The following is a 57,671-nucleotide window of genomic DNA, read 5'->3' as shown; positions in this document are numbered from 1 at the left end:
GACTTGTTGACAGTCGAGGACGATCGATTGGATTTGAGCAACAACCTGACTTAGGTGCTCATCTTCAGTAAGTTGATTGACGTGCGGGTGAGAGGCGATTCGCTGATCAGTTGTTCTAAGCTGATCAATGAGTGTCATCTTCTGTTTGGCAATACTCTCAATCTCGGTAGAGACACGCGCAGTTATCGCTTGTGTTTCTTGACGCAAAACAGCAGAAAGTGCCTTAGCATTTTCTAGTTGGAAATTGACGAGATCGACTAATGCTGCCATAAAATACTTACCTTCGGCCTAAGTCAGTTAGCTTTTGCCTTGCAATTCGTTTTCAAACTTAATCATGTTGTCAGCCAATTTTTCAGGATCGACTTTGTATGAACCGTTTGTGATTGCTTCTTTGATTGCCGCGACTTTGGCGCTGTCATAGGCCGGAGAAGCTGCCATATCTTTTTGGAGTTTGCTAACGGCTTTGCTTTGCTGGCTGAGTGATACAGCGTCTTGTTGTGCGGGTGCTTTTTTCGATTCAGTCGTGCTGGTAGCATTGGAATCGTTACGCGCAGGTGCACGACTTGTCGTCGTCATCATTTGCCCTGAACGTATATTATCTATACCTGCCATGTTTAACCTTTGCCTTGTATCGTAATACTGGTATCCAGACTATCGACCAGTGCAAAAATAACTTTAGTCATTTTTTGCATTTTTATTGATCAGTTTAAACACGCTACCAGTGGGTGTTAAAAATTAACAGTGATTTCCGCAATGCCAGTCACTATGCCTTCTATTATACGCTGTGACTTATCATTTTTCACTCTTACTTGATCGCCAGCCGCACCATCTTGCAATGCTGTGCCTTGCGTGGTGATTGTCATGCCAGAATTTACCGCTTTAATTGTGACCTTTTCATTCCGGCAAACGACACAGACATCATTACGTTCAACAACATCACCTAGGCGAACGTTGCGTTTTAGCTTTGCGCCAACCACTTGATCGTAGTTAGAAAAGCCATCTTTGCGAAAGCGCTGCAGCTCGATCATAGAAGTGGTGACATCCGACGCGCTGACGATTTCTCCTCTCCCTAGTGTTCGTGTTGCGACGATCATTGGCACTGATACCGAGATCCGTACAGGCACATAGACTTTCCAGTCATCCGGTGGGCATTCCACTAGAACATTGATGTTGCTTCGAGTACTGCTGGTGGAAGAAGCTGACGTATCCAGGGGCACTGGGCAATCCGTTGCTTTTATTCTCGAGTCGATATCTGCCGCATTAACAGATAGCTCGCCACCATCAGGCTGATCAACTGTAGCAAGAATATGTTGTTCTGCTGCCGTTTTTATTTGCTCGATCTGATTATCTGAAGCTGAATGAACAAAAAAGCTAAACATACTGAGCAAAATGCCGATAGACTTAGCGTACTTTGTAATTAGCGCTCTACATATTGTCATAGTCAATGGTGTCGAAGTGAAAGTGAAATACGCCATACTGTCTCCCTGGTATCGTGCTTGCCAGTGGTAGAGTATCATTTAAAAACAAAAAGTTTGAGATGGAGATGAGCATATGACGGGGATTCTTGACTCGGTGAATCAGCGTACGCAACTCGTCGGTCAGAACCGATTGGAATTATTGACCTTTCGACTGATGGGCCGACAGCGCTACGGCATTAACGTATTCAAAGTGAAAGAAGTACTGCAGTGCCCTAAGCTGACTTCAATGCCAAATCTACACCCGCTGGTAAAAGGTATCGCTCATATCCGCGGCCATACCGTGTCCGTTATTGATTTGAGCCTGGCAATTGGTGGCCGCCCAACCACTGATCTGGATAAATGTTTTGTTGTTATCGCAGAATTTAACCGTACGATCCAAGCATTTTTGGTATCATCGGTTGAGCGTATTATCAATATGCATTGGGAAGCGATTTTGCCACCGCCAGACGGTGCGGGTAAAGCGCACTACTTGACCGCAGTGACAAACATCGACAACGAGCTGGTTGAAATCCTTGACGTTGAAAAAATCCTGGCAGAGATTGCGCCGGTTGATGAAACGATGGATTCTGCTATCGGTGAAGAAATCGCGCAAGCAGAACAAGAAAAGCCTATTGTACGCCGTATATTGATTGCCGATGACTCGACTGTCGCGCGTAAACAGGTAGAGCGTGCGATTACATCAATCGGTTTCGAGGTCGTATCTGTCAAAGATGGCAAAGAAGCGTACAATAAGTTGATTGAAATGGCTCAAGAAGGCAATATCTACGATCAAATTTCGTTGGTTATTTCCGATATTGAAATGCCAGAAATGGACGGCTATACCTTAACGGCTGAAATTCGCAGACATGCCGATTTGAAAGACCTTTATGTTATCCTCCATTCTTCATTAAGTGGTGTATTCAACCAGGCTATGGTTGAGCGTGTAGGTGCCAATACCTTCATTGCGAAATTTAACCCAGATGAATTGGGTAACGCGGTTAAATCTGCATTAACACAATAAAAGAGACATTAATGACTGCTATTACAATCAGTGATCAAGAGTATCGTGACTTTAGCCGTTTTCTAGAATCGCAATGTGGCATCGTGTTAGGTGATAGCAAGCAATACCTTGTGCGTAGCCGACTGAGTCCTTTAGTGACGAAGTTTAAGCTCGCATCGTTATCAGATTTGCTACGTGATGTTGTTACAGGGCGCAATCGTGAATTACGAGTGGCCGCTGTGGACGCGATGACGACTAACGAAACCTTGTGGTTTCGAGATACTTATCCGTTCACAGTTTTAGCTGACAAATTATTGCCAGAAGTAGCGGCAAGCAAGCGCCCAATCAAGATCTGGTCTGCAGCCAGTTCATCGGGCCAAGAGCCGTATTCTATTGCAATGACGATTCTGGAAACGCAACAGCGCAAGCCGGGTTTGTTACCAAACGTGTCTATTACAGCAACAGACATTTCAGCAAGTATGCTCGAGATGTGTCGTGCAGGTGTGTATGACAATTTGGCTCTAGGGCGCGGACTTTCACCAGAACGTCGCCGCACCTTCTTTGAGAATGCGGACGGTGGCCGTATGAAAGTCAAAGACAACGTCAAACGTTTGGTGAACTTTCGTCCACAAAACTTGATGGACAGTTATGCACTGATGGGTAAGTTCGACATTATTTTTTGTCGCAACGTGCTGATTTACTTCTCACCGGAAATGAAATCAAAAGTGCTTAACCAAATGGCGAGCAGCTTAAACCCAGGTGGTTATCTGCTGTTAGGGGCATCAGAGTCGCTAACTGGTCTGACTGATAAATTTGAAATGGTGCGCTGTAATCCGGGTATCATTTACAAGCTTAAATAGCGGTATCTCTTCATTGATAAAAAGCCTGACCTAGTGTCAGGCTTTTTTTGTTTGCTGGTTTCCTGACTTCGAGTGTTTCCACGTTTTCACTTGCTAAATTGAAGCGCGATTTTGCTTTGTTCCCTCATCACGGTGTATCTTTATTAAGTGAACAAAGTGAAACGACATGACATTCCAGTCACTTTGGCTCACTTATTGCTATTCCAATGGGTGATAGCTATTAAGTAGATAGAGCGCTTTATGTTTTTGGCATGCTAATTGCTTTTGGTTATCAATCACGGTCAGTTCTTAATTGTAGAGGCAAACATGGCTATATCTTTTGACAATGCACTAGGCATCCACCAGCACACGGTGGGCGTACGTGAGCGCAATGCTGAGGTGATTTCCACCAACATTGCACAAGCCAACACGCCTGGTTACAAAGCAAGAGGTTTAGACTTTGCGAAGGAATTGCAAGCGGCAACATCTGGGGCAAGCATTGGTCTTAGTCGTACGGATGGTCGGCATATTCCTGCCACTACAACGTTGGTCGGGGACAAGCTATATCGTCTTCCTACGCAGCCTGATACGGGTGATGGCAACACGGTAGACTTGGATTTAGAGCGTAACTTGTTTATGCAAAACCAAATCAGACACCAAGCATCACTCGATTTTCTAGGCAGCAAATTCAAGAACTTAACCAAAGCAATCAAAGGGGAATAATTTAGATGAGCTTATTTAACGTTTTCAATGTGACAGGTTCCGCAATGAGCGCTGAATCCGTTCGTCTGAACACTACCTCAAGCAACTTGGCGAACGCCGACAGTGTCAGCAGCTCTGCGAAAGACACTTATAAAGCGCGCCATGCTGTGTTTGGAGCTGAGTTAAGTAACGCCATGCGTGGCGGTGATACGGTGCCAGTGAAAGTGATGGGCATTGTAGAAAGCGATAAACCGCTGAGTGCGGAGTACAACCCAGACCATCCCCTTGCAAACGAAGAAGGCTACATCTACAAGCCGAACGTGAATGTAATGGAAGAAATGGCGAACATGATTTCAGCTTCTCGCGCATACCAAACCAATGTGCAAGTAGCGGATTCTAGTAAACAAATGCTGCTGCGTACGCTGCAGATGGGTCAATAAGGATAAGGAGGTAGCGTATGGCCGGAATTAACAACGTTGGTCAAAGCGGCTTGTCCTATATCGACCAGCTTAAAAGTCTACAAGAGAGTAACAAGAAGACGGAAGAGAGCACGGGTAAGCAAGACCTAAAACAGGAAGACTTCTTATCATTGCTCACGAAGCAATTGTCTCAACAGGACCCTTTTAAGCCGGTAAGTAATGACCAGATGATTGCGCAAATGGCTTCATTTGCGACCGTTGATGGCATTGGCAAGATGAACACTCAGTTTGAGAGTTTGAACTCGTCAATGACATCAAACCAAGCGTTACAAGCTTCCTCTTTGGTAGGACGTGACGTATTGGTCCCAGGAGCGGCAGGTGTGAAGCAGGACGACGCGCCAATGGCGGCAATGGTTAAGCTTTCACAATCTATCGATAATCTGTTTGTTCGTGTAGAGGATGAAGCTGGCCAACTGGTTCGTACTTTTGAGGTAGGGGCGAAACCAGCCGGCGACACGCGTGTGCTTTGGGACGGTAAAGATGAAAGCGGAAATCCACTGCCTGCTGGCAAATACAAAGTGAAAGCGTCTGGCTTGGTTGAAGGGGAGTCGCAAGAGTTCCCAGTATCGACATATGCCAACGTAAATAGCGTATTGCTCGGCAAAGGTGACGGAAACGTATTACTCAATCTGGCTGGTTTTGAATCGCCAGTTCGACTTGCAGAAGTATTGGAAGTTGGCAAAGCGTAGTCATAGCTCGCTAGATTAGGAGATTTTGGAATGTCATATGTATCTTTAAGCGGTTTGTCCGCCGCCCAACTGGATTTGAACACCACCAGTAACAACATTGCGAACGCCAACACGTACGGCTTTAAAGAGTCCCGTGCTGAGTTTGCTGATGTTTACTCTAACTCTTTATTTACTAACGCAAAAACCACACCGGGTGGGGGTGCGCAAGCAAGCCAAGTGGCGCAGCAGTTCCATGAAGGCTCAAGCATTTACACCAACAACCCAATGGATTTGCGTGTTTCGGGTACAGGTTTCTTCGCCGTGGCGAAGGAGCGTCTGACTCCACAACAGAATGAACTGACACGTAATGGTGCATTCCATTTAAATAAAGAAAACTACATGGTGACCGCGAACGATGAGTTCTTATTAGGTTACCAAGTGGATCCAAGCTCTGGTGAGGTTTCTTCATACGAGCCACAACCTATCAATATTCCTGCTGAATTTGGTAAGCCAAAGCAAACAGCAAACATTGAAGTGGGCGTGAACTTGCCAGCTAACGGCGATTTGAAAGATCCGACTCAGTTTGATTTTTCAGACCCAGATACATACAACCGTTCAACCTCTTCGACTATTTATGACTCGATGGGTCAGTCTTACAAGCTAACGACGTACTACTTGAAAGATCAGACTCAGCCAAACACGTGGAACACTTACTACACCGTGACAGATAAAGAAGGTGAAAAGCCTTTAAATGTTGCGGCAGGTGATGCACAAACGCCAACAGGCCATGTGGGTCATACCATGAAGTTCAACAACGATGGTACGTTGGCGAGCTTGAACAATGGTCAGCCAATTACGTCTGTGGCATTAGGCGATCCAGCGACGAACACGACACCAGTCGATATGAATGGTGCCGATCCTGCGCAGACGCTTAACTTCGGTTTAGGCTCGGCAACACAGTTTGCTGCTCCGTTCGAACTGACCAAGTTCGATGAAGACGGTGCAACAACGGGCTTCCTAACCAAGGTTGACTTCGATGAAAACGGCAGCGTAATGGGGACTTACTCAAACGGTGAAAACGTCACATTGGGTCGTGTCGCGCTAGTACGTGTTCCAAACGAGCAAGGTCTGGATAAGAAGGGCGGTACGCAATGGGATTCAACTCAGTTCTCTGGTGACAAGATTTGGGGTGAATCTAACAAAGGCTCTTTCGGCACCATCAACAACGGTATGCTGGAACAGTCAAACATTGATATGACGCAGGAGCTGGTGGACCTGATTTCTGCTCAGCGTAACTTCCAAGCAAACTCACGTTCGCTAGAAGTGCACAACCAGCTACAACAAAATATCCTGCAGATCCGATAATCTGCATCATCAAGTTAGGCGAGCTTTCGCCGCTTGGCTTGATAACATCATGACATTCATCTGTTGCTTAGCCTGAAAATACCTCAGTTCAGGTTAAGCATGCTTTGATCTCTGATTTGCCGCCGTTGCCGCCATGTGGATCAAAACCTTGCCCCTTGTTGCAGTTTTCTGCCACTGAAACTCCTCTTAATCTTTTGTTTCTGATTTAAATGTTTGATAAATAAGCTCATTTTATGTTGGCATAACTATTGCTTTTACTCCGTGTACAGAGAAGTTTTTGGAGTAATTTATGGATCGCGCACTGTTTCTCGCAATGAGTGGGGCCAAGCAAAATATGCAGGCACTACAATTGCGTGCTAATAACTTGGCTAACGTAAGCACGACAGGGTTTCGTGCGGATTTAGCACAGGCTCGCTCAATGCAGGCTTATGGTGAAGGCCATCCTTCACGTGTGTTCAGCATGACAGAGCGTCCAGGGCATAACTTTGCTCAAGGTAGCGTGATTACAACAGGGCGTGATCTGGATGTGACGATTGAAGGCAGCGGCTGGATTTCGGTACTCGATCACACAGGGAAAGAAGGGTTGACCCGTAACGGCAACCTAAAAGTCGATCAAAATGGCATGCTTACCAACGCAAGTGGCCATTTGGTGCTGGGTGAAAACGATGCGCCGATTACTTTGCCTATTCCTCTCTCCAAAATTGAAATCGGTCGGGATGGCACCATCTCTGTACTTCCTCAAGGTGCCCCGGCAGAAGAATTCCAAGCGGTTGATCGCATTAAGCTTGTTAAGCCTAATGATCAAAGCTTGTTTAAAGACACCAATGGCTTATTTCGCCATAAAACTCCAAACCAACCTTACGAAGCAGACGCGACTGTTAGCCTCCAGACAGGAGCGATTGAAGGCAGTAACGTGAATGCCGTAGGTGAAATGACCGCATTGATTGACTTACAGCGTCAGTTTGAAATGCAAGTCAAGATGATGAGCACTGCTGAAGAGATGGATAAATCTTCAGATTCACTGCTTCGTATGAGTTAACAGAGTTAGAGGTTCACTATGCATCCAGCACTATGGGTAAGTAAAACAGGTCTAGACGCCCAACAAACCAACATTGCCACGATTTCGAACAACTTGGCGAACGCCTCTACTGTGGGCTACAAAAAGAGCCGTGCGGTATTCGAAGATTTGTTCTATCAGAACATCAACCAGCCTGGCGGCCAATCATCTCAGAACACTGAGCTACCGAGTGGCTTGATGCTAGGTGCGGGTTCTAAAGTGGTTGCGACGCAAAAAGTGCACACGCATGGTAATGCGCAGACAACGACCAACGCACTGGACATGATGGTTGAAGGCGACGGCTTCTTCCAAGTGACGTTGCCGGATGGCAACATCGGTTACACCCGTAACGGTCAGTTCACGTTAAATGGTGAAGGCACGTTAGTCACGTCGGGTTCTGGCTACCCTGTAGAACCTGAAATTGTGATTCCAGAAGATGCGATTTCTATCACTGTCGGTACGGATGGTGAAGTATCGGTTCGCGTCCGTGGTCAGCAAGACAACCAAGTCGTTGGTCAGCTAACCATTACAGACTTTGTTAACCCAGGTGGCCTAGAGCCAATTGGCCAGAACCTTTACTTACCAACGGGTGCCAGTGGCGATCCACAAGAAGGTGTTCCTGGTTTGGACGGTTTGGGTGAAATCCGTCAATCCATGCTGGAAGCGTCTAACGTGAATGTAACGGAAGAGTTGGTCAACATGATCGAAGCCCAGCGTGTTTACGAAATGAACTCAAAAGTGATCTCGTCAGTCGATAAGATGATGAGCTTCGTTAACCAGCAGTTATAACGGTTAAGAGCAAGAATTGAGGAGCTCACGATGAAACGTATTTGTCTACTTGCTTTGATTGCCACGATGTCGGGTTGTGCCATGTTAGAGCCGATTGAAACGGATGAAGTGACACAAGCAACGACGGTGGTTGACGCGGTAGAAGGCGATAAATCGAAAGAAGAGAGCAGCGGTATCGTGGATACACTGCGTGGCAGAAGCGATCCGGTTGCGGGTGATCCTGCATGGGCTCCTATTCATCCGAAAAAGAAACCTGAGCATTATGCTGCTGCAACAGGTTCACTGTTTAGCGCCGAGCACATTACCGATCTTTACGACGATTCCAAGCCACGTGGTATTGGCGACATTATTACCGTAACTCTGGATGAGACAACCAGTGCGACGAAAAGCGCCAATGCCGATTTATCGAAAACCAATGAAGCACAAATGGACCCGCTTCAAGTGGGCGGAGAAGAGCTGCAAATTGGCGGAAAATATAATTTCTCTTATGACTTAAACAACTCCAACTCATTTGCAGGTGACTCTTCTGCAAAGCAGAGCAACAGCATCAGTGGTTACATTACTGTTGAGGTGATTGAAGTTCTGGCAAATGGCAACCTCGTTATCCGTGGAGAAAAATGGATGACGCTTAATACGGGTGATGAGTACATACGTTTAAGCGGCACTATTCGTCCGGATGACATTAGTTTCGATAATACTATTGCATCAAACCGCGTTTCTAACGCAAGAATTCAGTACTCTGGCACCGGTGTACAACAAGATATGCAAGAGCCGGGTTTCTTGGCACGATTCTTTAATGTAGCGCTATAACACGCCGTGCTGACGGCAATTTGACTGCAAGAGATAAGTAAGCATGAAAAAACTCCTTTTAATACTGATGAGCGTTGCTCTGTTTGCTACCGCTGCCCAAGCTGCACGTATCAAAGACGTCGCGCAAGTGGCAGGTGTACGAAGCAACCAACTCGTGGGTTATGGTTTGGTTTCAGGCTTACCTGGCACAGGCGAAGCGAACCCGTTTACGGAGCAAAGTTTCGCCGCTATGCTGCAAAACTTCGGCATTCAGATGCCGCCGGGCACAAAGCCAAAAATTAAAAACGTTGCTGCAGTCATGGTAACGGCAGAGTTGCCGCCTTTCTCTAAACCGGGTCAGCAAGTAGACGTGACAGTCTCTTCCATCGGAAGTGCCAAAAGTTTGCGTGGTGGTACGCTACTGCAAACGTTCCTCAAAGGTCTCGATGGTCAAGTTTACGCGGTTGCTCAAGGTAACTTAGTGGTGAGCGGCTTCAGTGCTGAAGGTGCTGACGGTTCAAAAATCGTAGGTAACAATCCAACCGTTGGTCTTATCTCTAGTGGTGCGACAGTAGAGCGAGAAATTCCAAACCCATTTGGTCGTGGTGATTACATCACGTTCAACTTGCTTGAGTCAGACTTCACAACGGCTCAACGTATGGCGGATGCGGTAAACAACTTCCTTGGCCCACAAATGGCGAGTGCAGTAGACGCGACGTCGGTACGTGTACGTGCCCCTCGTGATGTCAGCCAGCGTGTGGCGTTCTTATCGGCAATTGAAAACCTAGAGTTTGACCCAGCAGATGGCGCAGCCAAAATCATCGTTAACTCTCGTACCGGTACCATCGTAGTTGGTAAACATGTTCGCCTTAAACCTGCGGCGGTAACCCATGGCGGAATGACGGTCGCAATCAAAGAAAACCTGAATGTTAGCCAACCTAACGGCTTTTCTGGTGGGCAAACCGTTGTCGTGCCAGACTCGGATATCGAAGTTAGCGAAGAGCAGGGCAAGATGTTTAAGTTCGAGCCAGGCTTAACGTTGGATGATTTGGTCCGTGCAGTGAATCAAGTCGGCGCAGCGCCGTCGGATTTGATGGCTATCTTGCAAGCATTGAAACAAGCTGGTGCCATTGAAGGCCAGTTGATCATCATTTAATGGTTAGGAGGTAGGTATAATGAACAATCCTAACGACATTGGTTTTATTCATGACATCAGTTCGCTGGATACCCTGCGTCAAAAAGCAGTGAAGGAAGGCAAAGATGGCGAGCAAGAAGCACTGCGTGCAGCGGCTCGTCAGTTCGAATCTATTTTCACCTCCATGATGTTGAAATCAATGCGAGAAGCCAATGAGGGCTTTGAGTCCAACATGATGAACAGCCAGAATGAGAAGTTCTACCGACAAATGCTGGATGAGCAGATGGCGAGCGAGCTCAGTTCGTCTGGTTCAATGGGCTTGGCCGATATGATTGTTAAGCAATTAACGGCTGGGCAAGGTAACGACAAGAGTGAAACGGCAATGCGTGATGCGGCAAATAATGCCGTGGAATATCGTCGTGTTGACCCGAAAAAAGCGCGTGAGATTGAACAGCGCTTGATTGAATCTGGTCAGCTATCTCGACCAAGCAATGAACCAACTCGATTCGATTCGCCAGAATCTTTTGTTAACTCGATGAAGCCATACGCGGAGAAAGCCGCGAAAGCCCTAGGTGTCGAGCCATCTCTGCTACTTGCGCAAGCGGCTTTGGAAACCGGGTGGGGACAAAAGGTAGTGAAGAACGCGCGTGGCAGCAGCAACAACTTATTTAACATCAAAGCGGATCGAAGCTGGCAGGGTGACAAAGTGACGACTCAAACGCTAGAGTTCCACGATAATACGCCAGTGAAAGAGACGGCAGCGTTTCGCGCCTACTCAAATTACGAAGACAGCTTTAATGACTTTGTGCGCTTTTTAAATGACAACCCACGTTACGAGACGGCATTGCAACAGCGAGGGAATTCAGAGTCCTTCATTCGCGGCATCCACAGCGCGGGTTACGCGACCGATCCGAATTACGCAGACAAAGTCCTGCAGGTGAAGCAGAAAATCGAAAGTATGTAATTTACTCTTCGCCAGTTCATGTTGCTTTCGAAGGCTTGCCACAGTGCAAGCCTTTACTTTTTCTGAGTATTCACCTCTCTCTTACTTGGCACATCTTTTGCTTTGATGTGTCTAGGTGATCGGTTTTGCCGATTTTATTTCGTTTTTGGGGGCATGTATGGCGTCAGATCTTCTGAATGTAGGTACTCAAAGTGTGCTTACTGCTCAGAGACAATTAAACACCACTGGTCATAACATTTCTAATGTTAATACCGAGGGTTATAGCCGCCAGTCTGTTATCCAAGGTACGAATGATCCGCGCATGTTTGGTGGCTCTACTTACGGCATGGGTGTGCATGTGGAAAATGTTCGCCGCTCGTGGGATCAGTTTGCCGTGAATGAACTGAACTTGTCGTCAACCAACAATGCCAACAAAACGGATACCCAAGACAATCTTGATATGCTCTCTAGCATGTTGAGCTCAGTTGCATCGAAGAAAATTCCAGAGAACTTGAACGAGTGGTTCGATGCGGTCAAAACCATGGCAGATACCCCGAACGATTTGGGGGCACGGAAAGTGGTATTGGAAAAGGCGAAAATCTTCTCTGATACATTAAATGACTTCCATGAAACCGTGCGATTGCAATCTGATGTGACCAATAAAAAATTGGATATGGGTATTGAACGCGTGAACCAACTTGCGTTGGAAATCCGCGATGTGCATCGGTTAATGATGCGCACACCCGGTCCACACAATGATTTGATGGACCAGCATGAAAAGCTGGTTACTGAGTTATCTGAGTACACCAAAGTTACCGTCACCCCACGCAAAAATGCGGAAGGGTTTAATGTTCACATCGGCAATGGACACACACTTGTTTCTGGCACGGAAGCAAGCCAGCTCAAAATGATTGACGGCTATCCTGATGTTCACCAAAGACGCTTAGCAATGGTGGAAGGGGATGGCATTAAAGCGATCAAGTCTGACGACATGGATGGCAAAATCGGTGCCTTGCTTGAAATGCGCGACAAACACATTCCGCAACTTCAGGATGAAATGGGCCGTTTAGCGACGGGCTTTTCCTACAAAATTAATCAGCTGCAATCTCAAGGTCTGGATCTTAACGGTAAGATAGGTAAAGACGTATTTACCGACGTGAACTCTGAGCTGGTGGCAAAATCTCGAGTTTTTGCTGCGCCTGACTCTCAAGCTGATGTTGCGGTTTACATTGATGATATCTCAGCGATCAAAGGTGGTGAATATTCGCTACGTTATGATGGCGACCAGTATAGCGTGACAACACCGAAAGGTGAGCAAATGTCGTTGAACATTGATCGATCAGATTCTTCGTTTGTTCTGGATGGTATGAAAGTGCAAATCGGTGAAGGTCTTGCCGCTGGTGAGCGCGTATTATTGCGCCCAACACGAAGTGGCGCAGCCATCATCAAGATGGAAACCAATGATGCGAAAGCCATTGCCGCGCAAAGTTATGAAGCTTCAACCACTTTTGCTCAAGGTAACGCCAAGTTCAAAATTCGTGAGGCGGGGGATGTCAAAGAGTTTGAGGTCACCGTACAACCAGCCGACGAGAAACATGATAAGCCGTGGTTAAAGATCACGGACAACAAAGGCAGTTTGCTATCGGACAAATACGCATACCCGCTAGACAAAGATAACCCGATGATTGAAATCTCAGTGCCGAAAAGTCATCCGCTGTATAAAAACGGCGATGCAACCGTGTTTGAGTTGAGCGAAGGTGCGCTGATGAATGACAAGTTCACCGCGAACTTGGTGCCTTCGGAAGGTGGTAATGGCAACTTGAGAAAAATGCAGAAGATCCAAACAGATAAGATGATGGACGGAAAATCCAGTACTTTGATTGATGTTTATCACAACCTCAATACCGAAGTCGGATTGAAATCTTCTACAGCAAACCGATTAGCCTCCGTCGCTCGCTTAGAGCATGAGGCGGCACAAGAGCGCGTTGCTTCTATTTCTGGCGTTAACCTCGATGAAGAAGCGGCCAACATGATGAAGTTTCAACAAGCGTACATGGCTTCATCACGTGTGATGCAAGCGGCGAATGATACCTTCAATACCATTTTACAACTGAGGTAAGGAGAAGAGATAAGTGCTAACTCGAATTTCTAGTTTCCATAACTATCAGTCCGTACAAAATGATTTGCGTCGTCAAGAAAATAAGGTTCACCATAACCAAGAGCAACTTGCTTCAGGGAAAAAGTTACTGAAACCTAGCGACGATCCCCTTGCGTCGCATTACATTCAAAATATTAGTCAGCAACAAGAACAGCTACAACAATACCTTAGCTCAATAGTGTTGGTGCGTAATCGTCTAGAAAACCACGAAGTTAATATCGCCAATGCAGAGAATTTTGCCGACGAGTCGAAGCGCTTAACGATGGAGATGATTAACGGTGCGTTTTCTGCGGAAGACCGACAAGCAAAGAAGCGTGAGCTAGAAGAGATTGCGAACAACTTCCTTAACTTAGTGAACTCGCAAGATGAATCTGGTAACTACGTGTTTGCTGGCACTAAGCCAAAAAGCCAACCATTCTATCGCGATAAAGACGGTAGTGTTCAGTACGCTGGAGACGATTACCAGCGCAAAATGAAAGTCTCCAGCATGCTTGAGATGCCAATGAACGATCCTGGCAGCAAGCTGTTTATGGAGATACCAAACCCATTTGGCGACTATCAGCCGAATTACGATCTACAAAACGGTTCTGAGTTGCTATTAAACAGAGCCACTAACGTTGATACGAAGGATGATGCGGCGTATCGCGTGACATTTGTCGATATGAACAACGGCAAATTTGGTTACCAACTAGAGCGTAACGGTAAAGTCGTGGATGCCGATGAGTTTTCTCCAGAAAAAGGCATTGAGTACAAAGGCCTGAAAGTGCACGTAAAAGGTCAAATTACTCCTGGCGATAGCATCGAGATCGAAAAGCGGGCAGAGTTCAGCATTTTCGATACCTTCAAGGATGCAATGGCGTGGTCAGATAAATCGGTGTCGGATACGTCGGCGACCGCCAAATTGCACCAAATGACAGAAGAATTTCACGCTGCTTTTATCCATTTGAATAAAGCGCGTACTGATGCTGGCGCTCGATTAAGCACGCTCGATATCCAAGAGCAAAACCACGAAGACTTTAATTTGTCTCTGGCGAAAGCGAAGAGCAACTTTGAGGATTTGGATTACTCTAAAGCCGTTATCGAGTTCAGTGAAAACTCGCGAGCGTTACAGGCATCGCAACAAGCATTCGGTAAGACCAAAGATCTAACTCTGTTTAACTATATTTAGTCTGACTTAAGACACACTGTCTGATTTTTGATGCCTTATGTGCAAAGCCTTAAGTGCGATAAATCGACGTAAATTAAGAGTCATGCTATGCGGCACGATTTTACCCAAAGCGGCAATGACGCGAGAGGCAAGTCGGGCGGCAACAAAGTAGCGGTCAATATCCATGAAGCAAGATGAGCCTCATTATCCGGAAATGGTTTAGTGATAACGCTAACTTATTGTTTATGTGCTTCTTTTAAAATCGGTGAAATAAATTTTATAAGTTGGCACACAAATTGTATTGAAAATATCAGAACAGATTTAGAGATTCTAAACCCTGCGTTTAAGGCAGATTTAGCAAGTAATTTTTACGGTCAGTGCTTATCCAAATGAGAGTAAAGCTGGCCGCTTCGCAAAAGCTTGCGAACTCAAAAGGAGAGCAAAATGGCTGTAACAGTTAGTACTAACGTCTCCGCGATGACCGCGCAGCGTTACCTAAACAAAGCGACTGACGAATTAAATACGTCGATGGAGCGCTTATCTTCAGGACATAAGATTAACAGTGCAAAAGATGATGCGGCAGGTCTACAGATCTCTAACCGCTTAACTGCACAGTCTCGTGGTCTAGATGTCGCAATGCGTAACGCGAACGATGGTATCTCGATTGCACAAACCGCTGAAGGTGCGATGAATGAGGCAACATCTGTCATGCAACGTATGCGTGACCTTGCTATTCAATCATCGAACGGTACTAACTCTCCGGCTGAGCGTCAGGCGATCAACGAAGAGTCAATGGCATTGATTGACGAGCTAAACCGTATCGCAGAAACCACGTCATTCGGTGGCCGTCGTCTATTGAACGGCTCATTCGGTGAAGCGGCATTCCAGATTGGTGCGAGCTCAGGTGAAGCAATGATCATGGGGCTAACCAGCATTCGTGCGGACGATACTCGCATGGGCGGTGTGACCTTCTTATCGGAAAACGGTAAAGATAAAGATTGGGGCGTTGACCCAGCTAAATCGGATCTAAAAATCACTTTGCCAGGTATGGGTGAAGACGAAGACGGCAATGTCGATGATCTAGAAATCAACATTAATGCAAAAGCAGGTGACGACATCGAAGAGCTTGCAACGTACATTAATGGTCAGTCTGATATGATCAACGCGTCTGTAAGTGAAGATGGCAAGTTACAAGTTTTTGTTGCACATCCAAACGTTCAGGGTGAAATTTCAATTTCGGGTGGATTGGCGTCTGAGCTTGGTTTGAGCGATGAACCTCTTAGAACATCAGTACAAGATATTGATATGACAACCGTACAAGGTTCTCAAAACGCTATCTCTGTGCTGGATTCGGCACTGAAATACGTGGATTCACAACGTGCGGATCTGGGTGCGAAGCAAAACCGTCTGAGTCACAGCATCAACAACTTGGCAAACATCCAAGAAAACGTTGACGCGTCAAACAGCCGAATTAAAGACACGGACTTTGCGAAAGAAACCACGCAAATGACCAAAGCACAAATTTTGCAACAAGCAGGTACATCAATTCTTGCTCAAGCGAAACAGTTGCCAAACTCTGCAATGTCACTATTGCAGTAGTTTATACCAATCACAGTGAATAAGTGTTCAGAAATAGCGTAGATAAAATGCTTGAGAACGAGGCAAAGTTTTTCGATAAGTAGTTATTCTACATTCAAAAACTTTAACGTAGTTATCGAGTATTTTAGCAAGCTAGGGTGAGCAGTTATTTACTACGATTGGTATCCTCTAGCCTGTACTCAATACATTCAGACGTGGATGGGAATGCAGGCTTTTGGCAAGCAACTTTATAATAGAATGAGCGGCTCTCTCATCTCTCACCTGCCAATCATTTTCAATGTAAAGTTGCACTCGGTATGCCGGAAATGTGTTCATTTCTCTTGATCTCCACATAGGCTCTGGCGACCAACCTAGCCCCAGTTCTCTCAAAGGAAAAGGGGCTTTTTCTTTTCTAATTCTCACGTCTATCGTCTGCGAACTTACCTTCAACTGTTTCCTTTTGCTGGTTTTCTATACAATTTGGCCCACTCGGCTCGATTTGTGGAAACTTGAGCACTTTTTCTTACTTTTCTTCAATTTTTTTAGCCAAATCTCGCAATGTTATTTTTTTAAATTTTTTTCTAAAGCTTCTGAATTTGGTGTCGTTAATAGGGGTAACTTTGAGAGAACTACTTGGTTTTCCGAGACGTCGGAAACCGCTATACCGGAAAATCAATTGGAGAAATCACCATGGCAGTGAATGTAAACACTAACGTATCAGCGATGACGGCTCAGCGTTACCTAAACAACGCAAACTCAGCTCAACAAACTTCTATGGAGCGTTTGTCTTCGGGTTTCAAAATCAACAGCGCAAAAGATGACGCTGCGGGTCTACAAATCTCGAACCGTTTGAACGTACAAAGCCGTGGTTTGGATGTGGCGGTTCGCAACGCGAACGACGGTATCTCAATTGCACAAACCGCTGAAGGTGCAATGAACGAGACCACTAACATTCTTCAACGTATGCGTGATTTGTCTCTACAATCAGCAAACGGCTCAAACTCGAAATCAGAGCGTGTGGCGATTCAAGAAGAAGTGACCGCGCTAAACGACGAACTAAACCGTATCGCAGAAACCACTTCTTTCGGTGGTAACAAGCTACTAAACGGCACACACGGCGCGAAATCGTTCCAAATCGGTGCGGATAACGGTGAAGCAGTGATGCTTGAGCTAAAAGACATGCGTTCAGACAACAAAATGATGGGCGGTGTGAGTTACCAAGCTGAAAGTGGTAAAGGTAAAGACTGGAACGTTGCTGAAGGTAAGAACGACCTAAAAATCAACCTAACGGACAGCTACGGTCAAGAGCAAGAAATCAACATCAGCGCAAAAGCAGGTGATGATATCGAAGAGCTTGCGACTTACATTAACGGTCAAACTGACCTAGTGAAAGCCTCAGTAGACCAAGACGGTAAACTGCAAATCTTTGCTGGCAACAACAAAGTCGAAGGCGAAGTCGAGTTTTCAGGCGGCCTATCTGGCGAGCTAGGTTTGGGCGAAGGTAAAAAAGTGACGGTAGATACTATCGACGTAACCTCAGTTGGTGGCGCACAAGAATCTGTCGCTATCATCGATGCGGCACTGAAATACGTAGACAGCCACCGCGCAGAGCTGGGTGCATTCCAGAACCGTTTCAACCATGCAATCAGCAACTTGGACAACATTAACGAGAACGTGAACGCGTCGAAGAGCCGTATCAAAGATACTGACTTCGCGAAAGAAACGACTCAAATGACCAAGTCACAAATTCTATCGCAAGCGTCAAGCTCAATCCTTGCGCAAGCGAAACAAGCGCCAAACTCAGCGCTAAGTTTGCTAGGTTAAGCACCTTAATAAGACAAGATACAAAAGCCAGGCTCATCCCTGGCTTTTTTGCTTATCGGCTATAACGTTTAGATGCGTCCCAACAGGATGTTCGACAAGGCACTCATATCGATTAGATGGTCTCTTTAAATACCAATGTTGCCGCGATGGTGGCGCAGAGACACTTGAGTCAAGCAGCAGCGCAAAACGTCGAATCACAACGCAACCTGACTTCTGGTTTTCGAATTAACTCGGCGAGTGATGATGCGGCAGGTTTACAGATATCCAATACTCTCCATGTGCAAACGAGAGGGCTTGATGTCGCCTTAAGAAATGCGCACGATGCTTATTCGGTCGCGCAAACCGCGGAAGGCGCGTTACATGAGAGCAGTGATATTTTGCAACGGTTACGCTCTCTAGGGCTTCAAGCGGCAAATGGTAGTAACGATACCAGTGACCGACAAAGCATCCAATACGAGGTCGTAGCGCTGCAGGATGAGCTTGATCGTGTCGCGATCACGACAACATTTGCGGATAAAAACCTGTTTGATGGATCTTACGGTTCACAAAGTTTCCATATTGGAGCGAACGCTAATTCAATCTCTTTGACGTTACGTAATATGCGTAGCCATATCCCAGAGATGGGAGGGCTGCATTATGTTGGTGATGCGGTCGATAAAGATTGGCGAGTCACTAAAGATAACCAAACTCTAAAAGTCGAATACCAAGACAGTAAAGGGCAAACCCAAACGGAATCCATTGGGCTCAAATTGGGTGATCGCATAGAACAGGTCGCCACTTACATCAATGCTCAACAATCGGTAGTGAGTGCCTCAGTAACGGAAAACAATGAACTGCAATTCTTTGCCTCTACGATGAATACGCCAGAAGGAGTGGAGTTAGAAGGCAGTTTAGCGGATGAGCTTGATATAAGCACTGGTCAATTAGTCACAATGGATGACATCGATATGTCGACGGCTGGTAAGGCGCAGCTTTCAATTGGGGTGATTGATGCAGCGATCAAGTACGTTGATTCGCACCGAGGTGAAATTGGCAGCTTTCAAAATCGTGTAAATGGTTCGGTGGATAACTTAAATACCGTGAGTCGGAGTGTTACGGAATCCAAGAGTCGAATAAGAGATACAGACTTCGCAAGAGAATCTACGGAAATGGTGCGTTCTCAAGTGCTCCAAGATGCGACAACTGCGTTATTGGCTCTGGCAAAACAAAGGCCGAGTTCGGCACTTGGTCTACTCAGTTGAATCTGGTAAGAAAGCATAAACTTCAGGTAATAAAAAACGCTGCCACTGGCAGCGTTTTTTCGTGTTCGGCTAAGTAAAAACTACTTAGTTACACGTAGAACTGGAGTTTCACCAACAGTCACAGAACCAGAAAGCTTGTTCAGCTCTTTGATTTCGTCCATGTTAGAGATAACAACTGGAGTTAGCGTTGACTTCGCTTTCTCTTCTAGAAGAGCTAGATCGAATTCAATAACAGTGTCGCCAGCTTTAACAGTTTGACCTTCTTCAGCGATACGCGTGAAGCCTTCGCCTTTTAGTTCAACTGTGTCGATACCGAAGTGAACGAAAAGCTCAACACCGTCGTCAGACTCGATAGAGAATGCGTGGTTAGTTTCGAAGATCTTACCGATAGTACCGTTTACAGGAGCTACCATTTTGTTGCCTGCTGGCTTGATAGCAATACCGTCACCAACGATTTTCTCAGCGAAAACAACATCTGGCACGTCTTCGATGTTTACAATCTCACCAGAAAGTGGCGCGATGATTTCGATAGCACCAGCGTCAGCGCTGTCATCAGATACAAGCTTCTTAAGTTTGTCAAACAGACCCATTGTGTCATGCTCCTAAGGTTTGGTTTTATTCTGTCGAATTATAGTATACCAATATAGCGCATTAGACGACTTTTTTCGCCGTCTAATGGCCATTAAGTATTGAATTACTTGGTACTACCGATTACTGAGCTTTCTCAGCAATAAACTTTTCTACCACTGCTTCGATTTCTGCAGCTGTTGGTAAAGAAAGGGCTTCTTCAGCCATTGCTTTCACTTCTGCGAAGTTAGAGTTACGAACTACTTTCTTCACTTTAGGGATTGAAATGCCGCTCATTGAGAACTCGTCCAGACCCATACCTAGAAGTAGAAGCGTTGCACGCTCGTCACCTGCAAGTTCACCACACATACCAGTCCATTTACCTTCTGCGTGAGAAGCGTCAATAACTTGCTTGATCACGGTTAGTACTGCTGGTGATAGTGGGTTGTAAAGATGAGAGATCATCTCGTTACCACGGTCTACCGCTAGCGTGTACTGAGTTAGGTCGTTTGTACCGATAGAGAAGAAAGACACTTCCTTCGCTAAGTGGTGTGCGATCGCAGCAGCAGCAGGAGTTTCAACCATAACACCGATTTCGATGTTTTCGTCGAACGCGTGGCCTTCAGCACGTAGCTCTTCTTTGTACTCTTCGATCGCTTTCTTAAGCTCACGGATTTCTTCGACAGAGATGATCATTGGGAACATGATACGCAGTTTGCCGTGTGCAGAAGCACGTAGGATGCCACGTAGCTGATCACGAAGGATTTCACGACGATCCAGGCTGATACGTACAGCACGCCAGCCTAGGAATGGGTTCATCTCTTTTGGAAGATCCATGTATGGGAGATCTTTATCGCCGCCGATATCCATAGTACGGATGATCACAGCTTGACCGTTCATTGCTTCCGCAACTTCTTTGTACGCTTGGTACTGTTCTTCTTCAGTTGGAAGTGCAGTACGGTCCATAAATAGGAATTCAGTACGGTACAGACCAACACCTTCACCGCCGTTACGGAGGATACCGTCACAGTCTTTCACTGTACCGATGTTACCGCAAACTTCTACACGGTGACCGTCAGTCGTTTCTGCGTGCAGGTCTTTCAGTTTCGCTAGCTCTTCTTTTTCAGCTAGGAATGCCGCTTTAACCGCTTTCGCTTCTTCTAGTTCAGCTTCTGATGGGTTAACAACAATCTTGTTGTTCATCGCGTCAAGAATCAGCATATCGCCATTCTTAACTTTTTTCGTGATGTCGTTAGTACCAACGATAGCTGGAAGCTCAAGAGAGCGAGCCATGATTGAAGTGTGAGATGTACGACCGCCGATATCACAAGCAAAACCAAGTACGTAGTCTAGGTTAATTTGTGCCGTTTCAGATGGCGTTAGGTCGTAAGCAACTAGGATAACTTCTTCATTGATGTCGCTAAGCGAAACAATGTTGATACCCAGTGCGTTTTTCACAAAACGAGAACCGATATCGCGGATGTCAGTTGCACGTTCTTTTAGGTATTCGTCATCTAGTGACTCAAGAGCACATGCTTGCTCTTCGATAACTGAGTGGATAGCGTGATCCGCAGTCATCTTGTCGTTTTTGATAAGTGCTAGGATCTCTTCTTCTAGCTCTTCGTCTTCAAGAAGCATGATGTGACCTTCAAAGATCGCTTCTTTTTCTTCACCAAACGTTTCAAGCGCTTTTTGCTTGATAGTTTCTAGCTGAGCTGCAGATTTGTTACGAGCGTCGAAGAAACGCTGAACTTCAGCTTCTACTTGATCGTCAGAAATAGTGTTTGTGTTTAGGACAATTTCATCTTCTTGAAGTAGTAGTGCTTTACCGATTGCAATACCAGGAGATGCTAGGATGCCTGAAATCATAGCCTTACCTTAAGTTTGGTCAACTTTATAAAACGGGAGAATAATGGGTGCGCTAACGAATAGTTTTAGCTTAGTTTTGAGCCTATTTCCAACGAAGCCATTTTGCTTTCACAAAATGGCTTCTGGAGTAGGAGACCGGATTAGTGTAGTTGGTCCATTAGAGCAACTAGGTGGTCAACTGCTTGCTGAGCTTGTGGGCCTTCAGCAGAAATAGTTACTTGAGTACCTTTTACTAGGCCTAGTGTTTGTAGTTTGAATAGGCTCTTAGCGCTAGCGCTTTTACCGTTAGAAGTCACAGTGATGTCTGCGTCGAATGCTTTTGCTTCTTTAACAAACTGTGCAGCTGGACGAGTGTGAAGGCCGTTTTCTGCTGTGATTTCTACTTGCTTCTCGTACATGTGATATACCCCAATAAATGTATTTTTTTGTTAGTTTGTGACTAGATTTTAGCTTAACTGCTTTACATCTTGTGCGCTAGCACGGGAAGAGTTCAAAGCGCGTCAGTTCTGATACTAGTCAAAAGTTTGGTAACTACGCAACTGTTTGCGTGCGTAATCACTTTGAAACCTTTTTGTGTTCTGCTTCTTTATTTTGAAGCTAGAAATAAAACACCCTGATATTACCAAAGGTAGGGCAGGGATCAACAAAAAAGCCCCTAAACGGGGCTTTTTTAAACTAAAAATTGATTTGAACACATATTATTGTTGGTTCTCTTTTTCGGTAAAGATACCTGCAAAGAGTGCTGTACTTAGGTAACGCTCACCTGAACTTGGTAGAACGGTTACAATTGTTTTTCCTTCAAATTCAGGGAGTTCTGCAAGTCGGTTGGCTGCAACAACAGCCGCGCCGGATGAGATGCCAGCTAGGATACCTTCCTCTTCCATTAGGCGACGAGCCATCTCAATCGCTTCTTCTGAGGTGACTTGTTCAACGCGGTCAATAATATCTAAATCGAGGTTACCTGGGATGAAACCAGCACCGATACCTTGGATTTTGTGCGGAGCAGGTTGAATTTCTTCGCCAGCAAGTGCTTGGGCAATAACTGGAGACTCTGCTGGCTCAACTGCGACAGAAGTGATGGCTTTGCCTTTTTCACCTTTGATGTAACGGCTTGTACCTGTGATAGTACCGCCCGTACCGACACCAGCAACGAATACGTCGATTTCACCATCTGTCGCTTCCCAAATCTCTGGGCCCGTAGTCTTTTCGTGGATCTCTGGGTTCGCAGGGTTGTCAAATTGTTGAAGAAGTAGGTACTTCTCAGGGTTGCTTGCTACGATTTCTTCTGCTTTAGCAATCGCCCCTTTCATGCCTTTCGCCGCTTCAGTCAGCTCAAGGTTAGCGCCCAGTGCTTTAAGTAGCTTACGGCGTTCTAGGCTCATTGATTCAGGCATGGTCAATGTTAGCTTGTAACCGCGAGCGGCCGCTACGAATGCTAGAGCAACACCTGTGTTACCACTGGTAGGTTCTACAAGCTCTACACCTGGTTTAAGAAGCCCCGCTTTCTCTGCTTCCCAAATCATGTTTGCACCGATACGGCACTTAACACTGAAGCTAGGGTTACGCGCTTCAATTTTCGCGAGAACTTTGCCTTTGCTTACTTTGTTTAGACGAACGAGAGGTGTATTACCGATAGTAAGAGAGTTATCTTCGTAGATTTTGCTCATAGTGATGTTCCTTCATTACACGTTGTGTGAATATGGATAGAAGAATATGCGGTATGAAAAAAAGGGAAAAGGATTAAAAAGTTATATCTTATTAGGTTGGCCCAGAACTTGATAAAAGAAAAGGGAAAAGCTGGCGCTGATCCCTTTCCTTAATCTCTAATCGACTATCGTTGGTGCTTAAACTCCGCCACCCACATAGCGGTTGCGCCACATATTGCTACAGGCATGACAATGAGGTTCAAAATTGGGATCGTCGTAAACACAGACACCAATACCCCAAAGCCATAGGCCTTACCTTGCTTTTGTTTCAATTTGTAACGCATGTCGTTAAATGGGATTTTATGGTTATCAAACGGGTAGTCACAATATTGAATCGCGAGCATCCAAGCGGTAAAAATAAACCATAAAAATGGGCCTACTGTTTGCCCAAGGGCAGGGATGAGCAATAACAGGAATAGGCCTATTGCTTTAGGTAAGATGTAAAGCAGCTTTCTCCATTCACGAGCTAAAACGCGAGGAACATCTTTCAGAACGGCAGTGAAACCATCATCATTCACTTTTTGTCCCGTTAAGTATTCTTCAACTTTTTCAGCTAAGAGGCCGTTGAATGGCGCCGCGATAAAGTTCGCGAGTGTGCTGAAGAAGTAAGAGAAAGTTGCGAGTATTGTCAGAGCGAGTAAAGGCCAAAGAATGTAAGTTAACCAGGATAAAAACTCAGGTAGCTGCCCAATCCAGTCTTCGATCCATATATTAAGGTTTGAAAATAGATAGAAGATGGCACCACCTACAAGCAAGATATTTGCAAGTAGAGGTAAAATGACAAAGCGCCTGATTTTAGGGGCAAGTGCCAATTGTATCCCGTATAGAAAATAACCGAATCCGGTTCTCTGCTGATTGTTTTGCTTCATGTCTATTTTGGCTTCGTGTAAATGAAAACTCATTGTACCTGTGAGGGCTTTTCTTTCAATGCCCTGACAAATGACGTCTTGTTAAGTGGAATCGTGGCAAGAATCACAACAAAAAACGGAACTTCTTGCATTAAGTTGTTCTAAATCTACATATAGTTTTGGTAAAGTAAACGTATCATTCAGATTTATTGCACTTGGGTTGCTGCTCAAGGAACTGCGAGTAGTAAAAACAAGTATATTGAGAGTAAATAATGCAGGAATTGCGATTCGTACTCATTGTTGTTGGCGCATTAGCCATCGCGGCATTGCTGTTTCATGGTTTGTGGAGCAGTAAAAAAGAAGGCAAAGCAAAGTTTGGTAACAAACCGCTTGGTAAGCTGGATGTTGACCAAGGGGACAAAAATGATCTTGTCGAGAAAGAACGAGACTTCGCTCCCGCTCCTGAAGATGACTTTGAGATCATTCGTAAAGATCGCAAAGAACCAGATTTTGGGATGGCGAGTTCTTTCGACAACAAATTTGAATCTGACCCGCTATTCGGTGGCCCATCTGAAGTAACACAGACACAGCAGGAGCCAGATGACATCCCTTCATTTGTTGCAGAAAAAGATAAAGAAGAGGACGCTGAACCTGTTGTTCAAGCACCAGTAGCTGAAGAACCACTCCAGCCTGCTGTGGAAGAAGAAGCTATTCCCGCCGCGTTTGATATCGCTGAGAAAGAACAGCAAGTCGAAACGGTTAGTGAGCCTGTAGTTGCAGAGCCTAAGGAAGAGCCAAAGCCTGAACCTGAAATGCAAGTGATTGTATTGAATGTGCACTGCGCGGGTGAAGAGCCATTTGTTGGTACTGCTTTATTTGAGAGTATGCAACAAAACGGCTTAATTTATGGCGAGATGGATATTTTCCACCGTCATGTCGACTTGTCCGGTAACGGCAAAGTGCTGTTTAGCGTCGCTAATATGATGCACCCTGGTACGTTTGAGCATGCTGATCCTGCTGAGTTTACAACGAAGGGGATTTCATTCTTCATGACATTGCCTTGTTATGGCGAGGCTGAACAGAACTTCAACTTAATGCTCCGAACTGCGCAGCAAATTGCTGATGATTTAGGTGGCAACGTTCTTGATGACCAGCGTAACTTAATGACACCAGACCGTTTAGCGTCTTATCGACGTCAAATAGTTGAGTTTAATGCCGCTAACGCATAATCTTAACAGCAAATAATAATAGGGCTCCGGATGGAGCCCTTTTTCTTGGATTTCCCAACCTCACCGATTGAAAATACACGGGGCTTTACTATGTCTGAATCAGTACTTCAGCGATTAGAAGAACTAAAAGAGTCGTTGCATTACCACGCTGTGCGTTACTACGTGGAAGATAACCCAGAGATCCCTGATGCCGAGTACGACCGCTTAATGCGAGAGCTCCTGGATATTGAAGCTGAGAACCCTGATTTAATTACCGTAGATTCACCAAGTCAACGTGTCGGTGGACAACCTCTCTCTGCGTTTAGCCAAGTGACACATGAAGTACCGATGCTTTCGCTTGATAATGCGTTTGATGACAGCGAACTTGATAGTTTCCATAAGCGAGCACAAGAGCGGGTGGGCAGTCAGAGTGTGAAAGAATACTGTTGTGAGCCGAAACTGGATGGACTCGCAGTTAGTTTACTGTATGAGAACGGTGTGTTAGTTCAGGCGGCAACACGAGGCGATGGCACTACTGGCGAGAACATCACAGAAAATGTACGTACGATTAAAGCCATTCCTTTAAAACTCAGGGGTAATGACTGGCCAAATCGTCTTGAAGTTCGTGGTGAAGTCTTTATGCCGAAAGCTGGGTTTGAAAAGCTCAATGAATTAGCAAGGAAGAAAGGCGAGAAAATCTTTGTTAATCCACGTAATGCTGCGGCAGGTAGCTTACGACAATTGGATTCACGCATTACGGCTTCTCGTCCGCTTAGCTTCTATGCATACAGTGTAGGCGTGGTGCAAGGCGCTGAATTGGCGGCAAGTCACTACGAACGCTTCTTGCAAATTAAATCTTGGGGATTACCAATGTGCCCGGAGACCAAGCGAGTTGGAAGTTTGGCGGATGTAAAAGCTTACTACCAAGATATCTTGCAGCGTCGTGATGCCCTTCCTTATGAGATCGATGGTGTCGTCATTAAAATTGACGATATTGCCGTGCAAGAGCGTCTTGGATTTGTTGCTCGCGCTCCACGTTGGGCGATTGCCTACAAATTCCCGGCTCAGGAAGAAATGACGACGTTGAATGAGGTGGAATTCCAAGTCGGTCGTACTGGTGCGATTACACCTGTTGCTAAACTAGAGCCTGTATTTGTTGGCGGGGTAACGGTAAGTAATGCGACGCTTCATAACGCAGATGAGATAGAACGTCTGCAAGTTAAGATCGGTGATCACGTTGTGATTCGTCGAGCGGGTGACGTTATTCCTCAAGTCGTTTCTGTCATCAAAGAGCGTCGACCAGAAACGGCGCGAGATATTATTTTCCCAACTCAGTGTCCGGTTTGTGGTTCGCATGTTGAGCGGATCGAAGGAGAGGCGGTAACACGTTGTACGGGTGGCTTAGTTTGCCAAGCCCAACGTAAACAAGCGCTAAAACACTTTGTGTCTCGTAAAGCGTTAGACGTTGACGGTCTAGGCGATAAAGTGATCGAGCAACTTGTTGACCGTGAGATGGTGAAAACTCCTGCTGACTTATTTAAGTTATCTGCGGGGATTTTAACGGTATTAGATCGCATGGGGCCAAAGTCTGCGCAGAACATTGTGAATGCGTTAGAAAAATCCAAAGAAACAACGTTACCTCGCTTTTTGTATTCGCTGGGGATTCGTGAAGTTGGCGAGGCAACCGCCGCAAACCTAGCAATGCACTTTAAAACGTTGGAAGCCATCCAAAATGCTAACGAAGAGCAGTTAATTGAAGTGCAAGACATCGGTGCTGTGGTTGCTCAACATATTACGACTTTCTTCAGTGAAGAGCAGAACCAAGCGGTGGTTAAAGATTTGCTTGAACAAGGGATCCACTGGCCAGAGATTAATACTACTGAGCAGGTAGGGGAGCTACCGTTAGAAGGTAAGACAGTCGTATTGACAGGAACACTTTCTCAATTAGGTCGCACAGAGGCTAAAGAAGCCCTCCAATCCCTAGGTGCAAAAGTGACAGGTAGTGTTTCTAAGAAAACGGATATTTTGTTTGCTGGTGAAAATGCAGGTTCGAAGTTGGCAAAGGCACAAGAACTGGGTATCGAGATCAAAACAGAACAAGACTTACTCGAGTTGATGAATTAAGTCTTGTCAAAAAAGCTAAAAAATAACTAAAAGCCCCACATAGTAAGCATGTGGGGCTTTTTCTTGCTCATAATTAAGTGCTTTTTGATTGAGTTATTTGTGCTTTTTATCTTTTCAGTGATCAAGATCTCCCATTGAATTATTAAGGTTTTTTACTTCTTTAGTCTGCGAGTGACTTCAAGTTGGAATTCTAGGGTGTGTTTTAAGTTATTGATATTTAATGTTTAACTGTCTTTTTGTGTTGGTGTTGTTAAAAGTAAGATCTGGATCAACAACTTATATGGAACTTTGGACTGGCTCATATTTTTTTAGAAAAAAAATAAGTTCCGTTTGGATGTTTTTAGCTGCGAAGTTAGTCTTAATCACGTGGATACACGGTGTGTATGCAGGAACTAAAAAAAGCCAAATTAGAAATAATGAGGTTTGATCAGGAATTTACTTCTCTCCTTCGGCGGCCAACTAAAGGTGAGATAGAAAAATACAGCTATATCCATTTTTAGGAGTTTTTCCATGGACAAATTTTTTAAGGTTTCAGCGTTAACCGCAGCAATGTTTGGTGTTGTTGCTGTTGCTCCAGCTACAGCGTCTACTGAAAGTGCAGCAGGTGGCGAGTACGTAGAGAAAGTGAACGAATTTATGCAAGACTCTAGTCTTAATGCATTATTTCTAGTTGATACTCGTTCTCGTACTCGTACAACAGGTAAGCCTGGCGGTGAAAACGGTGACCGTTGGAGTCGTCTAAATTACTCTTCTTACAACGCAATTTTAGACTTTACTTCTGGCTACCATGATGGTTGGGTTGGTGCAGATGTTGCGGCTTACTATTCTGGCGACCTTTACAACGATAGCCTTTACAATTCAAACGAAGGCTACCTATGTAACGAAATTTCAACTTGTAACAACCTAGACTGGGGTGCAGGTGATGGTCAACAGCTTAAAGTTTACAAAGCAGCACTGAAGTTCAAAGCAAACGAAAGCTTCAACGCGCGCTTTGGTATGCTACAAGCGGGTGGTAACGGTACTATTGGTAACGTTTGGAGTTTCGTACCTGGTACTTACCGTGGTTTCGAACTGAACGCTAAACTAGGTGATTTCAACCTAAGCTACTTTGGTGCAGACCAATTTACAGCACCTTGGCTACTTCACGAAGATGACTACGCGCCAGCGCTTTGGTCTGACACGTCATGGAGCTACCTACACTCTCTAGGCCTAAACGGTAACCTAACTGACAGCTTGTTTATGCAACTTGGTTTGGGTCAAGCTACTGGCGTTCAATATGCAAATGGTATCGACTGGGGTGCAGGTCAAGTAACTAGCTACCACAACGAAACTGACAACACTTCTTACAAGGCTTACTTGAAGTACACTGTGAGTGACCGTACAACTCTAGCATTTGATTTCTACGGTGTTGACGATGATGTGAAATACGATGGTCTAGGTTTCCACACTGGTCTATCTTTGAATCAATCTTTCGGCAAGCTAGCTTGGATGTCTGAGCTACGCTACACAGACACAGACAACCGTGCTGACTTCGTTCCACGTACAATTCATACTTACGGTATGAACAACGGTACTTGGTCTCAGTGGTGGGATGCACTGTCTGACTGGAACAAAGCGGGTGAGCTAGCGTGGTACAACCGTCTATCTTACAACCAAGGTAACGGCTGGAACTACTACCTAGGCTTTGGTTACGGTACTGGAGCTGATTCTGCAGCAAGCGGTGCATCAGGTGACTGGGATTACGAAAGTGAATACGCAGTTAACGCGACAGTATCTTACTCTCTACAGAGTGGCGCACTGAAAGGTTCTACGATCCGTCTACACGGTACAATCCTAGAGCGCGATGAGTACGCTGGTGCTGGTGATGCGGATGAAACGGACCTACGTCTACAAGTTCTTATCCCTTACAGCTTCCACTAATACTTAGTGAGATGATAAAAAGGAGCCGCTAGGCTCCTTTTTTATTTTACTTCTCGACCATCATATATTTTGCAATATAACGGCGGTAACATATGCACGTTACCGTTTGGTAACTCACACTTTATCTCTGGGGCTAGCGTACGTCCACCTGAAGCACCATTGGCATGAGTAGTTAATGGAGCTAGGGCAAAACATGCTAACAATAGACCAGCTAAAAATCTCATAATCATCACCTTAATGTAGACATTGAATATCTACTTGCTTGGGTAAATAATGACTTTACTGAAAAGTAAGGTATCAATAGTTTACTTATATCGAACTAACTACTGACTTCTATATTAGTTCCATTCTCCGCCTCTAAATCGACACATTTCACTTGGAATATTAGTGACATCACCACTTGGCAATTTACATTCGACTATCGGTCCTAAATTAGTTGTACCACCATTTCCGTTGGTGTAGGCAAAGGAAGAAAAAGAAAAGATACCGCATAACATTAAAAAGAGAAGTTTCTTCATAGTACATCCTCTTACATACCAAATAAAAAGCATTCAACTTAAATGCTTATGCGTTAAGTATGTATGGGGGGGCAAAAAGATCAAAAAATAATTCAATAAAGTTTTATTTTTTAAAATAAATTTATAAAGATAATTTATATCGATATATTTCTATCTTATTGATTATCGTATGATGAATAATTAAATTATTGGAAGGATAGGGTAGGATATTAATAATATTGCTGTTACTTATTTTTTGTTCGATTTTAATTAAATCAATGAAATGAAAGCGGTTGTTTAGATTAAAGTAATGGAGCATAGTTTGCCCCATTACTTTGGCATAAATTACTTAGAATCAGGCTCAATGATTAAAATAATACCATCGATATCTTTTATTTTAACGCGCGTTCCTGCTGGAAGTGCTTGATCCGACTGTGCCGACCACGTGGTATCGGCAACCTTGATACGATTGAGCCCAACAGAAAAGTCCTCTTCAATGGTAAGTGTGCGTCCGATTAACTGCTTATACTTTTGGTTCAGATCTCTTTCTTGGTCTTCTTTCTTGTCTTTAGACCATTGTCGTCGCCACCATAACCAAGTGGTGATTAAGCTGAAACTTGCAAAGCAAAGCCATTGTAATTGCCAGCTCATTGGCAAAACGGTCATTAGTGCCCCAACGATAAGTGCAGAAACTCCGAGCCAGAGAAAATATCCCGCAGTCCCAAGTAGCTCTACCGCTAGAAGTGCAAAACTGAAGGCTAGCCAATGCCAGAAAGAGACGCCTTCCAGCAAACTGAAAAAGTCCATAAGTTATTCTTTATCTTGTTGTTTAAACATCTCTGCTATCCCTGCAACCGAGCCCATTAGTCCGGTCGCTTCTAATGGAAGCATAATGATTTTGCCGTTTTCAGCTTGACCAATGCTTTTGATCGCTTCGGTATAGCCCTGAGCAATGAAGTAATTGACGGCTTGCATATCGCCTTTGGCAATCGCTTCAGAAACCATATAAGTCGCTTTTGCTTCTGCTTGTGCGGCGCGTTCACGAGCTTCAGCATGGAGAATAGCAGACTGCTTTTCGCCCTCAGCTTTTAATATCTCCGATTGCTTATGACCTTCAGCCTTTAAAATTTCAGCTTGGCGTACCCCTTCTGCTTCGAGAATCTCCGCTCGTTTATTTCGCTCGGCTTTCATTTGAGCATTCATCGCCGCCGTTAGATCGGATGGTGGCTGGACATCTTTTATTTCAATTCGTGTGACTTTTACACCCCATGGGTTGGTGGCTTGGTCAACAATTGCCAGCAGCTTGGAGTTGATCATGTCACGCTGACTCAGCATTTCGTCCAACTCCATTGAGCCTAAAACGGTGCGGATATTGGTGAGAGTTAAATTTCTAATGGCATGTTCCAAATCGTTGACTTCATAAGCGGCTTTGGCAGCATCGATGACTTGAACAAATCCGACGGCATCAATAACTACGTTAGCGTTGTCTTTTGAAATAACTTCTTGCGCTGGAATATCAAGAACGCGCTCCATCATGTTGACTTTTTGCCCTATCTTATCAACAAATGGGATGATCAAGTTTAAGCCGGGTTTTAGCGTATGGGTGTAGCGTCCGAAGCGTTCGACTGTCCAGTTATTTCCTTGTGGCACCGTCTTAATGGCTGAAGATAAGATAACTACAGCAAGAACGACGAAAATACCGATGGTAATCAGTGAATCAATTGGCATGAGTTATTCCCTTAAGTGCATAATGTCCGATTCATTTTTACCTATTTATAGACAATAGACAATTGAAGTTCTGAGAACCTTAAGAGGTTATTGGTTTTTTATATAACAAAGGCCGGAATATCCGGCCTTTAGTTGAAGTTTCGCTTTTCAGCGAGTTAGTACAGAATCGAATACAGCTGACGGCGATATTTGCTTGCTAATGCGTTGCCTTGACCTAGCGCGCTGAGAATATCCATAAAAGTCTTCTTCACTTCACCGTCTTGGGCGCCCAAGTCTTTTTTAAGAATATTCCACAGCAGTTCCAGCGCTTCTTCATCACGACCCACTTGGTTGTACTGTACCGCCAATTCACAAGCAAGTTCGAAGTTTGCCATGTCTGCTGCGTATGCTTGTTCTAGTCGTTGTAACTCAGGGCTATCTGCAGCCTGCAAATGCAGCTCGAGCTTGGCTATTAGACTCTTGTAGTAGTTATCTTGATACTCAAGAGGGATAGCGTTCAGTAGCTCTTGGGCGACATCAAATTGTTTGGTTTCTAATAAACAATCAGCCATCGCGAGTTTCACATCACCACGCTCTTGCAGTTCTGGCGGCAAAGTGTGGATGATGCTTAAAGCCTGAGCATGCTCACCTTGCTGAAGAAGTTCACTGACTTGCTTTAATAGCTGTTCATCTGGGCTTGGCAAATGCTTTTGTAGCATGGTTGCAATGGCATCAATTGGCTGAGGGCCACCCAATCCATCGACGGCTTGACCATTTATAAACAGCGCGATAGTTGGCAATACTTGCACACCAAATTGAGACGCTAAAGCCGGCTGATCTTCACAATTTAATAAAGCAAGCGTAAATGCACCGTTGTACTGTTGAGCAAGAGATTGCAACTCAGGGAGTATCTGTGCGCTTTCTGGTTGAGCATTGGCCCAAAAGTGGATCAGAACGGGCGTGTTCATTGATCCTTCAAGAGTTTCGCGAAAGTTCTGTTCTGTTATCTCAACGATAAATGGGGATTGCATCAGAGTATCCTTGCTTTGTGTCTTGTCGTTGATAATAGATATGGAGTTGATTTAAGGGAAATTCAAGCGATGGTTGCTAATCATCATCAATAATGAATCATTCTATTTTGTGAAAGGATGCGGTAAGAGAATGGTGTTACTGCTGAATAGGTGTAAGGCAAAAAGAAAACGCTGCCGAAGCAGCGCAGTTCTAATGCTATTTGTTAGTGCGGTATCAAAATAGGATGAACATGGTCAACACTACACCCACACTAAGCCAGTTAAGCTGATTTAATGTCATTGTTGCCTCGCAGTAGTAAAAACATTGCTACAAAACGTAATGGGTGGCGATACCAAATCTAAGCAACTCATTCACTTTAGGTTGAATAGTGCTCACTGAATTGCGTAGAAATTGATTCGTTTGCTTGAGGTTTTTTTAACCTACATGCTCATAATGACATCACATTGTTACGATGAAATTACATTGTGACAAAACTTTTTTATGCAGCTTGTCGCAAAATTTTATCAAGCACACGGGTTGGTAATAACCTTTTCAAGATTGCGAATAATTTAGTCGGCGTAGTAATTCGATAGCGAATTTTAGGTGAAGCGCTAGTTAATGCATGAAGAACAGGTGCGACGCAGGACTCTGCAGGTAAAACAAATCGATTATTAGATTTGTCGTTGTTGAGTCGCTCTCTTTGTCCTTCATAGGCGAGGCGGTGAGGGCTGGATTCAATATCAATCCACTTCTCGAAGGCTTTTAATGCATTGTTTCTAAATTGAGTTTCGATAGGCCCAGGTTCTATCAATGCCACTTTGATATTCGTATCCGCAAGCTCTAGCCGTAGTGTGTCAGTCCAGCCTTCTAGGGCAAACTTTGACGCATTGTAGGCGCCGCGGTATTTCATTGCAGCAAAGCCAAGAACAGAACTGTTTTGTATTATGCGTCCTTCGCCTTGTATGTGCATGTGAGGAAGCACTTCTCTGACTAACTGGTGCCAACCAAAAAAGTTGGTCTGAAATTGAGCTTGAAGAGCCTCGGTGGGCAAGTCTTCCAATGCACCGGGCTGGCCATAGGCACCATTATTGAACACGGCATAAAGCTTACCCTCTGCTAGCTCTAATGCTTGCTTCACGCCCGAAGAAATACTTTCAGGGCTGTTTAGGTCTAGCTTGATGCAGGTTAGCCCTTCATTAATTAGACGTTGGACATCTTGCTCTTTCCTACAAGATGCTATGACATGAAATCCCTCGTTTTGCAGGGCGTGAGCGCACACGTAACCGATACCGGTTGAGCAACCCGTAATAAGAATCGACTTTTTCATAAATTAAGCCTCAAGAAACATTGAATGAGGTCATCATTCATCAGCTCCGGTCATGAAGCAAGTGCTTGAGTGCTGGCTCTATTCTGGAGTAGCTAAATTTGAAGCCAAGTTCGGTGAGCTTTTTGGGTTTTGCTCTCATGCTATCGAACAATAAGCAGGAAGATTCACCCATTAGGAGTTCCATTGCCCATTTAGGCGTGAACAAGATATGTGGTCGTTTGAGCGTTTTTGCCAACGTGCCGCTAAAGATACGGTTAGTCACAGGGTGAGGTGCGCACATATTGAACGCACCGTGGGCATGTGGTGTTTCAAGCAAGTACATGATGGCGCGGACCATATCCAGAATGTGAATCCAAGGCATGTACTGGTTACCGTTCCCGAGCGGGCCACCTACGCCAAGTTTGTAAGGTAAGAGCATTTTCGCCAAAGCCCCGCCATTAAGGCCGAGTACTACGCCAGTTCGCAATAGACAAACACGTGTTTGTTCAGACTCTGCGCGTTTGGCTATTTGCTCCCACTTTGCACAAACCTCGTGAGGAAAGTCTTCACTGTTAACATGCAGGCACTCATCAAACGGGTGGTCTTGTTGATCGCCATAGTAACCAACGGCCGAGCCACTAATAAAAACAGCGGGAGGTTCTGTGCTGGCGTGGATCAGCTCAACGATTTGTTCGGTAATTTTCCAGCGACTTTTGCAGATTTTTTCTTTCTGCTCGCTGGTCCATCTTTTATCTGCGATAGGCTCACCCGCAAGATTAATTATGGCATCAATGTGATTGAGATCGGCGAATGACTCAAGCGAGTCAAGGTATTCGATATTACCCAAATCAGCGTGCTGGAGGCATTGTTTTGCATGCTCAGGAGAGCGCGTAAGTAGCATAACTTGGTGAGTGGATAGCAGCTTGAGCAACTCCGAACCAATAAACCCAGTGCCACCTGTGAGTAATATCTTCATGTTATCTCTTTGAATGTACACGTATTAGAACATTATAGTCGTTTTGTGCTGAGCTTGATCATCTCAAGACTATTATTTCTAGGATAGTGGCAAGCCTGTAGAGAGGCTACTGACTTCACATATTGAAAAAATGTAACTAAATGTTATGCATGGCGCTAATTCGTTCACGGTAGGAGAACTAAATCTATGCCAGACTAAAAACATCGCTACCGGAACAAGCGTAATCAGTTTGCACCATCAAGGAGGATAGGTATGGAAGCATTTGTTGCTCTTTTTCGAGCGCTCCTTAATAGTGCTCGCGATCTGCTACCCATCGTTGTTGTTATCACTTTTTTTCAATTAGTTGTTTTGCAAGAGCCACTTCCTAATCTCATCTCCATTCTTTTTGGCTTATTGCTTGTGGTTTTAGGGTTAACGTTTTTTATTTTTGGTCTAGAGCTTGGTCTTTTTCCTATCGGAGAGAGTATGGCTCAAGCCTTTGCAAAAAAAGGCAGCGTATTCTGGTTGTTAGTTTTTGCGTTTTGTTTAGGCTTTGGCACCACGATCGCCGAGCCTGCATTAACGGCCGTAGCAGAAGAAGCATCAGAAGTTGCGGCAGAAGGAGGGATGATCACAAACTCAGAGCAATCCATGCAGGACTATGGACAAGGGCTACGAGTAACGGTAGCACTTTCTGTGGGGATCGCCATCGTTATTGGCGTTCTGCGCATCTTAAAAGGGTGGCCAATTCATTACATGATCATCGGCGGCTACGTCGGCGTTGTAGTCCTGACGTGGTTTGCACCTGAAGCCATTATTGGCGTTGCTTATGATTCTGGAGGTGTGACGACGTCGACTATCACCGTGCCTTTGGTCACTGCACTAGGGGTTGGTTTAGCATCGGCGATTAAAGGGCGCAACCCCATGGTGGATGGTTTTGGTTTGATCGCTTTTGCCTCGCTGCTACCGATGATGTTTGTGATGGTTTACGGAATGGTCGTAACATGATTTCAATTGAGCATTTCCTAGACACTTTATTATCTACCGTTCGAGATGTCATTCCCATCGCCAGCATTATTTTTGGTTTTCAGTTAGCGGTGTTAAGGCGTCCAGTTAACAACCTTAAGAAGGTTTTGCTTGGGTTTGTTTATGTGATTCTTGGGCTCGCTCTTTTTTTGCTCGGATTAGAAATGGCTCTGTTTCCGCTCGGAGAGACCATGGCCGTGCAACTGACGGCACCGGAATTTTTACAAGAGTTTAAAGTCTCTGTGGGAAAAGCCTTAGTGTGGGTCGACTACTATTGGGTGTATACCTTCGCCTTTTTTATCGGTTTTAGTACCACGATTGCTGAGCCTTCTCTAATCGCGGTAGCGATAAAAGCAAACCAAGTTTCTGGTGGCAGTATCAGTATTAACGGCTTACGCGTGGCTGTTGCATTTGGGGTGGCCATTGGCATCGCGCTAGGGAGCTATCGGATTGTTGTCGGTGACCCTATTCACTATTACATCATTGCGGGTTACATCGTGGTTGTGATTCAAACGTTTTATGCGCCAAAGCTTATTGTTCCGCTCGCCTACGATTCTGGAGGCGTCACGACTTCTACTGTCACTGTTCCGCTTGTAACCGCACTAGGACTTGGACTTGCTTCTACCGTCCCAGGAAGAAACCCAATGATTGATGGCTTTGGCTTGATCGCTTTTGCCAGTCTGTTTCCTATGATCTCTGTGATGGGCTATGCGCAAATAACCCAATGGCTGAATAAAGATGTCTCGGAGGACGAAGAAAATGCGCTTTAAATTGATACTTGCGTTTGTTGAAGACAGCAAAACAGACAAGGTACTGGACGCTGCTCGCGAAGCTGGCGCGACTGGTGCGACGGTGATTAATAACGCTCGTGGACAAGGTTTAAATCAAAAGCGAACGTTTTTTGGCTTAACGCTGGAAGTACAAAAAGATGTGCTGCTGTTTGTCGTTGAGGAGCACCTTTCTCGACACATATTAGAAACCATCAATGAAGTTGGTGAGTTCGACCGAGAGTCGGGGCAGGGCATTGCTATTCAGATCGATATTGAGGATGCAGTCGGTGTCGCGCATCAAGTAGAGACGTTGACCAAAGTGGTCGAGGATGAGTTATGAGCAGTCAAACTATAATTAGAGTTCGAGATGTAATGGCGGCTACTTATGTCATGGTTGATGGGCTAATGACAGTTTATGAAGGCATAACGTTGGCTAAAAAATACCAAGTCAAAGCGCTGGTGGTGAAAAAGCGAGATGACAACGATGAATATGGCATCGTCTTGATGAATGATATCGCCAAAAAGGTGCTGGCGAATAATCGCTCTCCACAGCGCACGAATATTTATGAGATCATGACCAAGCCCGCTTTGTGTGTCGACCCTGATATGAATGTGAAATATTGTGCGCGCCTATTTGAACGATTTGGCATTAGCCGAGCTCCGGTCATTGAAGATGGGGAGGTCATTGGCATGGTGAGTTATAACAATATTGTCATCAACGGCATGGTGCGAGAAGAAGTGTAATAGGTTGATATAAATGAAAAATCAACGCATTTTTTCTCAAGTCAGCGACTGTTACAAAGAACTAAAATATTTAATATATGTTAGGTTGCATATGTGTTAATTCACCATTATTCTTTGCGCCCTAAGTCTATTGTCGAGGAATTTGTATCATGCCTTTAGTCTCTTGCCCTGTGTGTGAGAAACAAATCTCAAAGCGCGCTCACGCATGTCCAGGATGCGGAGAGCCAGACCCGCTGCACCACCTAGCTAAGTCAAAATTTATGTCGATGGTGTTTTGGATACTGGTGTTGGTTGGAACTGCGTATGCCGCATGGTTCTATATTTTGCCTATGGTCATTGAATCATTGCGTTATCAGTAGTCGCTGGTTGAGCTGTCATAAAAATGCCGTAGAATGACCTCGTACTTTGTGAGGAGACGATGTCGTGAAACTATTTTTTGCCTCAGATCTGCATGGCTCTTTGCCAGCAACTAAAGAAACTATTGAGCTATTTTTAGCCTCTGGTGCGGAGCACCTGATTTTGTTGGGGGATACGCTAAACCACGGGCCAAGAAACCCGATTCCAGAAGGTTACAACCCACCGCAGGTGGCGGAGCTATTGAACCAATACAGTGAGCAAATTATTTCTGTGCGTGGTAACTGCGATAGTGAAGTGGACCAAATGCTATTGAAGTTTCCAATGATGATGGATTACTCGTGGGTGCTACTTGAATCTGGCAAGAGAATCTTTTTGACTCATGGTCACTTGTATAACTCTGAAAAACGGCCGCCACTGCGTGAAGGTGATATCATCGCCCACGGTCATACGCATGTTCCTGTCGCAGAGATGCAAGATGGGGCCATTATATTTAACCCAGGCTCGATGACATTTCCACGTAATGGTTTACCAAGAAGCTTTGGTACTTTAGAAGACAATACGCTAACGGTAAAAACGCCAGAAGGCGAAGTATTAGCACAAACCATGATTTAACGGTTTTACTAAGTAAAATATAGGGAGCGAATTGCTCCCTATTTTGTGTCTGAATGTCCTAAATCGCGTTCTGGGTCGATAATGTCTCTTACGCGCTGTTTTAGCACCTTTGCTTCAGGAAAGCCGCTGTCTTTTGTCCGTTCCCAAATTTGCTGGCCATTGCAGAAAATTTCGAAGCGACCACCCGTATCTGGGTGTAAGCTGATCGTTTCTATTTCTTCGCTAAAAGTATGCAGTAGTTCTTGCGATAGCCAAGTTGAACGCAACATCCAGTTGCATTGGCGGCAGTAATAAATATCAATGATTGCTTTATCCATGAAACTTTCCTTTTAATCGGTTTAAACTAGCAACTTGATACCCACGGAAAACGTGAGAATTTCGAATGCAATTTTAATCACTCGGTTGCTGTATCGAGTCGCGGCCCATGCGCCTAAACTGCCGCCTAGAAATGAGCTTAACAATAAAACAGGCAACCAAGCCCAATGTATCGGAGCGCCAGCTTGGACGACGGCAATGCCTCCAATGCCATTCCAAAACAGGCCGACACAAATCATGGTGTAAGCAACGGCTTGTTTATAGTTATACCCAAACCAGCGAACTAAAAATAATGTCACGAGCAGACCAGAACCTGCGGTCAGCGACCCGTTGATGATACCGATGAGCATTAGTCCGACACCGCCGATGACCCAACCGATTGGGTGACGGTTACGTATTATTTCTGATTGGCCTAACGATTTCTTAAATCGTGAATAGATGCCGAGCGCGAGAATCATGCTCCCTAGCATTTTTTCCGCCATACCATCAGGTATTTGGACAATTAAGTTCGCCCCTAAGACTACGCCAATGCTGCCAGAGACTATAAGGTAGAGCGCGACCTTCCATTTAATTGTGCCTGCTTTTAAGTGTGTGCTTGCTGCCCCTAAGCCTAAAGCGACGGAAGCCACTTTATGTGTCCCCAGCGCAACCGAGAATGGCAAGCCGAGAAAGATGAGCAAAGGGAATTGAAGTAAGCCTGCACCGCCGCCAGAAAGCGAAGCCAGAGTATTGGCGATAAGTGAGCCGAAAAAGAGGGTGAGGGTATCTAGCCAATCCATAAGCAAAATAAAGGGGGCGTCTTGCCCCCTTATCATCAAATCAAAGTTAGTTTTTAAACAGCACCGAAGAACCGTGGTTCAAGCTAGTGAGCAATAGCGTTTTTTCGTTCACGACATCAATACGGCGACTTTGCTCGGCATCAAGCTTAAAGATTTGAGTGATCAAACGTAGCTGTGCTTCGGAGAAGTCTTTTGATTGAGAAGATGAAATATCTTTAAACTCAGAAGGCGAAACCAACAAATAGTTGTCACTTACTTCCCAGCGCCCTTTTTCCGAGATATTAATCGTGGATTCTGCCGTTGAACCTTGAGCGAATAGTTTGATATTTGCTACGCGAATATAGTCCCCATTAGGGAGATATTTCACATTTGATTCAACATTAACACGACGCAGTGGGCCGACAGGATCGTCAGGCAAGCTGTCTGTAATGACCGTCACCATGGTTGACTGCCACTCATTGGCAGTGAGGACCTGTTCCACTTTTAGGTCGCTACCCCAATATAACCAACCACTGAAAAGAACGGATACGGCCAAAACCGCAGATGCTAATTTTATCTTCATTCTGGCCTCCTTATTTACAGATATCGGTTGGGTCATTTTGACCAGCGAAAATACGCAATGTCACGTTCTCATATGAATGTTGACTGTCATGAATGTAGTTCAGAATCAGCTGATTGTTCTGGCCACCTGTAGCAATCACTTCTACCGGCATTGAATCTTCTGCATGGTATTTTACGTAGCGTTCAATGCACTGCTCAATGGACGGCAACCAACTATTGATTTGCGGGTGGTTCACTGGCGTCATCACAGGTACATTTTGATACTCACCAATCTGACGGAATTGGGATTCTGCAGGATTGGTGAATAGCAATACACAAATAGGAAGCAGCAGAGACAAAAGAACGATCATACGCGGCAGCCAGTTATTAGTGTTAGCTGCTGGTTTTGGCTGTGCCTTAGGTAGTTCTACTTGAGGCTCTACTTCAGTCGTGGTGTCTGTCGCCGCTTCTGTTGACGGCGCGTCACTTGTTTCTATTTCAGCAGCGTGCACTTCATTTTCAGAAGTGGCTTCTTCAACGTCAGTATTAGAGTCAGCAGATAATGGGCTTAAGCGTTCCACTGAACAAATGAGTTGATAACCGCGTTTAGGAACCGTTTTAACAAACTCTGGAGATTTTGTTGAGTCCTTCAACATCTTACGCAGAGTAGAGATCGCTTGAGTCAGGCTTGAGTCATCCACCTCAAAACCTTGCTCACGCCAAACAAACTCGTGAAGCTCGTTACGGGTTAAAACTTCGTTTGGTCTCTCTGCCAACATCAGAAGTATACGGCTTTCGTTGCTTCCTAATCGTACAACGTCGTTGCCGTTTTGTTGGTCAGCGAGCGAATTACTATTTGGATCAAAGGTGAACCTTTGAGCAAGTAGAAATTTGGTGCCGATGTTAGTCATTTAGTTCTTCTTAGATGGATGATGTTGTAATTATAGTGATTTATGTCACAAAATTACCGAAGCGCATGGAGTGCGCACGACATTTTAGATGCTTTTAGGCTGGTAGGATAATTAAATTTTTCTAAAAAAACACCGTTTTTAGCAATATTGACCTTGAATTTACATTTGTCAGCCACATGTTAAATGACATCTCAGTAAGGTAATTTCAAGGGGAAAGTCACAAACTTATCTCCATGAAAAAGCCAATTAGTTTAGATGTTATGGAGCACACATGAGCGAAACCGTATCTCAAAACAAAGAAACTCGTGGTTTTCAATCAGAAGTAAAACAACTACTGCATTTAATGATCCATTCTCTTTATTCAAATAAAGAGATCTTTTTGCGCGAGCTGATTTCTAACGCATCAGATGCATCGGACAAGCTGCGCTTCCAAGCGCTATCTAACCCAGACTTATATGAAGGTAATGCAGACCTTTGCGTGAAACTGTCGTTTGATGAAAGCGCAAATACCTTAACCATTTCTGATAACGGTATCGGTATGAGCCGCGATGATGTGATCGAGCACTTAGGTACGATCGCAAAATCCGGGACCGCGGAGTTTTTCTCAAAGCTGTCTGAAGAGCAGAGCAAAGACTCTCAGCTTATTGGTCAGTTTGGTGTTGGCTTCTACTCTGCGTTTATCGTTGCTGATGCCGTCACCGTACGCACTCGTGCTGCGGGCCTAGCCGCTGATGAAGCAGTACAATGGCACTCAGCCGGTGAAGGTGAGTACACCATCGAAAACATCACTAAAGAATCGCGTGGTACTGATATCATTCTTCATATGCGTGAAGAAGGTAAAGAGTTCCTAAATGAATGGCGTCTACGTGATGTGATCAGCAAGTACTCGGATCACATTGGCATCCCAGTTTCCATCCAAACGGTTGTTCGAGATGACGAAGGCAAAGAAACGGATGAGAAGAAGTGGGAGCAAATCAACAAAGCTCAAGCACTGTGGACGCGTAATAAATCGGATATCTCAGATGAAGAGTATCAAGAGTTCTACAAGCACGTATCACATGACTTTGCCGATCCATTGGTTTGGAGCCATAACCGTGTAGAAGGTAAAAACGATTACACGAGCTTGCTTTACATCCCATCTAAAGCGCCATGGGATATGATGAACCGCGACCACAAATCAGGCTTGAAACTGTACGTACAACGCGTGTTCATTATGGACGATGCAGAGCAGTTCATGCCGTCTTACCTACGTTTTGTACGAGGTTTAATAGACTCCAATGATCTGCCACTCAACGTATCGCGTGAGATCTTACAAGATAACAAAGTGACTCAGTCTCTACGTAATGCTTGTACTAAGCGTGTGCTAACGATGCTAGAGCGCATGGCTAAGAATGATGAAGAGAAATACCAATCATTCTGGAAAGAGTTTGGCCTTGTGATGAAAGAGGGGCCGGCAGAAGACTTCGCAAACAAAGAGAAAGTTGCAGGCCTATTGCGCTTTACTTCAACTGAAGTGGATTCTGCGGAGCAAACCGTGGGTCTAGCTGCTTACGTTGAGCGCATGAAAGAAGGTCAAGATAAAATCTACTACTTGACGGCAGACAGCTATGCAGCTGCGAAAAACAGCCCTCACTTAGAGCAGTTCAAAGCGAAAGGCATTGAAGTTATCTTGATGTACGACCGCATTGATGAGTGGCTGATGAACTACTTAACTGAGTTTGACGGCAAGCAGTTCCAGTCAATCACAAAAGCTGGGCTCGATCTAAGTCAGTTTGAAGATGAAGCAGAAAAAGAGAAGCAGAAAGAAACTGAAGAAGAGTTTAAGTCGGTTGTAGAACGCACGAAGTCTTACCTAGGCGATCGTGTGAAAGAAGTTCGTACGACCTTTAAACTCGCGTCTACACCTGCTGTTGTGGTAACGGACGATTACGAAATGGGCACTCAAATGGCGAAGCTTCTTGCAGCGGCGGGTCAGGCAGTGCCAGAAGTGAAGTACATCTTTGAGCTAAACCCTGAGCACGAGCTGGTTAAGCGCATGGCTGACGAAGCGGATGAAGAGGCATTTGGTCGTTGGGTAGAAGTCCTGCTTGGTCAAGCAATGCTTGCAGAGCGAGGCTCAATTGAGGACCCAACGGAGTTCTTAGGAGCTGTTAATAAACTTTTGACTAAGGTGTAATAACCTCAGTACATCAAAAAGCTCGCATTTCGCGAGCTTTTTGTTTGTTGTCGCAAAATTTTGCATCTCAGGTGTTGAGTTAATAATCAATAGGGCGTGAAAGAGGGTATCGTTAACATTCTTTAGTCTTAATACACTCTTTGCGCGGCGAACCTGTGATAGAATCTGCGACTTGAATGTGAGTAATAAGGCGTGTATTTTTGCTCGCCTATATACGTTATACCGAAACTTATCGTTGCGAGTGCTTCTCGGGTTTGATGTCTAAGAAGCCCAGCTATTGTGAGCTTCGGTATAAATCTTAAATATTAAAGAGGATAAATCATGCGCATCATTCTTCTAGGTGCTCCAGGTGCAGGTAAAGGCACACAAGCAAACTTCATCATGGAAAAATACGGTATTCCACAAATCTCTACTGGTGATATGCTTCGTGCTGCTATCAAAGCAGGTACAGAGCTTGGTAAACAAGCTAAAGCTGTTATCGACGCTGGTCAGCTAGTTTCTGATGAAATCATCCTTGGCCTTATCAAAGAGCGTATCGCTCAAGAAGACTGTGCAAACGGTTTCCTACTGGATGGTTTCCCACGTACTATTCCTCAAGCTGACGGCCTAAAAGAAATGGGCGTTGATGTAGACTATGTTATCGAATTTGACGTTGCAGATGATGTGATTGTTGAGCGTATGGCAGGTCGTCGTGCTCACCTTCCTTCTGGTCGTACTTACCACGTTGTTTACAACCCACCTAAAGTGGAAGGTAAAGATGACGTAACTGGTGAAGATCTTGTTGTTCGTGATGACGACAAAGAAGAAACAGTACGTGCACGTCTAGGTGTTTACCACGAGCAAACTGCACCACTAATCAACTACTACGGTAAAGAAGCTGAAGCAGGCAACACTAAGTACCTTAAGTTTGATGGTACTAAGCAAGTAGCTGAAGTTAGTGCAGATATCGAGAAAGCACTCTCTTAATTTGCTGAAGTCAAAAAATTAATATTTTGATATATTGAAAGCGACCCAAGTGGTCGCTTTTTTTAGTTTACTCGTAAACATATATCTAAATGACTTCAAGTGGCAGCGATGCAGCGCTGTGAGGCTATTTAAGTATATGAACTAAGCCGTTTACCATGAATAGGATGTTATGAAAGAGAATAATAAACAGGGTGTACTCCTCGTGAACCTGGGTACTCCTGACACACCAACCGCTCCTGCCGTAAAGCGCTTTTTAAGTCAGTTTCTTCATGATCACCGAGTGGTAGACATGACTCGATGGCTTTGGTGTCCGCTATTGCACGGCGTTATCCTTCCAATCCGAGCTCCCAAGGTTGCTAAACTCTACCAATCAGTTTGGATGGAAGAGGGCTCGCCACTGATGGTGTACTCTAAGCGTCAAACAGAAAAGTTGGCTCAAAAGCTTGATATGCCAGTCGAACTTGGCATGACTTATGGAAATCCAAGTTTGCAATCAGGTTTTGAAGCGCTGTTGGCTCAAGGGGTAGGGGAAGTCATCGTTTTACCTTTGTATCCGCAATACTCGGGCACAACAACGGCAGCGGTTTCTGACGGAATCACTAAAGCGTTTAAAAACCTGCCCGTGATACCGGGCTTTAGCTTTATTCGGGATTACTACAATCACCCGAAATACATTGAAGCGTTAGCGCATTCAGTTCGTGAACATTGGCAAGAGTATGGTAAGGGAGACTACTTGCTATGTTCTTATCACGGTATTCCAAAACGTTACGCTGATAATGGAGACGTTTACCCTCAGCACTGTGAAGAAACGACTCGCTTACTCGCTGAAGCGTTAGGGTTAAACGAGCAACAGATAGGTATGACGTATCAGTCTCGATTTGGCCGAGAAGAGTGGTTACAGCCCTATACCGATAAAACCCTAGAGGCACTTCCTGCAAAAGGGGTAAAAAATATCAATGTAGTGACACCAGCATTCTCTTCGGATTGTTTAGAAACGTTGGAAGAGATCTCGGAAGAGTGTAAAGAGATTTTCCTTGAAGCAGGTGGTGAAAGCTTTACTTACATTCCTTGTTTGAACGATAGTGAGCTTCATATAGAAATGATGGCTGAGTTAGTTCACTCTAAGCTTTAGGTACAAAAAGGGTCGCAAAAGCGACCCTTTCATTTTTTGTAGAGCGATTAAGCGACTTGTACTTGCTGCTCTTCTACTTGTTCTGCTGTGCTGTGAGTATTCTCTGCACCATGCATCCAGCGAACGAGCGTATTCGAGAACAGAAGTAGGATGACACCACTCACGGTAGCGCTGACTGCAATGCCACTAAAGATAGCCATTGCGCCCAATTCTCCTACGTGAGATCCCACATAGCCCGCAACGTAGTTTGCAATCGCATTGCAGCCAAACCATGCACCCATCATGAGTGAAGCTAAGCGAAGCGGTGCTAACTTGGTCACCAGTGAAAGACCAATTGGAGATAAGCACAGTTCGCCCAATGTATGGAAGAAGAAAGCACCCACCAGCCACAACATTGATGTTTTTACCGTTGTGTCTCCACCTTGTTCTAGCACAGCGCCAACCATACATAGGAAGCCAATTGCCAAGAAAAATAGTGCCATTGCAAATTTCACTGGCGACGTAGGTTCGCGTTTACCCAGTTTTACCCAAAGGACCGCTAGAACCGGTGCTAGGGTAATAATGAAAAATGGGTTTAGCGATTGGAACCACGCAGCAGGTACTTCAAAGCCACCAATCATACGATCAGTATATTGTTGAGTGTAGATGTTCATCAGGCCACCGGCCTGCTCAAAGCCAGCCCAGAAGACGATAGTGAATAAGCTCATGACCAAAATTACTTTTAGTCGGTTTACTTCTTCTTTCGTTAAGGGTTGCTTCGTGGTTGAGTTTTTGTTGCTTAGATCTCGTTTTGCTGCGGGCTCGCGACCGATGTCACCAAGCCAAGACTGAGCTAGCACCATTTGCATCACTAGGCTAATAATCATACCTACACCTGCGGCCACAAAACCAGCTTTCCAACCGTACGAGGTTGTCACAGAGCCAGAAACGACGCCGGCAAGTAACGCACCTAAGTTGATACCCATATAAAAGATAGTGAATGCGCCGTCACGACGGTTGTCACCCTCTTTATATAAATCGCCAACCATGGTTGAGATATTCGGCTTAAAGAGGCCGTTACCCGTGATAAGCAGACCAAGACCTAAATAGAAACTGTGTAGCGAACCAATACCCAGAGCGTCAGCAGGAAGTGCGAGTGTAAACTGGCCGATAGCCATTAACGCGCCACCAAGCAAAATTGAACGGCGTTGACCTAGATAGTTATCCGCTAAGTAACCTCCGATGAGAGGTGTGATATACACAAGACCAGTATAAATACCGTATAGGTCTAGTGCGTCTTTGGTTGACCAGCCAAGGCCGCCATTCATCGTTGTATCTGTAAGGTAAAGTACTAGAATGGCGCGCATTGCGTAGTAAGAAAAGCGTTCCCACAGTTCAGTACCGAACAATAAGAACAAGCCACGAGGATGGCCGAAATATTGATGTTGGTTTGACATAAGCTCTTCTAATAATAGTTATTACATTTTTTAACGACTTCTACGTATACATTGCAATTTAATGAGTGACAAACAATAAAATTTTGCATTACGACTAAAGTTGTTTGTTAAGTGACTGTTTTTGGGTGAATTTGCAGATGATATGATGGTGTGTTGGCTGTGTTACAAACTTAATTTCCATTTTTGTCTATGGACTTCTTCTCGTAAGTATCTTGAAAAGATACCGTTAATGCGAGCGATGTATAATCATACTTTTATAGATAAACTGAATGTCAATGACTCAACTTTGGCTTAATGCTAGGATAAAAACAAAATAGAATTGGCTAGTAAAAAAGATGAAACGTTGGTATCTACTTTATTGTAAACGTGGGGAGCAGGTTAGGGCGAAACAGCACCTTGAAAACCAAGGTGTAGAGTGCTTTTATCCAACTGTAGAAGTTGAGAAGATTTTGCGCGGGAAAAGACAAAAAGTCGAAGAGCCGCTGTTTCCTTGTTATGTGTTTGCGTACTTTGATTATGAACAGGGACCTAACTTCACCTCAGTCCGCTCCACTCGAGGGGTTGTTGATTTTGTGCGTTTTGGTGCTCAACCGAAAGAAGTCCAAGGTGACTTAGTCTTTGAATTGATGCAGCTAGAAAAATGCTGTAATGAAAATACCGCTTCTGAGTGTATGCCAAAACCAGGTGATCAAATCCGAGTTAAGAGCGGTCAGTTTGCAGGTATAGATGCTATCTTCCAAGAGCAAGATGGTGAGAAACGCTCAATCATGTTAGTGCAGATGATCACTAAACGAGTGCCTGTCAGCATTGACAACAGCGATTTAGACTTGAAATAGCTAATGTGTACAAACAAAAAAAGAGGTGCTTTGGCACCTCTTTTTTAATCTTGCTGGTAATCACCAGCAGTGGGACGCTGTTTAGCGAGCTTAGCAAAACAACGATGGTTACCGATTAGGAGTAGGGCATGACACCCTACTTAGTCGCTTAGTAAGCGTCGTTATGGACGGTTTGCACCGCACGACCTGACGGGTCTACACAGTTTTGGAATGACTCATCCCATTCAATCGCTTTCGCTGATGAACAAGCTACCGAAGGACCACCTGGCACACACTCAGCCGCTGACGGTAGTGGGAATAGCTCTTCAAAGATTTCTCGGTACACGTAACCTTCTTTTGTGGTTGGCGTGTTGTATGGGAATCGGTATTGAGCCGTTTCCATCTGCTGATCCGTCACTTTTTGCTCTGCGACTTCTTTCAACGTATCAATCCAGCTGTAACCTACACCATCAGAGAACTGTTCTTTTTGACGCCATGCGATCGACTCTGGCAAGTAATGCTCAAAACACTCGCGTAGAATGTGTTTTTCCATTTTGCCGTTGCCACACATCTTATCTGCTGGGTTTAGGCGCATTGCAACATCAATAAACTCTTTATCAAGGAACGGTACTCGGCCTTCAACCCCCCATGCCGCTAGCGATTTGTTTGCGCGCGCGCAGTCAAACATGTTCAGAGCAAGCAGCTTACGTACTGTTTCTTCGTGGAACTCTTTCGCGTTTGGTGCTTTGTGGAAATATAGGTAACCACCAAAGATCTCATCTGCACCTTCACCAGAAAGTACCATCTTAATGCCCATCGCTTTGATCTTGCGACCCATTAAGAACATAGGTGTTGATGCGCGGATGGTGGTCACATCGTACGTTTCGATGTGGTAAATCACGTCGCGAATCGCGTCGAGACCTTCTTGAATTGTATAAGTCATTTCATGGTGAACGGTACCGATTTGGTCGGCAACTTCGCGAGCGGCTTTCAGGTCAGGCGCACCTTCTAGACCCACAGCAAAAGAGTGCAGTTGTGGCCACCAAGCTTCAGACTTTTCATCATCTTCAATACGCATCGCTGCAAAGCGTTTTGCTACCGCAGATGTAATAGAAGAATCTAGACCACCTGAAAGAAGTACACCGTAAGGCACGTCAGTCATTAGTTGGCGTTTAACAGCTGCTTCTAGCGCTTCAGTCAGTTCTTCTTTGCTGGTGGTGTTACCTTGAACGGCAGCGTATTCGTTCCAGTCACGAACATAGTAACGCGTTGGCTCGGCATCTTTTGAGCTGTAGTAGCTACCAGGAGGGAACTCGCTCACTGTTTTACATACTGGAACAAGTGCCTTCATCTCTGATGCAACATAGTAGTTGCCATGCTCATCATGACCTTGATAAAGAGGGATAATGCCAATGTGGTCGCGACCGACTAAGTATTCGTCTTTTTCTTCATCGTACAGAACAAAAGCGAAAATACCGTTTAGTTCTTCAAGGAGATCTGCACCCATATCTTGGTACAGTGCAAGAATGACTTCACAGTCTGAATCGGTTTGAAACTCGTATTTTCCTTCGTAACGAGCACGAATTTCTTTATGGTTGTAGATTTCACCATTGACTGCAAGGATGAGCTTTTTATCAGGGCTGTATAGCGGTTGTGCACCACTATTTAGACCAACAATCGCCAAGCGCTCATGCGCTAAAATAGCGCGCTCTGAAGAGTAAATCCCAGACCAGTCAGGGCCACGATGACGAAGTTTTTTCGACATTTCTAATGCGATAGGGCGCAATGCGGCTGCATCGCTTTTAATGTCTAAAATGCCAAATACTGAACACATACTACATCCTTACTAAACTAAATAATTTCTAATCGGTATGGCTTCAATTTGCCATTACTAGTAAAAAAAGCAACGTTTTGTGATTATAAAAATGATAAAAAGCCTTGTTGTGTAAATATTATTTAATTTAATGGCTAGTTTGGTGAATGGAATCAAGGTTTGGTATAAAAACCATACAAAAAAGCCTTTCTATTGATAGAAAGGCTTTTAAAAAATATTAGTATGGTTGCTTATTTTATTGGTGTGAACTGAGGTTCAAGTTGTTTACACACATGTCGAGCAAAACCGCTACCTGCTTCACTGTATATATTGAATGCGGCGTCAACTCCGCTTTCCAGCAAACCTTCCAACTGATCTGGGTACTCGGCGATAGCAGCTATTTGCCCTTTATATTTTCTGCGTTTAAGCTGCTCAAGTGCGGTTTGGTTACCTTGATGATGAGGCATGGCAAGCAGCACCAGTTTGACATGACCTGTATCTAAAATTCGTTCCCAAAAATCTGGGTCTGTGGCATCGCCAGCGATCACGTTTCTTCCCTCTGAACGGTGCTGATGTGCTGCATCTTCACGAATTTCTATGCCTAGTGAAATTTTGCCATAGCGCGCACGTAATTCATCATAGGCCCCAGTCCCGATGCGACCCATGCCTAAGATCAATACCTGGGCATGCCCAGGGTTAATGAGTTGGTCACGCTGGTTAAGCTTTTCTGCGGCTGTCTCTTGCAGCCACTTGCCGGAGTGTTGATAAATTTTGTGGCTAAGGCGGTTAAGTGGCGCAGAAATAATAAAGGACACGGACACCGCAACCGCAATCGCAGCGAGCATATCGCTTGGCATCCAGCCCATTTTATAGGCCAACCCTGCGACTATAAGGCCAAACTCACTGTAGTTGAACAGCGATAAAGAGGCGAGCAAAGAGGTACGTACTCGAAACTTAAAGTGATTAATCGTGACGAAGTACAAGAGCCCTTTTATTGGCAGCAGTAAGATAAATAGTAGGGCGAGTACGACGCCATTGACGCTCAATGAAGCGGACAAGCCAATGTTTAAAAAGAAGCAGACTAAGAACAGCTCCTTCATATTGAATAGCGATTTGGATAGCTCTGAAGCTTTAGAGTGGCCAGCGAGTAGCATGCCTAAAATCAGCGCGCCCAAGTCTGGTTTCATTCCGACCAGTTCGAATAGCCCTGCCCCAACAACAAGCGCGAAGAAAATACCGAATAGCACCAGCATTTCGCCGTGGCCAACTTTATCTAACAGCTTATAGAATAGTGGACGAAGGAAAGGCAATGCGAACAAACCAATGGCATACCATTCTGGGACTTTGCCGGTTGAAGCAGTCAGGAATACCACGGCAAAAATATCTTGCATAACCAAGATACCGATCGCGAGTGTGCCGTAGGTCGCGTTCATTTCCCCTTTTTCTTGCAATGCTTTTACGGCAAAAACGGTACTGGAGAACGATAGTGCAAAAGCTAAAAGTAGGATTTGACCGCTATCCATACTGGCGAGCGAAGTTAAGCCCAGTAGTTTTAAACCTGATAGCGCTAGTGCAAAAAAAGCGGTAGACAGTATGTTGTGGGCGGTCGCTCCTCCCCATATTTCTTTGGACAGTAGCGTTTTGACATCAAGCTTGAGTCCGATCGTGAATAGAAGAAGAGTGACACCAAGATCTGCAAGAGTGACGATAACGTCATTGCTTTGATAGCCAAATGCATGCAAACCAAATCCTGCCAGTAGAAAACCAACGAGGGGAGGGAGGCTACATTTAAGCGCAATAAAGCCAGCTAAAAAAGCTGTTGTAATTAGAATAATTTCCATACTGTTGAGCTGTATTCCTGATATACAAAAACGGGCTGTGAAAACACAGCCCGAGATTGTAACTCAATTAGTTGTATAAACTTAGTCTTCAAGTAACTTTTGTAACAAAACTCCGTTTAGCATTGCGCGTTTAATCATCGCAAATGCGCCCATCGTTGGCTGCTTATCAATGTGTGAAGCCACGATAGGAAGGTCGTTATGGAAAGTTTTGAGAGATTGATTTTCGACATTACGTTGAATTGCAGGGAAGACAATATCTTGTGCGGCAGTAATGTCGCCCGCAATGACAATTTTCTGAGGGTTAAACAAGTTAACGGTAATTGCAATCGCTTTACCTAACTGGTTACCCACTCGCACTAAACTCTGCTTTGCAAGTTCGTCACCATCCATTGCATGCTGACACACAGCTTCAATCGTGATGTTTTCAAGGTCAGTCAAGCTTGACTCATAGCCTTGAGCAATCAATTGTTTTACTCGTTGGATAATAGCTGGGTTCGCTGCTACGGTTTCTAAGCAACCAAAGTTCCCACATTGGCACTGTTCACCAAGCGGATCGATTTGGATATGACCAATTTCACCGACGTTGCGGTTAAAGCCCAGAAAAACCTGGCCGTTAACGATAATACCTGCGCCGGTACCGCGGTGAACGCTAACTAAAATGGAGTCCTGACAGTCTTGGCTTGCCCCAAAGTAGTGCTCCGCTAACGCCATGCCACGTACGTCATTCCCAACAAAGCATGCGGTATTAAACTTCTCTCCAACAATTTCACCCAGCGCCAGATTATCGATATCGGTATTCGGCATGTACTCAACTACGCCTGTTGTTGGGTTTACAAGGCCCGGTAGCGTAATACCAATTGCGATGAGCTGATCAATTTTGTCTTCGCAACGGTTAACGAAGTCTTTAAGTAAATCGATAAGCCCAGCGATCAAGTCAGCTTGGTTGGTGTAATGCAGTTCGTGCTGATCTTCCGCAAGTGCAGTGCCACCTAAATCGTACAAACAAAATTGTACGTAATCTCGACCTAAACGAACCGCAATAGAATGGAAGGGTTTGACTTCGGTGGTCAGAGAGATTGCACGACGACCACCAGTTGAAGCTTGCTGGGCGACCTCTTTAATAAGGCCGCGCTCTAAAAGTTGGCGGGTTATTTTGGTAACACTAGCAGGTGCGAGCTGGCTCACATCTGCGACTTGAATACGGGAGATAGGACCTTGCTGATCAATCAGCCTATATACCGCAGCGCTGTTAAGCTGTTTTACTAAATCTACATTACCAATCTGTCCGCCATTCATGCTTAATTTTGCTCGTATTGTCCGTTAACAACCGTCGCTTTTACTTTGAAGTCACGATCGAAAATGGTCAGGTTTGCAACCATCCCTTTTCGAACTCGGCCAAGGCGATCCTCAACACCAATTGCAGTTGCTGGGTATAACGTGGCCATTCGTAGAGCTTCGTCTAAAGCGATCCCCGCGTGCTCAACTGAATTCTGAACTGCTTCTATCATTGTCAAAGCTGAGCCGCCTAGTGTGCCGTTTTCATCAACACACTTACCATCTCGGTAATATACTTTCTTACCGACAAAAATAAAGTGATCAATGTTAGCACCTGCTGGAGCTGTGGCATCCGTCACCAAAACAAGCTTTTCACCTTTGATTTTATGAGCAATTCGGATGTTTGCGTAGTCTACGTGGAAACCATCAGCAATAATGCCAGCATAAACGTCAGGAGTATCGTAAATTGCACCAACAACTCCAGGTTCACGACCAACCATTGGTGTCATCGCATTAAATAGGTGTGTGGCAAAAGTAATACCTGCTTCAAAGCCTTTACGCGCTTCGGCGTAGGTCGCATTTGTATGACCAATAGAAACCACGATGCCGGCTGCTTTTAATCGTGCAATATGCTCTGGATCGTTTTGCTCTGGTGCAAGCGTTACTTTAGCGATGATATCGGCGTTTGCGCAGATAAGATCAATCATGCTTTCATCTGACGGGCGAATAAAATCGACGTTGTGGATACCTTTTTTCGCGACGTTAAGATAAGGACCTTCTAGGTGTAGACCAAGTGATTGGTTTTGATATTGGTTATGATATTCACGAGCGGCAGAAATTGCAGTTCGCATATCTTCGTCTGATGAAGTAATGAGCGTTGGTAAGAAGCTAGTACAGCCGGACTTGAGGTTTGCTTCGTGCATGATTTGCATGGTTTCCGGTGTGATTGCATCGTTTAGCATTACACCGCCACAGCCATTCAGTTGCAGGTCGATAAAGCCCGGACTTAGGTTTGCGCCTGCGAGGTCTTTCACTTCGATGCCCTGAGGTAGCTCTGCAACCAGCACAATAGATTGAATAAGGTCGTTTTCGATGATGACCGCATGATCGGTAAGAACATCACTACCGGTATAAATTTTACAGTTACTTAGCGCGTACATAGTCAGCTAGTCCTTATAGATGAGAATTCAATTTCTATATCGTTACCTAAGTGGAGACTGCTTTAGTCATATGGGTACTTAGTTTGTATCACTGAATTAGATAACGAGTCACATACAGCAAGTCGCGTTTTATCGATGTTATTGTCATAGTAACTAACTGAAAAGTAATAATTATATGGTTTTTTATGATTCTTTTTCAGAGCAAAGTTACAGTGATTTACCCGCCTAGATACCAAAATAACACTGATTCTGCCTTGCATAAAGTGCGAGAATATTATCTTTAAAACGCCATTTTTTCGTATAATAAAATAAGTTTTATGATCTCGCTAGCAAAAACCTTCCGAAAGGGCAAATTGTGGTGATTATGATCACAAACGGTGAGCTTTTAATTTGCGGAGCAAAATTAATGTCATAAACTGAGGATGACTAAATTGGACGACTGAAATAAGTCATTCAACATAACATCTAATCCTATAGGGGGAACTTAAGGTGAATATTCTCGGATACGCGCAGAAGTTAGGTAAAGCTCTTATGCTTCCTATTGCGACTTTGCCAATCGCAGGCTTGTTACTGCGCTTGGGCCAGCCGGATGTTTTTGACATCGCATTTATGGCACAAGCAGGTAACTCAATCTTTTCTAACCTTCCATTGTTGTTTGGCCTTGGTATTGCGATCGGTCTATCTAAAGACGGTCAAGGTGCAGCTGGCCTTGCTGGTGCAGTTGCGTACTTTGTACTGACAGCGACAGCGTCAACAATTGATGCATCAGTAAACATGTCGTTCTTTGGTGGTATCATCGCAGGTATTATTGCTGGCCACTCTTACAACGCTTTCCATGCTACACGTCTTCCTGAGTGGCTTGCTTTCTTCTCTGGTAAACGTTTAGTGCCGATTATGGCAGGTCTATTCGCTTTAGTTGCTGGTGCAGTTGGTGGCATTGTATGGCCAACAATTCAAGGTGGTCTAGATGCGCTTGCTCATGGCATCTCAACTTCTGGCGCTATTGGTCAGTTTATCTACGGTACACTGAACCGAGCCCTTATTCCTGTAGGTCTACACCACGTACTTAACTCATTCTTCTGGTTTGGTATGGGGTCTTGTCAAGAAGTGCTAGTAACTGGTGCAAATGCTGCGGGTCAAGCGCTTCCTGCTCTACAACAACTGTGTGTGGATCCTGCGCTAGCGAAAACGCTTGTGGCTGGTCAAACTCATACATTTGAATTCGCTAACTCTGTCACTCCTGAAATCACTGCAACAGTGAAGGAAGTAACTGAAACAGTTAAATCTGGTGACCTACACCGTTTCTTCGGCGGCGATAAGAGCGCTGGTGTGTTCATGAACGGTTTCTTCCCAGTAATGATGTTCGGCCTACCTGGTGCGGCGCTTGCAATGTACCTAGCGGCTCCTGCTGAGAAACGTAGCCAAGTTGGTGGTGCATTGTTCTCTGTTGCATTCTGTTCATTCCTAACTGGTATCACAGAGCCTCTAGAGTTCATGTTCGTATTCCTAGCGCCTGCACTATACGCGATTCACGCAGTGTTCACTGGTCTGTCGCTAGTTGTTGCTAACATGCTTGGTACGCTACACGGCTTCACATTCTCAGCTGGTCTAATTGACTACTTGTTGAACTACGGTCTAGCAACTAAACCGCTACTACTTGGTGCAGTTGGTCTTGGCTTTGGTGCTCTATACTTCTTCACATTCAGCTTCGCAATCCGCGCATTCAACTTGAAATCGCCTGGTCGTGAAGATGACGACAGCGAAGCTGCAGCGCCTGCTGGTGAGAAGAAAAGTGGTGACCTAGCTCGCCAATACTTAAAAGCACTTGGCGGTCATGACAACCTAACTTCAATCGACGCATGTATCACTCGACTACGCTTGACGCTAAAAGATCGTTCAGTCGCTGATGAGGAAGTACTGAAGAAACTGGGTGCGAAAGGTGTGGTTAAACTTGGTGAAAACAACCTTCAAGTTATCCTTGGCCCTCTAGCTGAAATCGTTGCTGGCGAAATGAAAGCAATCGGTGCTAATGAAGACCTATCGAATGTAAAATTGCCTTAATTACATCGAACTGATATCTGACTAAAGACCTCCCTCGGGAGGTCTTTTTTTTGTTTTGGCACTTTGAATCTGCTGTGCTTTCGCTCTAACTCGATAAATATTGTCGTTTTAGCGCGAGTTCTTGTTGTCTAATTGCTTAGAATTGTGGATCATTAGAAACAATGTACTCTGCAAAACCATACTTGGATGCAGAGTTCCGTTTTCTCTGACAATACTAATATTTTTGAGGTGCTATAGATGAGTGAAGCTGATGCTCGTCCATCAAACTTTATTCGCCAGATCATTGATAAAGATCTAGCGGATGGTAAACACACTAGCGTGCATACTCGATTCCCGCCGGAGCCAAATGGCTACCTGCATATCGGTCATGCTAAGTCTATCTGTTTGAACTTCGGTATTGCTCAGGACTACCAGGGTCAATGTAATCTACGTTTCGACGATACGAACCCTGAAAAAGAAGACATCGAATACGTTGAGTCTATCAAGAAAGATGTAAACTGGTTGGGCTTTGAGTGGAGTGGTGAAGTATGTTACTCATCAAACTACTTCGATAAGCTTTACGAATATGCAATTGAATTGATTAACAAAGGCTTAGCGTACGTAGATGAGCTAAGTCCAGAGCAGATTCGTGAATACCGTGGCACGCTAAAGGCGCCAGGTAAACCAAGCCCATACCGTGACCGTTCTGTTGAAGAGAACTTAGCGTTATTTGAAAAAATGCGCGCTGGTGAATTTGAAGAAGGTAAAGCGTGTCTTCGTGCCAAGATTGACATGGGTTCTTCATTCATGGTTATGCGCGATCCAGTTTTATACCGTGTGCGTTTTGCTACGCACCACCAAACTGGTGATAAGTGGTGCATTTACCCAATGTACGACTTCACGCACTGTATCTCTGATGCATTAGAAGGCATTACACACTCTATCTGTACGCTTGAGTTTATGGATAACCGTCGTCTGTACGATTGGGTTCTGGACAACATCACGATCGAAAGCCGTCCGCATCAATACGAGTTCAGTCGCTTAAATCTTGAGTACACAGTGATGTCTAAGCGTAAGCTTAATCAACTCGTCACTGAAAAACTGGTTAACGGTTGGGATGACCCACGTATGCCAACAGTCTCAGGTCTGCGTCGTCGAGGCTTCACGCCAGCATCTATCCGTGAGTTCTGTAAGCGTATTGGTGTAACGAAGCAAGAAAATATGATCGAGTTTAGCTCACTAGAATCTTGTATTCGTGATGACCTAAACGAGAACGCTCCGCGTGCAATGGCTGTGTTGGATCCTGTTAAAGTTGTTATCGAAAACTTTGAAGAAGGTGCAGTAGAAAACTTGACGGTCGCTAATCACCCAAACAAACCAGAGATGGGTGTGCGTGAAGTACCATTCACTCGTGAGTTGTGGATTGAGCGTGAAGACTTCCGTGAAGAGGCGAACAAAAAGTACAAGCGTTTAGTGCTAGGTAAAGAAGTTCGCTTACGTGGTGCTTACGTGATCAAAGCAGAGCGCGTTGAAAAAGATGCCGAAGGCAACATCACGACTATCTTCTGTTCTTACGATGCAGACACACTAGGTAAGAACCCGGCTGATGGCCGTAAAGTAAAAGGTGTGATTCATTGGGTATCAGCTGATAAAGCATTACCAGCGGAAATCCGTCTGTACGATCGTCTATTTACGGTTCCAAACCCGGGTGCAGCAGAAGACTTTGCTTCTACAATCAACCCTGAATCATTAGTTGTGATCAATGGTTTTGTAGAGCCTAGCTTAGCGTCAGCAGAAGCAGAAAAAGGCTACCAGTTTGAGCGTATGGGTTACTTCTGCGCAGACTCGAAAGATTCTTCAGCAGATAAACTAGTATTCAACCGCACGGTTGGCCTACGTGATACTTGGGCAAAAATTGAGAACCAATAATCTCGATTAATGCAAAAATCGATAAAAATGCCAGCAAATGCTGGCATTTTTTTATTCTCATTATCGTAATGCGGCGGTTATAGGTAGTGTAGGGAGTTGCTTAAGAACGAGGGACGTTTGATAAATGTTCGGTTTGGAAGCAAAA

The 57,671-nt window shown here is 44.8% G+C and carries 55 protein-coding genes (1 of these 55 only partly in view); 31 read left to right on the top strand and 24 right to left on the bottom strand.

The window, feature by feature from the left end:
• From flgN to flgA, 3 genes are all read right to left on the bottom strand, one after another.
• Positions 1–270 carry the 5' portion of a flagellar export chaperone FlgN gene (gene flgN / locus FKN08_RS18605; protein WP_046874280.1) on the bottom strand. 156 nt of this gene lie to the left of the window's left edge, so the window shows 270 of its 426 coding nt (coding positions 1–270); the start codon lies at positions 268–270; its stop codon lies off the left edge, out of view.
• Between the two features lie 27 nt (positions 271–297).
• Entirely contained in the window at positions 298–612 is a 315-nt protein-coding gene (gene flgM / locus FKN08_RS18600; RefSeq protein WP_005382018.1) for a flagellar biosynthesis anti-sigma factor FlgM, read from the bottom strand.
• A 116-nt stretch (positions 613–728) separates the two neighbouring features.
• Positions 729–1,475 (bottom strand): flagellar basal body P-ring formation chaperone FlgA, encoded by a 747-nt coding sequence (gene flgA / locus FKN08_RS18595; RefSeq protein ID WP_005393139.1) that lies wholly within the window; start codon positions 1,473–1,475, stop codon positions 729–731.
• A gap of 76 nt (positions 1,476–1,551) precedes the next feature.
• On the opposite strand from flgA, the gene FKN08_RS18590 reads away from it, so the two are divergent.
• The 13 genes from FKN08_RS18590 (at position 1,552) to flgL (ending at position 14,549) form a co-directional block, all read left to right on the top strand.
• Positions 1,552–2,478 (top strand): chemotaxis protein CheV, encoded by a 927-nt coding sequence (locus FKN08_RS18590; protein ID WP_005382022.1) that lies wholly within the window; start codon positions 1,552–1,554, stop codon positions 2,476–2,478.
• Between the two features lie 11 nt (positions 2,479–2,489).
• Positions 2,490–3,317 (top strand): protein-glutamate O-methyltransferase, encoded by an 828-nt coding sequence (locus tag FKN08_RS18585; RefSeq protein ID WP_005382024.1) that lies wholly within the window; start codon positions 2,490–2,492, stop codon positions 3,315–3,317.
• A gap of 306 nt (positions 3,318–3,623) precedes the next feature.
• Positions 3,624–4,019, top strand: coding sequence for a flagellar basal body rod protein FlgB (gene flgB / locus FKN08_RS18580; protein WP_005382026.1), 396 nt, complete (start codon positions 3,624–3,626; stop codon positions 4,017–4,019).
• A gap of 5 nt (positions 4,020–4,024) precedes the next feature.
• The gene (flgC, locus tag FKN08_RS18575; protein ID WP_005393132.1) at positions 4,025–4,438 is read left to right on the top strand and encodes a flagellar basal body rod protein FlgC; all 414 of its coding nucleotides are present in this window, start codon (positions 4,025–4,027) and stop codon (positions 4,436–4,438) included.
• A gap of 17 nt (positions 4,439–4,455) precedes the next feature.
• The gene (gene flgD, locus FKN08_RS18570) at positions 4,456–5,166 is read left to right on the top strand and encodes a flagellar hook assembly protein FlgD (RefSeq protein WP_005393125.1); all 711 of its coding nucleotides are present in this window, start codon (positions 4,456–4,458) and stop codon (positions 5,164–5,166) included.
• Between the two features lie 30 nt (positions 5,167–5,196).
• Positions 5,197–6,510, top strand: a complete 1,314-nt coding sequence (gene flgE, locus FKN08_RS18565; protein ID WP_005393123.1) for a flagellar hook protein FlgE — start codon at positions 5,197–5,199, stop codon at positions 6,508–6,510.
• A 289-nt stretch (positions 6,511–6,799) separates the two neighbouring features.
• Positions 6,800–7,549 carry a flagellar basal-body rod protein FlgF gene (gene flgF, locus FKN08_RS18560; RefSeq protein WP_005382031.1) on the top strand — a complete coding sequence of 250 codons (750 nt, stop codon included), beginning with the start codon at positions 6,800–6,802 and terminating at the stop codon, positions 7,547–7,549.
• A gap of 18 nt (positions 7,550–7,567) precedes the next feature.
• Positions 7,568–8,356, top strand: coding sequence for a flagellar basal-body rod protein FlgG (gene flgG, locus FKN08_RS18555; RefSeq protein ID WP_005382032.1), 789 nt, complete (start codon positions 7,568–7,570; stop codon positions 8,354–8,356).
• A gap of 30 nt (positions 8,357–8,386) precedes the next feature.
• Positions 8,387–9,166, top strand: coding sequence for a flagellar basal body L-ring protein FlgH (gene flgH, locus FKN08_RS18550; RefSeq protein WP_006743029.1), 780 nt, complete (start codon positions 8,387–8,389; stop codon positions 9,164–9,166).
• 43 nt (positions 9,167–9,209) lie between these two features.
• On the top strand, positions 9,210–10,301 hold the full coding sequence (locus FKN08_RS18545; RefSeq protein ID WP_145532375.1) for a flagellar basal body P-ring protein FlgI: 1,092 nt from the start codon (positions 9,210–9,212) through the stop codon (positions 10,299–10,301).
• A 16-nt stretch (positions 10,302–10,317) separates the two neighbouring features.
• Complete coding sequence (gene flgJ / locus FKN08_RS18540; RefSeq protein ID WP_046874278.1) at positions 10,318–11,244, top strand: flagellar assembly peptidoglycan hydrolase FlgJ; 927 nt, start codon at positions 10,318–10,320, stop codon at positions 11,242–11,244.
• 157 nt (positions 11,245–11,401) lie between these two features.
• Positions 11,402–13,342 carry a flagellar hook-associated protein FlgK gene (gene flgK, locus FKN08_RS18535; RefSeq protein ID WP_170892678.1) on the top strand — a complete coding sequence of 647 codons (1,941 nt, stop codon included), beginning with the start codon at positions 11,402–11,404 and terminating at the stop codon, positions 13,340–13,342.
• A 13-nt stretch (positions 13,343–13,355) separates the two neighbouring features.
• Positions 13,356–14,549, top strand: coding sequence for a flagellar hook-associated protein FlgL (flgL, locus tag FKN08_RS18530; protein WP_005393113.1), 1,194 nt, complete (start codon positions 13,356–13,358; stop codon positions 14,547–14,549).
• A 6-nt stretch (positions 14,550–14,555) separates the two neighbouring features.
• On the opposite strand, the gene FKN08_RS18525 is transcribed toward flgL, so the two are convergent.
• Positions 14,556–14,714, bottom strand: a complete 159-nt coding sequence (locus tag FKN08_RS18525) for a hypothetical protein (RefSeq protein WP_167713401.1) — start codon at positions 14,712–14,714, stop codon at positions 14,556–14,558.
• Between the two features lie 258 nt (positions 14,715–14,972).
• Between FKN08_RS18525 and FKN08_RS18520 the strand changes: the two genes are divergently transcribed.
• The 3 genes from FKN08_RS18520 (at position 14,973) to FKN08_RS18510 (ending at position 19,171) form a co-directional block, all read left to right on the top strand.
• Complete coding sequence (locus tag FKN08_RS18520; protein ID WP_006743025.1) at positions 14,973–16,127, top strand: flagellin; 1,155 nt, start codon at positions 14,973–14,975, stop codon at positions 16,125–16,127.
• A gap of 669 nt (positions 16,128–16,796) precedes the next feature.
• Positions 16,797–17,930, top strand: coding sequence for a flagellin (locus tag FKN08_RS18515; RefSeq protein ID WP_005393103.1), 1,134 nt, complete (start codon positions 16,797–16,799; stop codon positions 17,928–17,930).
• 116 nt (positions 17,931–18,046) lie between these two features.
• The gene (locus FKN08_RS18510; RefSeq protein WP_170892677.1) at positions 18,047–19,171 is read left to right on the top strand and encodes a flagellin; all 1,125 of its coding nucleotides are present in this window, start codon (positions 18,047–18,049) and stop codon (positions 19,169–19,171) included.
• Between the two features lie 80 nt (positions 19,172–19,251).
• Here the strand turns inward: FKN08_RS18510 and crr are convergent, their stop codons facing one another.
• The 5 genes from crr to cysZ all read right to left on the bottom strand — a co-directional run bounded on the left by crr (position 19,252) and on the right by cysZ (position 24,182).
• Entirely contained in the window at positions 19,252–19,761 is a 510-nt protein-coding gene (gene crr, locus FKN08_RS18505) for a PTS glucose transporter subunit IIA (protein ID WP_005382041.1), read from the bottom strand.
• Between the two features lie 121 nt (positions 19,762–19,882).
• The gene (gene ptsI / locus FKN08_RS18500) at positions 19,883–21,607 is read right to left on the bottom strand and encodes a phosphoenolpyruvate-protein phosphotransferase PtsI (protein ID WP_005393100.1); all 1,725 of its coding nucleotides are present in this window, start codon (positions 21,605–21,607) and stop codon (positions 19,883–19,885) included.
• Positions 21,608–21,747: 140 nt separating this feature from the next.
• Positions 21,748–22,005: an HPr family phosphocarrier protein gene (locus tag FKN08_RS18495; RefSeq protein WP_005382043.1), complete on the bottom strand. Its 258-nt coding sequence runs from the start codon at positions 22,003–22,005 to the stop codon at positions 21,748–21,750.
• Positions 22,006–22,305: 300 nt separating this feature from the next.
• A complete protein-coding gene (cysK, locus tag FKN08_RS18490) occupies positions 22,306–23,274 on the bottom strand; it encodes a cysteine synthase A (protein WP_005382045.1) in 969 nt (322 codons plus the stop codon).
• 164 nt (positions 23,275–23,438) lie between these two features.
• Positions 23,439–24,182: a sulfate transporter CysZ gene (gene cysZ, locus FKN08_RS18485; protein ID WP_031780324.1), complete on the bottom strand. Its 744-nt coding sequence runs from the start codon at positions 24,180–24,182 to the stop codon at positions 23,439–23,441.
• Positions 24,183–24,433: 251 nt separating this feature from the next.
• Between cysZ and zipA the strand changes: the two genes are divergently transcribed.
• The 3 genes from zipA to FKN08_RS18470 all read left to right on the top strand — a co-directional run bounded on the left by zipA (position 24,434) and on the right by FKN08_RS18470 (position 29,413).
• Positions 24,434–25,390, top strand: coding sequence for a cell division protein ZipA (zipA, locus tag FKN08_RS18480; RefSeq protein WP_053807087.1), 957 nt, complete (start codon positions 24,434–24,436; stop codon positions 25,388–25,390).
• A gap of 90 nt (positions 25,391–25,480) precedes the next feature.
• Positions 25,481–27,493 (top strand): NAD-dependent DNA ligase LigA, encoded by a 2,013-nt coding sequence (ligA, locus tag FKN08_RS18475; protein WP_170892676.1) that lies wholly within the window; start codon positions 25,481–25,483, stop codon positions 27,491–27,493.
• A 510-nt stretch (positions 27,494–28,003) separates the two neighbouring features.
• Complete coding sequence (locus tag FKN08_RS18470; protein ID WP_006742721.1) at positions 28,004–29,413, top strand: hypothetical protein; 1,410 nt, start codon at positions 28,004–28,006, stop codon at positions 29,411–29,413.
• Positions 29,414–29,751: 338 nt separating this feature from the next.
• On the opposite strand, the gene FKN08_RS18465 is transcribed toward FKN08_RS18470, so the two are convergent.
• The 6 genes from FKN08_RS18465 to FKN08_RS18440 all read right to left on the bottom strand — a co-directional run bounded on the left by FKN08_RS18465 (position 29,752) and on the right by FKN08_RS18440 (position 34,910).
• Positions 29,752–29,931, bottom strand: a complete 180-nt coding sequence (locus tag FKN08_RS18465; protein ID WP_074191004.1) for a hypothetical protein — start codon at positions 29,929–29,931, stop codon at positions 29,752–29,754.
• A 324-nt stretch (positions 29,932–30,255) separates the two neighbouring features.
• Positions 30,256–30,717 (bottom strand): NfeD family protein, encoded by a 462-nt coding sequence (locus FKN08_RS18460; RefSeq protein WP_170892675.1) that lies wholly within the window; start codon positions 30,715–30,717, stop codon positions 30,256–30,258.
• Positions 30,718–30,720: 3 nt separating this feature from the next.
• Positions 30,721–31,638, bottom strand: coding sequence for an SPFH domain-containing protein (locus FKN08_RS18455; protein WP_005393087.1), 918 nt, complete (start codon positions 31,636–31,638; stop codon positions 30,721–30,723).
• Between the two features lie 155 nt (positions 31,639–31,793).
• Entirely contained in the window at positions 31,794–32,648 is an 855-nt protein-coding gene (locus tag FKN08_RS18450) for a co-chaperone YbbN (RefSeq protein ID WP_048626123.1), read from the bottom strand.
• Between the two features lie 479 nt (positions 32,649–33,127).
• Positions 33,128–33,955 (bottom strand): SDR family oxidoreductase, encoded by an 828-nt coding sequence (locus tag FKN08_RS18445; RefSeq protein WP_170892674.1) that lies wholly within the window; start codon positions 33,953–33,955, stop codon positions 33,128–33,130.
• Between the two features lie 40 nt (positions 33,956–33,995).
• Positions 33,996–34,910, bottom strand: a complete 915-nt coding sequence (locus FKN08_RS18440) for a TIGR01777 family oxidoreductase (RefSeq protein WP_074191007.1) — start codon at positions 34,908–34,910, stop codon at positions 33,996–33,998.
• A gap of 252 nt (positions 34,911–35,162) precedes the next feature.
• Here FKN08_RS18440 and FKN08_RS18435 point away from each other — a divergent pair, with 252 nt between their 5' ends.
• From FKN08_RS18435 to yfcE, 6 genes are all read left to right on the top strand, one after another.
• Entirely contained in the window at positions 35,163–35,897 is a 735-nt protein-coding gene (locus FKN08_RS18435; protein ID WP_046874270.1) for a DUF1538 domain-containing protein, read from the top strand.
• Positions 35,894–36,685 (top strand): DUF1538 domain-containing protein, encoded by a 792-nt coding sequence (locus FKN08_RS18430; RefSeq protein WP_046874269.1) that lies wholly within the window; start codon positions 35,894–35,896, stop codon positions 36,683–36,685. Before FKN08_RS18435 ends, FKN08_RS18430 begins: the two co-directional genes overlap by 4 nt.
• The gene (locus tag FKN08_RS18425; protein ID WP_005393077.1) at positions 36,675–37,025 is read left to right on the top strand and encodes a P-II family nitrogen regulator; all 351 of its coding nucleotides are present in this window, start codon (positions 36,675–36,677) and stop codon (positions 37,023–37,025) included. Before FKN08_RS18430 ends, FKN08_RS18425 begins: the two co-directional genes overlap by 11 nt.
• Positions 37,022–37,429 (top strand): CBS domain-containing protein, encoded by a 408-nt coding sequence (locus tag FKN08_RS18420; RefSeq protein ID WP_005393075.1) that lies wholly within the window; start codon positions 37,022–37,024, stop codon positions 37,427–37,429. The genes FKN08_RS18425 and FKN08_RS18420 overlap by 4 nt, the downstream gene beginning before the upstream one ends.
• 149 nt (positions 37,430–37,578) lie before the next feature.
• Positions 37,579–37,788: a hypothetical protein gene (locus FKN08_RS18415; protein ID WP_005393073.1), complete on the top strand. Its 210-nt coding sequence runs from the start codon at positions 37,579–37,581 to the stop codon at positions 37,786–37,788.
• A 64-nt stretch (positions 37,789–37,852) separates the two neighbouring features.
• Positions 37,853–38,398 carry a phosphodiesterase gene (yfcE, locus tag FKN08_RS18410; RefSeq protein WP_046874268.1) on the top strand — a complete coding sequence of 182 codons (546 nt, stop codon included), beginning with the start codon at positions 37,853–37,855 and terminating at the stop codon, positions 38,396–38,398.
• Between the two features lie 38 nt (positions 38,399–38,436).
• Here yfcE and FKN08_RS18405 read toward each other — a convergent pair whose 3' ends face one another.
• From FKN08_RS18405 to FKN08_RS18390, 4 genes are read right to left on the bottom strand one after another with little or no spacing between them, the layout of a single operon-like run.
• Positions 38,437–38,715 carry a SelT/SelW/SelH family protein gene (locus FKN08_RS18405; RefSeq protein WP_170892673.1) on the bottom strand — a complete coding sequence of 93 codons (279 nt, stop codon included), beginning with the start codon at positions 38,713–38,715 and terminating at the stop codon, positions 38,437–38,439.
• Between the two features lie 21 nt (positions 38,716–38,736).
• On the bottom strand, positions 38,737–39,492 hold the full coding sequence (locus tag FKN08_RS18400; protein WP_012842051.1) for a sulfite exporter TauE/SafE family protein: 756 nt from the start codon (positions 39,490–39,492) through the stop codon (positions 38,737–38,739).
• Between the two features lie 46 nt (positions 39,493–39,538).
• Positions 39,539–40,054 carry a transmembrane regulator ToxS gene (gene toxS / locus FKN08_RS18395; protein ID WP_005393067.1) on the bottom strand — a complete coding sequence of 172 codons (516 nt, stop codon included), beginning with the start codon at positions 40,052–40,054 and terminating at the stop codon, positions 39,539–39,541.
• A 10-nt stretch (positions 40,055–40,064) separates the two neighbouring features.
• Positions 40,065–40,943 carry a transcriptional regulator gene (locus FKN08_RS18390; protein WP_046874266.1) on the bottom strand — a complete coding sequence of 293 codons (879 nt, stop codon included), beginning with the start codon at positions 40,941–40,943 and terminating at the stop codon, positions 40,065–40,067.
• Positions 40,944–41,214: 271 nt separating this feature from the next.
• Between FKN08_RS18390 and htpG the strand changes: the two genes are divergently transcribed.
• From htpG to hemH, 3 genes are all read left to right on the top strand, one after another.
• Entirely contained in the window at positions 41,215–43,119 is a 1,905-nt protein-coding gene (gene htpG / locus FKN08_RS18385) for a molecular chaperone HtpG (protein WP_170892672.1), read from the top strand.
• Positions 43,120–43,440: 321 nt separating this feature from the next.
• Entirely contained in the window at positions 43,441–44,085 is a 645-nt protein-coding gene (adk, locus tag FKN08_RS18380; RefSeq protein WP_005393061.1) for an adenylate kinase, read from the top strand.
• A gap of 169 nt (positions 44,086–44,254) precedes the next feature.
• Complete coding sequence (gene hemH / locus FKN08_RS18375) at positions 44,255–45,217, top strand: ferrochelatase (RefSeq protein WP_170892671.1); 963 nt, start codon at positions 44,255–44,257, stop codon at positions 45,215–45,217.
• Positions 45,218–45,264: 47 nt separating this feature from the next.
• Here the strand turns inward: hemH and FKN08_RS18370 are convergent, their stop codons facing one another.
• A complete protein-coding gene (locus tag FKN08_RS18370; protein ID WP_005393058.1) occupies positions 45,265–46,653 on the bottom strand; it encodes a peptide MFS transporter in 1,389 nt (462 codons plus the stop codon).
• Between the two features lie 335 nt (positions 46,654–46,988).
• On the opposite strand from FKN08_RS18370, the gene rfaH reads away from it, so the two are divergent.
• On the top strand, positions 46,989–47,489 hold the full coding sequence (gene rfaH / locus FKN08_RS18365) for a transcription/translation regulatory transformer protein RfaH (RefSeq protein WP_005393056.1): 501 nt from the start codon (positions 46,989–46,991) through the stop codon (positions 47,487–47,489).
• A gap of 148 nt (positions 47,490–47,637) precedes the next feature.
• Here rfaH and asnB read toward each other — a convergent pair whose 3' ends face one another.
• The 4 genes from asnB to nagA all read right to left on the bottom strand — a co-directional run bounded on the left by asnB (position 47,638) and on the right by nagA (position 53,557).
• Positions 47,638–49,302 carry an asparagine synthase B gene (gene asnB, locus FKN08_RS18360; RefSeq protein WP_005393054.1) on the bottom strand — a complete coding sequence of 555 codons (1,665 nt, stop codon included), beginning with the start codon at positions 49,300–49,302 and terminating at the stop codon, positions 47,638–47,640.
• Positions 49,303–49,532: 230 nt separating this feature from the next.
• Positions 49,533–51,122, bottom strand: coding sequence for a cation:proton antiporter family protein (locus FKN08_RS18355; protein ID WP_005393052.1), 1,590 nt, complete (start codon positions 51,120–51,122; stop codon positions 49,533–49,535).
• Between the two features lie 81 nt (positions 51,123–51,203).
• The gene (locus tag FKN08_RS18350; RefSeq protein ID WP_006742713.1) at positions 51,204–52,418 is read right to left on the bottom strand and encodes an ROK family protein; all 1,215 of its coding nucleotides are present in this window, start codon (positions 52,416–52,418) and stop codon (positions 51,204–51,206) included.
• Positions 52,419–52,420: 2 nt separating this feature from the next.
• Positions 52,421–53,557, bottom strand: coding sequence for an N-acetylglucosamine-6-phosphate deacetylase (gene nagA / locus FKN08_RS18345; protein WP_170892670.1), 1,137 nt, complete (start codon positions 53,555–53,557; stop codon positions 52,421–52,423).
• A 489-nt stretch (positions 53,558–54,046) separates the two neighbouring features.
• Here nagA and nagE point away from each other — a divergent pair, with 489 nt between their 5' ends.
• Positions 54,047–55,618, top strand: coding sequence for an N-acetylglucosamine-specific PTS transporter subunit IIBC (nagE, locus tag FKN08_RS18340; protein WP_006742711.1), 1,572 nt, complete (start codon positions 54,047–54,049; stop codon positions 55,616–55,618).
• Positions 55,619–55,855: 237 nt separating this feature from the next.
• Entirely contained in the window at positions 55,856–57,526 is a 1,671-nt protein-coding gene (gene glnS, locus FKN08_RS18335) for a glutamine--tRNA ligase (protein ID WP_005393044.1), read from the top strand.
• Positions 57,527–57,671 lie beyond the last annotated feature (145 nt).

The sequence above is a fragment of the Vibrio sp. 1-2 (7-a) genome (assembly GCF_013048515.1).
In the GTDB taxonomy this organism is placed as follows: domain Bacteria; phylum Pseudomonadota; class Gammaproteobacteria; order Enterobacterales; family Vibrionaceae; genus Vibrio; species Vibrio diabolicus.
This window is presented reverse-complemented; position numbering and strand designations above follow the sequence as displayed.

Excerpts from the sequence above, each read along its gene's own strand:
- FKN08_RS18350 (WP_006742713.1), bottom strand. The coding sequence starts at position 52,418 with ATGAATGGCGGACAGATTGGTAATGTAGATTTAGTAAAACAGCTTAAC.
- nagA (WP_170892670.1), bottom strand. The coding sequence starts at position 53,557 with ATGTACGCGCTAAGTAACTGTAAAATTTATACCGGTAGTGATGTTCTT.
- hemH (WP_170892671.1), top strand. The coding sequence starts at position 44,255 with ATGAAAGAGAATAATAAACAGGGTGTACTCCTCGTGAACCTGGGTACT.
- ptsI (WP_005393100.1), bottom strand. The coding sequence starts at position 21,607 with ATGATTTCAGGCATCCTAGCATCTCCTGGTATTGCAATCGGTAAAGCA.
- adk (WP_005393061.1), top strand. The coding sequence starts at position 43,441 with ATGCGCATCATTCTTCTAGGTGCTCCAGGTGCAGGTAAAGGCACACAA.
- FKN08_RS18400 (WP_012842051.1), bottom strand. The coding sequence starts at position 39,492 with ATGGATTGGCTAGATACCCTCACCCTCTTTTTCGGCTCACTTATCGCC.
- FKN08_RS18415 (WP_005393073.1), top strand. The coding sequence starts at position 37,579 with ATGCCTTTAGTCTCTTGCCCTGTGTGTGAGAAACAAATCTCAAAGCGC.
- flgF (WP_005382031.1), top strand. The coding sequence starts at position 6,800 with ATGGATCGCGCACTGTTTCTCGCAATGAGTGGGGCCAAGCAAAATATG.
- FKN08_RS18425 (WP_005393077.1), top strand. The coding sequence starts at position 36,675 with ATGCGCTTTAAATTGATACTTGCGTTTGTTGAAGACAGCAAAACAGAC.
- FKN08_RS18460 (WP_170892675.1), bottom strand. The coding sequence starts at position 30,717 with ATGGACTTTTTCAGTTTGCTGGAAGGCGTCTCTTTCTGGCATTGGCTA.
- toxS (WP_005393067.1), bottom strand. The coding sequence starts at position 40,054 with ATGAAGATAAAATTAGCATCTGCGGTTTTGGCCGTATCCGTTCTTTTC.
- FKN08_RS18355 (WP_005393052.1), bottom strand. The coding sequence starts at position 51,122 with ATGGAAATTATTCTAATTACAACAGCTTTTTTAGCTGGCTTTATTGCG.
- asnB (WP_005393054.1), bottom strand. The coding sequence starts at position 49,302 with ATGTGTTCAGTATTTGGCATTTTAGACATTAAAAGCGATGCAGCCGCA.
- flgC (WP_005393132.1), top strand. The coding sequence starts at position 4,025 with ATGAGCTTATTTAACGTTTTCAATGTGACAGGTTCCGCAATGAGCGCT.
- FKN08_RS18430 (WP_046874269.1), top strand. The coding sequence starts at position 35,894 with ATGATTTCAATTGAGCATTTCCTAGACACTTTATTATCTACCGTTCGA.
- cysZ (WP_031780324.1), bottom strand. The coding sequence starts at position 24,182 with ATGAAGCAAAACAATCAGCAGAGAACCGGATTCGGTTATTTTCTATAC.
- FKN08_RS18515 (WP_005393103.1), top strand. The coding sequence starts at position 16,797 with ATGGCAGTGAATGTAAACACTAACGTATCAGCGATGACGGCTCAGCGT.
- FKN08_RS18445 (WP_170892674.1), bottom strand. The coding sequence starts at position 33,955 with ATGAAAAAGTCGATTCTTATTACGGGTTGCTCAACCGGTATCGGTTAC.
- cysK (WP_005382045.1), bottom strand. The coding sequence starts at position 23,274 with ATGAGCAAAATCTACGAAGATAACTCTCTTACTATCGGTAATACACCT.
- FKN08_RS18510 (WP_170892677.1), top strand. The coding sequence starts at position 18,047 with ATGGTCTCTTTAAATACCAATGTTGCCGCGATGGTGGCGCAGAGACAC.
- FKN08_RS18585 (WP_005382024.1), top strand. The coding sequence starts at position 2,490 with ATGACTGCTATTACAATCAGTGATCAAGAGTATCGTGACTTTAGCCGT.
- htpG (WP_170892672.1), top strand. The coding sequence starts at position 41,215 with ATGAGCGAAACCGTATCTCAAAACAAAGAAACTCGTGGTTTTCAATCA.
- crr (WP_005382041.1), bottom strand. The coding sequence starts at position 19,761 with ATGGGTCTGTTTGACAAACTTAAGAAGCTTGTATCTGATGACAGCGCT.
- FKN08_RS18420 (WP_005393075.1), top strand. The coding sequence starts at position 37,022 with ATGAGCAGTCAAACTATAATTAGAGTTCGAGATGTAATGGCGGCTACT.
- FKN08_RS18450 (WP_048626123.1), bottom strand. The coding sequence starts at position 32,648 with ATGCAATCCCCATTTATCGTTGAGATAACAGAACAGAACTTTCGCGAA.
- flgE (WP_005393123.1), top strand. The coding sequence starts at position 5,197 with ATGTCATATGTATCTTTAAGCGGTTTGTCCGCCGCCCAACTGGATTTG.
- flgM (WP_005382018.1), bottom strand. The coding sequence starts at position 612 with ATGGCAGGTATAGATAATATACGTTCAGGGCAAATGATGACGACGACA.
- FKN08_RS18590 (WP_005382022.1), top strand. The coding sequence starts at position 1,552 with ATGACGGGGATTCTTGACTCGGTGAATCAGCGTACGCAACTCGTCGGT.
- FKN08_RS18405 (WP_170892673.1), bottom strand. The coding sequence starts at position 38,715 with ATGGATAAAGCAATCATTGATATTTATTACTGCCGCCAATGCAACTGG.
- FKN08_RS18470 (WP_006742721.1), top strand. The coding sequence starts at position 28,004 with ATGGACAAATTTTTTAAGGTTTCAGCGTTAACCGCAGCAATGTTTGGT.
- FKN08_RS18455 (WP_005393087.1), bottom strand. The coding sequence starts at position 31,638 with ATGCCAATTGATTCACTGATTACCATCGGTATTTTCGTCGTTCTTGCT.
- FKN08_RS18520 (WP_006743025.1), top strand. The coding sequence starts at position 14,973 with ATGGCTGTAACAGTTAGTACTAACGTCTCCGCGATGACCGCGCAGCGT.
- FKN08_RS18435 (WP_046874270.1), top strand. The coding sequence starts at position 35,163 with ATGGAAGCATTTGTTGCTCTTTTTCGAGCGCTCCTTAATAGTGCTCGC.
- rfaH (WP_005393056.1), top strand. The coding sequence starts at position 46,989 with ATGAAACGTTGGTATCTACTTTATTGTAAACGTGGGGAGCAGGTTAGG.
- flgH (WP_006743029.1), top strand. The coding sequence starts at position 8,387 with ATGAAACGTATTTGTCTACTTGCTTTGATTGCCACGATGTCGGGTTGT.
- FKN08_RS18390 (WP_046874266.1), bottom strand. The coding sequence starts at position 40,943 with ATGACTAACATCGGCACCAAATTTCTACTTGCTCAAAGGTTCACCTTT.
- glnS (WP_005393044.1), top strand. The coding sequence starts at position 55,856 with ATGAGTGAAGCTGATGCTCGTCCATCAAACTTTATTCGCCAGATCATT.
- FKN08_RS18440 (WP_074191007.1), bottom strand. The coding sequence starts at position 34,910 with ATGAAGATATTACTCACAGGTGGCACTGGGTTTATTGGTTCGGAGTTG.
- zipA (WP_053807087.1), top strand. The coding sequence starts at position 24,434 with ATGCAGGAATTGCGATTCGTACTCATTGTTGTTGGCGCATTAGCCATC.
- FKN08_RS18465 (WP_074191004.1), bottom strand. The coding sequence starts at position 29,931 with ATGAAGAAACTTCTCTTTTTAATGTTATGCGGTATCTTTTCTTTTTCT.
- flgG (WP_005382032.1), top strand. The coding sequence starts at position 7,568 with ATGCATCCAGCACTATGGGTAAGTAAAACAGGTCTAGACGCCCAACAA.
- ligA (WP_170892676.1), top strand. The coding sequence starts at position 25,481 with ATGTCTGAATCAGTACTTCAGCGATTAGAAGAACTAAAAGAGTCGTTG.
- FKN08_RS18370 (WP_005393058.1), bottom strand. The coding sequence starts at position 46,653 with ATGTCAAACCAACATCAATATTTCGGCCATCCTCGTGGCTTGTTCTTA.
- FKN08_RS18525 (WP_167713401.1), bottom strand. The coding sequence starts at position 14,714 with ATGGATATTGACCGCTACTTTGTTGCCGCCCGACTTGCCTCTCGCGTC.
- flgB (WP_005382026.1), top strand. The coding sequence starts at position 3,624 with ATGGCTATATCTTTTGACAATGCACTAGGCATCCACCAGCACACGGTG.
- flgK (WP_170892678.1), top strand. The coding sequence starts at position 11,402 with ATGGCGTCAGATCTTCTGAATGTAGGTACTCAAAGTGTGCTTACTGCT.
- FKN08_RS18545 (WP_145532375.1), top strand. The coding sequence starts at position 9,210 with ATGAAAAAACTCCTTTTAATACTGATGAGCGTTGCTCTGTTTGCTACC.
- flgA (WP_005393139.1), bottom strand. The coding sequence starts at position 1,475 with ATGGCGTATTTCACTTTCACTTCGACACCATTGACTATGACAATATGT.
- FKN08_RS18495 (WP_005382043.1), bottom strand. The coding sequence starts at position 22,005 with ATGTACGAGAAGCAAGTAGAAATCACAGCAGAAAACGGCCTTCACACT.
- flgD (WP_005393125.1), top strand. The coding sequence starts at position 4,456 with ATGGCCGGAATTAACAACGTTGGTCAAAGCGGCTTGTCCTATATCGAC.